54 protein-coding genes (2 of these 54 cut by a window edge) are annotated in these 55,902 nt (G+C 73.1%); 35 read left to right on the top strand and 19 right to left on the bottom strand.

The window, feature by feature from the left end; all coding sequences use genetic code 11:
• A protein-coding gene (glgB, locus tag ACFV20_RS27325; RefSeq protein WP_385660815.1) for a 1,4-alpha-glucan branching protein GlgB crosses the window boundary here: on the top strand, positions 1-1,438 show its 3' portion. The gene continues 770 nt to the left of window position 1, outside the view; 1,438 of the gene's 2,208 nt are visible here — the last part of the coding sequence; its start codon lies off the left edge, out of view; it ends in the stop codon at positions 1,436-1,438.
• 120 nt (positions 1,439-1,558) lie between these two features.
• Entirely contained in the window at positions 1,559-2,647 is a 1,089-nt protein-coding gene (locus ACFV20_RS27320) for a glutamate--cysteine ligase (protein WP_385660812.1), read from the top strand.
• A gap of 27 nt (positions 2,648-2,674) precedes the next feature.
• On the opposite strand, the gene ACFV20_RS27315 is transcribed toward ACFV20_RS27320, so the two are convergent.
• Complete coding sequence (locus tag ACFV20_RS27315) at positions 2,675-2,908, bottom strand: DUF6480 family protein (protein WP_385660809.1); 234 nt, start codon at positions 2,906-2,908, stop codon at positions 2,675-2,677.
• 151 nt (positions 2,909-3,059) lie between these two features.
• On the opposite strand from ACFV20_RS27315, the gene ACFV20_RS27310 reads away from it, so the two are divergent.
• A complete protein-coding gene (locus ACFV20_RS27310; RefSeq protein WP_385660806.1) occupies positions 3,060-4,958 on the top strand; it encodes an AMP-dependent synthetase/ligase in 1,899 nt (632 codons plus the stop codon).
• Between the two features lie 117 nt (positions 4,959-5,075).
• Complete coding sequence (locus ACFV20_RS27305; RefSeq protein WP_385660804.1) at positions 5,076-5,510, top strand: ATP-binding protein; 435 nt, start codon at positions 5,076-5,078, stop codon at positions 5,508-5,510.
• Between the two features lie 38 nt (positions 5,511-5,548).
• Here the strand turns inward: ACFV20_RS27305 and ACFV20_RS27300 are convergent, their stop codons facing one another.
• On the bottom strand, positions 5,549-5,920 hold the full coding sequence (locus tag ACFV20_RS27300) for a PRC-barrel domain containing protein (protein ID WP_385660801.1): 372 nt from the start codon (positions 5,918-5,920) through the stop codon (positions 5,549-5,551).
• 346 nt (positions 5,921-6,266) lie between these two features.
• Between ACFV20_RS27300 and ACFV20_RS27295 the strand changes: the two genes are divergently transcribed.
• The 8 genes from ACFV20_RS27295 to ACFV20_RS27260 all read left to right on the top strand — a co-directional run bounded on the left by ACFV20_RS27295 (position 6,267) and on the right by ACFV20_RS27260 (position 15,763).
• Entirely contained in the window at positions 6,267-6,668 is a 402-nt protein-coding gene (locus tag ACFV20_RS27295; protein ID WP_385660798.1) for an STAS domain-containing protein, read from the top strand.
• Between the two features lie 265 nt (positions 6,669-6,933).
• The gene (locus ACFV20_RS27290; RefSeq protein ID WP_385660796.1) at positions 6,934-7,821 is read left to right on the top strand and encodes an STAS domain-containing protein; all 888 of its coding nucleotides are present in this window, start codon (positions 6,934-6,936) and stop codon (positions 7,819-7,821) included.
• Positions 7,818-8,240: an STAS domain-containing protein gene (locus ACFV20_RS27285; protein ID WP_385660793.1), complete on the top strand. Its 423-nt coding sequence runs from the start codon at positions 7,818-7,820 to the stop codon at positions 8,238-8,240. Before ACFV20_RS27290 ends, ACFV20_RS27285 begins: the two co-directional genes overlap by 4 nt.
• A complete protein-coding gene (locus tag ACFV20_RS27280) occupies positions 8,240-8,680 on the top strand; it encodes an anti-sigma regulatory factor (RefSeq protein WP_385660835.1) in 441 nt (146 codons plus the stop codon). The genes ACFV20_RS27285 and ACFV20_RS27280 overlap by 1 nt, the downstream gene beginning before the upstream one ends.
• Positions 8,680-10,041 (top strand): SpoIIE family protein phosphatase, encoded by a 1,362-nt coding sequence (locus tag ACFV20_RS27275; RefSeq protein WP_385660790.1) that lies wholly within the window; start codon positions 8,680-8,682, stop codon positions 10,039-10,041. The genes ACFV20_RS27280 and ACFV20_RS27275 overlap by 1 nt, the downstream gene beginning before the upstream one ends.
• Positions 10,038-11,759: a PP2C family protein-serine/threonine phosphatase gene (locus tag ACFV20_RS27270; RefSeq protein ID WP_385660787.1), complete on the top strand. Its 1,722-nt coding sequence runs from the start codon at positions 10,038-10,040 to the stop codon at positions 11,757-11,759. Before ACFV20_RS27275 ends, ACFV20_RS27270 begins: the two co-directional genes overlap by 4 nt.
• Before the next feature lie 310 nt (positions 11,760-12,069).
• A complete protein-coding gene (locus tag ACFV20_RS27265) occupies positions 12,070-13,437 on the top strand; it encodes an NAD(P)/FAD-dependent oxidoreductase (RefSeq protein WP_385660784.1) in 1,368 nt (455 codons plus the stop codon).
• 85 nt (positions 13,438-13,522) lie between these two features.
• Positions 13,523-15,763: an FUSC family protein gene (locus tag ACFV20_RS27260; protein WP_385660781.1), complete on the top strand. Its 2,241-nt coding sequence runs from the start codon at positions 13,523-13,525 to the stop codon at positions 15,761-15,763.
• A gap of 58 nt (positions 15,764-15,821) precedes the next feature.
• Here the strand turns inward: ACFV20_RS27260 and ACFV20_RS27255 are convergent, their stop codons facing one another.
• From ACFV20_RS27255 to ACFV20_RS27230, 6 genes are all read right to left on the bottom strand, one after another.
• On the bottom strand, positions 15,822-16,256 hold the full coding sequence (locus ACFV20_RS27255; protein ID WP_385660779.1) for a hypothetical protein: 435 nt from the start codon (positions 16,254-16,256) through the stop codon (positions 15,822-15,824).
• A gap of 28 nt (positions 16,257-16,284) precedes the next feature.
• Positions 16,285-17,121, bottom strand: a complete 837-nt coding sequence (locus tag ACFV20_RS27250; RefSeq protein ID WP_385660777.1) for a DUF1206 domain-containing protein — start codon at positions 17,119-17,121, stop codon at positions 16,285-16,287.
• Between the two features lie 253 nt (positions 17,122-17,374).
• On the bottom strand, positions 17,375-18,232 hold the full coding sequence (locus tag ACFV20_RS27245; RefSeq protein WP_385660774.1) for an ANTAR domain-containing protein: 858 nt from the start codon (positions 18,230-18,232) through the stop codon (positions 17,375-17,377).
• 110 nt (positions 18,233-18,342) lie between these two features.
• Positions 18,343-18,603 carry a DUF5133 domain-containing protein gene (locus ACFV20_RS27240; RefSeq protein WP_385660772.1) on the bottom strand — a complete coding sequence of 87 codons (261 nt, stop codon included), beginning with the start codon at positions 18,601-18,603 and terminating at the stop codon, positions 18,343-18,345.
• Between the two features lie 31 nt (positions 18,604-18,634).
• Entirely contained in the window at positions 18,635-19,495 is an 861-nt protein-coding gene (locus ACFV20_RS27235; protein WP_385660769.1) for a SigB/SigF/SigG family RNA polymerase sigma factor, read from the bottom strand.
• A 198-nt stretch (positions 19,496-19,693) separates the two neighbouring features.
• Positions 19,694-20,128 carry an ATP-binding protein gene (locus ACFV20_RS27230; protein WP_385660766.1) on the bottom strand — a complete coding sequence of 145 codons (435 nt, stop codon included), beginning with the start codon at positions 20,126-20,128 and terminating at the stop codon, positions 19,694-19,696.
• A gap of 266 nt (positions 20,129-20,394) precedes the next feature.
• Here ACFV20_RS27230 and ACFV20_RS27225 point away from each other — a divergent pair, with 266 nt between their 5' ends.
• The 3 genes from ACFV20_RS27225 (at position 20,395) to ACFV20_RS27215 (ending at position 22,936) form a co-directional block, all read left to right on the top strand.
• Positions 20,395-20,616 (top strand): hypothetical protein, encoded by a 222-nt coding sequence (locus ACFV20_RS27225; protein ID WP_385660764.1) that lies wholly within the window; start codon positions 20,395-20,397, stop codon positions 20,614-20,616.
• A gap of 111 nt (positions 20,617-20,727) precedes the next feature.
• Complete coding sequence (locus ACFV20_RS27220; RefSeq protein WP_385660761.1) at positions 20,728-22,197, top strand: aminotransferase class I/II-fold pyridoxal phosphate-dependent enzyme; 1,470 nt, start codon at positions 20,728-20,730, stop codon at positions 22,195-22,197.
• A gap of 283 nt (positions 22,198-22,480) precedes the next feature.
• Positions 22,481-22,936 carry a cyclic nucleotide-binding domain-containing protein gene (locus ACFV20_RS27215; RefSeq protein WP_385660759.1) on the top strand — a complete coding sequence of 152 codons (456 nt, stop codon included), beginning with the start codon at positions 22,481-22,483 and terminating at the stop codon, positions 22,934-22,936.
• A 13-nt stretch (positions 22,937-22,949) separates the two neighbouring features.
• Here ACFV20_RS27215 and ACFV20_RS27210 read toward each other — a convergent pair whose 3' ends face one another.
• Together ACFV20_RS27210 and ACFV20_RS27205 are read right to left on the bottom strand one after the other, a co-directional pair.
• Positions 22,950-24,236: an MFS transporter gene (locus tag ACFV20_RS27210; protein WP_385660757.1), complete on the bottom strand. Its 1,287-nt coding sequence runs from the start codon at positions 24,234-24,236 to the stop codon at positions 22,950-22,952.
• An 82-nt stretch (positions 24,237-24,318) separates the two neighbouring features.
• Complete coding sequence (locus ACFV20_RS27205) at positions 24,319-24,936, bottom strand: LysE/ArgO family amino acid transporter (protein WP_385660754.1); 618 nt, start codon at positions 24,934-24,936, stop codon at positions 24,319-24,321.
• Between the two features lie 69 nt (positions 24,937-25,005).
• Here ACFV20_RS27205 and ACFV20_RS27200 point away from each other — a divergent pair, with 69 nt between their 5' ends.
• Positions 25,006-25,905, top strand: coding sequence for a LysR family transcriptional regulator ArgP (locus ACFV20_RS27200; protein WP_385660751.1), 900 nt, complete (start codon positions 25,006-25,008; stop codon positions 25,903-25,905).
• A 4-nt stretch (positions 25,906-25,909) separates the two neighbouring features.
• Here the strand turns inward: ACFV20_RS27200 and ACFV20_RS27195 are convergent, their stop codons facing one another.
• Positions 25,910-26,617 (bottom strand): TetR/AcrR family transcriptional regulator, encoded by a 708-nt coding sequence (locus ACFV20_RS27195; protein WP_385660748.1) that lies wholly within the window; start codon positions 26,615-26,617, stop codon positions 25,910-25,912.
• Positions 26,618-26,721: 104 nt separating this feature from the next.
• On the opposite strand from ACFV20_RS27195, the gene ACFV20_RS27190 reads away from it, so the two are divergent.
• Both ACFV20_RS27190 and ACFV20_RS27185 read left to right on the top strand, forming a co-directional pair.
• Positions 26,722-27,939, top strand: a complete 1,218-nt coding sequence (locus ACFV20_RS27190) for a saccharopine dehydrogenase family protein (RefSeq protein WP_385660745.1) — start codon at positions 26,722-26,724, stop codon at positions 27,937-27,939.
• 103 nt (positions 27,940-28,042) lie between these two features.
• The gene (locus ACFV20_RS27185) at positions 28,043-28,297 is read left to right on the top strand and encodes a WhiB family transcriptional regulator (RefSeq protein WP_385660742.1); all 255 of its coding nucleotides are present in this window, start codon (positions 28,043-28,045) and stop codon (positions 28,295-28,297) included.
• Positions 28,298-28,320: 23 nt separating this feature from the next.
• Here ACFV20_RS27185 and ACFV20_RS27180 read toward each other — a convergent pair whose 3' ends face one another.
• Positions 28,321-28,764 (bottom strand): DUF6098 family protein, encoded by a 444-nt coding sequence (locus tag ACFV20_RS27180; RefSeq protein WP_385660739.1) that lies wholly within the window; start codon positions 28,762-28,764, stop codon positions 28,321-28,323.
• A gap of 145 nt (positions 28,765-28,909) precedes the next feature.
• Between ACFV20_RS27180 and ACFV20_RS27175 the strand changes: the two genes are divergently transcribed.
• A complete protein-coding gene (locus ACFV20_RS27175) occupies positions 28,910-29,260 on the top strand; it encodes a DUF488 domain-containing protein (RefSeq protein WP_385660736.1) in 351 nt (116 codons plus the stop codon).
• Between the two features lie 21 nt (positions 29,261-29,281).
• On the opposite strand, the gene ACFV20_RS27170 is transcribed toward ACFV20_RS27175, so the two are convergent.
• Positions 29,282-30,955 carry an FAD-binding dehydrogenase gene (locus tag ACFV20_RS27170; RefSeq protein WP_385660733.1) on the bottom strand — a complete coding sequence of 558 codons (1,674 nt, stop codon included), beginning with the start codon at positions 30,953-30,955 and terminating at the stop codon, positions 29,282-29,284.
• 30 nt (positions 30,956-30,985) lie between these two features.
• Positions 30,986-31,624, bottom strand: coding sequence for a TetR/AcrR family transcriptional regulator (locus tag ACFV20_RS27165; RefSeq protein WP_385660729.1), 639 nt, complete (start codon positions 31,622-31,624; stop codon positions 30,986-30,988).
• 106 nt (positions 31,625-31,730) lie between these two features.
• Between ACFV20_RS27165 and ACFV20_RS27160 the strand changes: the two genes are divergently transcribed.
• The 3 genes from ACFV20_RS27160 to ACFV20_RS27150 all read left to right on the top strand — a co-directional run bounded on the left by ACFV20_RS27160 (position 31,731) and on the right by ACFV20_RS27150 (position 34,535).
• Positions 31,731-32,354 (top strand): alpha-ketoglutarate-dependent dioxygenase AlkB, encoded by a 624-nt coding sequence (locus tag ACFV20_RS27160; protein WP_385660726.1) that lies wholly within the window; start codon positions 31,731-31,733, stop codon positions 32,352-32,354.
• A 160-nt stretch (positions 32,355-32,514) separates the two neighbouring features.
• The gene (locus ACFV20_RS27155) at positions 32,515-33,261 is read left to right on the top strand and encodes an MBL fold metallo-hydrolase (protein WP_385660724.1); all 747 of its coding nucleotides are present in this window, start codon (positions 32,515-32,517) and stop codon (positions 33,259-33,261) included.
• Positions 33,262-33,302: 41 nt separating this feature from the next.
• Entirely contained in the window at positions 33,303-34,535 is a 1,233-nt protein-coding gene (locus ACFV20_RS27150; protein ID WP_385660721.1) for a DUF4032 domain-containing protein, read from the top strand.
• Positions 34,536-34,548: 13 nt separating this feature from the next.
• Here ACFV20_RS27150 and ACFV20_RS27145 read toward each other — a convergent pair whose 3' ends face one another.
• On the bottom strand, positions 34,549-35,430 hold the full coding sequence (locus ACFV20_RS27145) for a universal stress protein (RefSeq protein ID WP_385660718.1): 882 nt from the start codon (positions 35,428-35,430) through the stop codon (positions 34,549-34,551).
• A 195-nt stretch (positions 35,431-35,625) separates the two neighbouring features.
• Between ACFV20_RS27145 and ACFV20_RS27140 the strand changes: the two genes are divergently transcribed.
• From ACFV20_RS27140 to ACFV20_RS27125, 4 genes are all read left to right on the top strand, one after another.
• Positions 35,626-37,302: an FAD-dependent oxidoreductase gene (locus tag ACFV20_RS27140; protein ID WP_385660715.1), complete on the top strand. Its 1,677-nt coding sequence runs from the start codon at positions 35,626-35,628 to the stop codon at positions 37,300-37,302.
• A complete protein-coding gene (locus ACFV20_RS27135; protein WP_385660712.1) occupies positions 37,299-38,744 on the top strand; it encodes an ATP-binding protein in 1,446 nt (481 codons plus the stop codon). The genes ACFV20_RS27140 and ACFV20_RS27135 overlap by 4 nt, the downstream gene beginning before the upstream one ends.
• Positions 38,741-39,094 (top strand): UBP-type zinc finger domain-containing protein, encoded by a 354-nt coding sequence (locus tag ACFV20_RS27130; protein WP_385660708.1) that lies wholly within the window; start codon positions 38,741-38,743, stop codon positions 39,092-39,094. Before ACFV20_RS27135 ends, ACFV20_RS27130 begins: the two co-directional genes overlap by 4 nt.
• A gap of 205 nt (positions 39,095-39,299) precedes the next feature.
• A complete protein-coding gene (locus tag ACFV20_RS27125; RefSeq protein ID WP_385660705.1) occupies positions 39,300-42,239 on the top strand; it encodes an AAA family ATPase in 2,940 nt (979 codons plus the stop codon).
• A 21-nt stretch (positions 42,240-42,260) separates the two neighbouring features.
• Here the strand turns inward: ACFV20_RS27125 and ACFV20_RS27120 are convergent, their stop codons facing one another.
• Positions 42,261-43,508: an SGNH/GDSL hydrolase family protein gene (locus ACFV20_RS27120; protein WP_385660702.1), complete on the bottom strand. Its 1,248-nt coding sequence runs from the start codon at positions 43,506-43,508 to the stop codon at positions 42,261-42,263.
• 208 nt (positions 43,509-43,716) lie between these two features.
• Between ACFV20_RS27120 and ACFV20_RS27115 the strand changes: the two genes are divergently transcribed.
• From ACFV20_RS27115 to ACFV20_RS27095, 5 genes are all read left to right on the top strand, one after another.
• Positions 43,717-44,394, top strand: a complete 678-nt coding sequence (locus ACFV20_RS27115) for an AIM24 family protein (protein ID WP_385660699.1) — start codon at positions 43,717-43,719, stop codon at positions 44,392-44,394.
• Positions 44,395-44,579: 185 nt separating this feature from the next.
• On the top strand, positions 44,580-45,635 hold the full coding sequence (locus ACFV20_RS27110) for a tetratricopeptide repeat protein (RefSeq protein WP_385660696.1): 1,056 nt from the start codon (positions 44,580-44,582) through the stop codon (positions 45,633-45,635).
• Between the two features lie 236 nt (positions 45,636-45,871).
• Positions 45,872-46,855: a polyprenyl synthetase family protein gene (locus tag ACFV20_RS27105; protein WP_385660833.1), complete on the top strand. Its 984-nt coding sequence runs from the start codon at positions 45,872-45,874 to the stop codon at positions 46,853-46,855.
• Positions 46,856-47,225: 370 nt separating this feature from the next.
• Complete coding sequence (locus ACFV20_RS27100) at positions 47,226-48,185, top strand: threonine/serine dehydratase (protein ID WP_385660693.1); 960 nt, start codon at positions 47,226-47,228, stop codon at positions 48,183-48,185.
• Between the two features lie 382 nt (positions 48,186-48,567).
• Entirely contained in the window at positions 48,568-50,229 is a 1,662-nt protein-coding gene (locus tag ACFV20_RS27095; RefSeq protein ID WP_385660690.1) for a serine/threonine protein kinase, read from the top strand.
• Here ACFV20_RS27095 and ACFV20_RS27090 read toward each other — a convergent pair.
• Entirely contained in the window at positions 50,221-51,672 is a 1,452-nt protein-coding gene (locus tag ACFV20_RS27090; protein WP_385660688.1) for a serine hydrolase domain-containing protein, read from the bottom strand. The genes ACFV20_RS27095 and ACFV20_RS27090 overlap by 9 nt on opposite strands.
• Positions 51,673-51,755: 83 nt before the next feature.
• Between ACFV20_RS27090 and ACFV20_RS27085 the strand changes: the two genes are divergently transcribed.
• The 3 genes from ACFV20_RS27085 to ACFV20_RS27075 all read left to right on the top strand — a co-directional run bounded on the left by ACFV20_RS27085 (position 51,756) and on the right by ACFV20_RS27075 (position 54,476).
• Positions 51,756-52,727 carry an LLM class F420-dependent oxidoreductase gene (locus tag ACFV20_RS27085; protein WP_385660686.1) on the top strand — a complete coding sequence of 324 codons (972 nt, stop codon included), beginning with the start codon at positions 51,756-51,758 and terminating at the stop codon, positions 52,725-52,727.
• A 232-nt stretch (positions 52,728-52,959) separates the two neighbouring features.
• Positions 52,960-53,988 (top strand): hypothetical protein, encoded by a 1,029-nt coding sequence (locus ACFV20_RS27080; protein ID WP_385660830.1) that lies wholly within the window; start codon positions 52,960-52,962, stop codon positions 53,986-53,988.
• Between the two features lie 62 nt (positions 53,989-54,050).
• Complete coding sequence (locus ACFV20_RS27075) at positions 54,051-54,476, top strand: SsgA family sporulation/cell division regulator (RefSeq protein ID WP_385660683.1); 426 nt, start codon at positions 54,051-54,053, stop codon at positions 54,474-54,476.
• Between the two features lie 22 nt (positions 54,477-54,498).
• On the opposite strand, the gene ACFV20_RS27070 is transcribed toward ACFV20_RS27075, so the two are convergent.
• Complete coding sequence (locus ACFV20_RS27070; RefSeq protein ID WP_385660680.1) at positions 54,499-54,996, bottom strand: DUF6328 family protein; 498 nt, start codon at positions 54,994-54,996, stop codon at positions 54,499-54,501.
• A 143-nt stretch (positions 54,997-55,139) separates the two neighbouring features.
• On the opposite strand from ACFV20_RS27070, the gene ACFV20_RS27065 reads away from it, so the two are divergent.
• Entirely contained in the window at positions 55,140-55,487 is a 348-nt protein-coding gene (locus ACFV20_RS27065) for a hypothetical protein (protein ID WP_385660677.1), read from the top strand.
• Positions 55,488-55,511: 24 nt separating this feature from the next.
• Here the strand turns inward: ACFV20_RS27065 and ACFV20_RS27060 are convergent, their stop codons facing one another.
• Positions 55,512-55,902, bottom strand: partial view of an aldo/keto reductase gene (locus ACFV20_RS27060; RefSeq protein WP_385660674.1) — the 3' portion only. The gene runs 593 nt beyond the window's last position; 391 of the gene's 984 nt are visible here — the last part of the coding sequence; its start codon lies beyond the right edge, outside the window; it ends in the stop codon at positions 55,512-55,514.

The raw sequence follows: 55,902 nt of genomic DNA, 5'->3' as shown, positions 1-55,902 counted from the left end.
GCCGTTCTCGGTGTACGAGGTGCATCTGGCGTCCTGGCGGCCCGGGCTGACCTACCGCGAACTCGCCGAGGAACTCCCGCGGTACGCCAAGGACATGGGCTTCACGCACATCGAGCTGATGCCGGTGGCCGAGCACCCCTTCCACGGGTCCTGGGGCTACCAGGTCACGGGGTTCTACGCGCCGACGTCCCGGCTGGGCACCCCGGACGACTTCCGGTTCTTCGTCGACGCCTGCCACCGGGCCGGTATCGGCGTGATCATGGACTGGGTGCCGGCGCACTTCCCGAAGGACGACTGGGCACTGGCCCGGTTCGACGGGGAGCCGCTGTACGAGCCCGGTGACGACCGGCGCGCGGAGCACCCGGACTGGGGCACCTACGAGTTCGACTTCGGCCGCACCGAGGTGCGCAACTTCCTGGTCGCGAACGCCGTGTACTGGTGCGAGGAGTTCCACATCGACGGGCTGCGCGTGGACGCGGTCGCCTCGATGCTGTACCTGGACTACTCGCGTGAGGACGGCCAGTGGGAGCCCAACGCCTACGGCGGCCGGGAGGACCTGGCGGCCATGCGGTTCCTGCAGGAGATGAACGCGACGGTGTACCGGCGGGCCCCCGGGGTGGTGACCATCGCCGAGGAGTCCACCGCCTGGGGCGGGGTGACCCGGCCCACCGACACCGGCGGGCTCGGCTTCGGCCTGAAGTGGAACATGGGCTGGATGCACGATTCGCTGGAGTACATCGCCCACGAGCCGGTGCACCGCAAGTACCACCACCACGAGATGACGTTCTCGATGGTGTACGCCTACAGCGAGAACTACGTCCTGCCCATCTCCCACGACGAGGTCGTGCACGGCAAGCAGGCCCTGGTGTCGAAGATGCCCGGGGACTGGTGGCAGCGGCGCGCCACCCACCGGGCCTACCTGGGCTTCATGTGGGGCCACCCCGGCAAGCAGCTGCTGTTCATGGGGCAGGAGTTCGCGCAGGGAGCCGAGTGGTCGGTGGAGCACGGCCCGGAGTGGTGGCTCCTGGACGACGGGTACCACTCCGCGGGCGATCACCGGGGTGTGCTCGACCTGGTCCGTGACCTGAACGCCGTGTACCGGGCGACGCCGGCGCTGTGGCAGTGCGACACCCGCCCGGAGGGCTTCCGGTGGGTCGCGGTGGACTCGGCCGACGACAACGTGTTCGCGTTCCTCCGGTTCGACGCCGAGGGGAGTCCGCTGCTGGCGGTGTCGAACTTCTCCCCCGTCGTCCGGCAGGACTACGGTCTGTGGGTGCCGGGTGACGCCGTCGCCTGGGAGGAACGCCTCAACACCGACGCCGCGCGTTACGGCGGCAGCGGCGTCACCAACCCGGGTCCGGTCAAGCCGGAGGACGGATGTGTCCGGATCACGCTGCCTCCGCTCGCCACGGTGTGGCTGACGCCGTCCGCCGTGTGAAGTCCGCTGAAGTCCCGCGGCCCCACCAGGTGTCCTGTCCGCCTGGAGGGGCACTGGGGGTCGTACCACCGGGAGCACCCGGTGGTACGAGGCGGCAGGGCACAGAAGGGCGGGCATCAGGTGCGCACCGTGGGAGTGGAGGAGGAACTCCTCCTGGTCGATCCGGAGACCGGGGAACCGCGGGCGCTGTCCGCAGCGGTGCTCGCCCGGGCCGAGAAGGACGACGCCGGCCAGGACGTCTTCGAGAAGGAACTCCACGAGCAGATGCTGGAGTTCGCCACGCATCCGCAGGCGTCCATGGAGAGCCTGGGCGAGGAGATCGTCCGCTGCCGCAAGGAGGCCGCCCGCCACGCGGGGGAGATCGGCTGCACGGTGGCGGCGCTCGCCACCTCACCGCTGCCGGTCAGCCCCGCCGTCAGCGTCAGCCGGCGCTACCGGTGGATGGCGGAGCAGTACGGCATCGCCACCCAGGAGCAGCTCGTCATGGGCTGTCACGTGCACGTGTCGGTCGAGTCGGACGACGAGGGCGTCGCGGTCGTCGACCGGTTGCGTCCGTGGCTGCCGGTGCTGCGGGCGCTCAGCGCGAACTCGCCGTTCTGGCAGGGCAAGGAGACGGGGTACAGCAGCTACCGCAGCCGGGTGTGGCTGCGCTGGCCCTCGGCCGGGCCGACCGAGGTCTTCGGCTCGCCCGAGCGGTACCACCGTCTGATCGCGGACATGGTGGCCACCGGCGCCCTTCTGGACGAGGGGATGATCTACTTCGACGCGCGGCTGTCCCCGCGCTACCCGACGGTGGAACTGCGCGTGGCGGACGTGTGTCTGCAGTCGAGTACGGCCGTGCTGGTCGCCACGCTCGTCCGCGGGCTGGTGGAGACCGCCGCGCGCGAGTGGCGGGCCGGCCGTGAGCCGCTCGACCACAGTGTGAGCCTGCTGCGGCTGGCCGACTGGCAGGCCGCCCGGGCCGGACTCACGGGCGAGCTGCTGCACCCCGCGACCATGCGGCGCATGCCGGCCGAGGCGGTCGTGCGTGCCCTGCTGGAGCACGTCGAGGAGGCCCTCGACGGCACCGGGGACCTGGAGCGGGCCCGCGCCGCCTGCGAAGAGCTGCTGCGCGAGGGCAACGGCGCCCAGGTGCAGCGCGCGCTGATGGAGCGCACGGGCAGCCTGCGGGACGTCGTCACCGAGTGCGTCCGCCGCACTCAGGAGTGAGGCGTCCCGTCGGTCGCGGGCCGGGGGTCAGAGGATCAGGACGAGGGCGTAGGCCAGGAAGAACGCCGCGATCAGCACCGCGAGGACGATGATCACGGTCATCGGGCCCTTGGACCAGCCCTTGGCCGGGTTGTGCGTCTCCCGGGGCAGGGTCTCGGGCATGCTGCTCTCGGCGGGCGGGGTCTCGCCCGGCGGCACGCCGCCGCCGGGTTCCAGACCGGTGGTGCGTTCGGGTTCGGGATCGGGACTGATGTGAGTCATGCCGTCCGGGTCCCCCGATCACGGCGAGATCACCAGGGTGTCGACTTCCGTATTTTCCGACCCCGAAGGGTTCCGACTCGACTACATTCGAGCACCGCCGATGACGGTACCCGTCGGCAATGTCACACGACGTACATGTCAGGAGCAGTGCATGCCCGACCTCGCCCTCGCTCCCCCTGCTGTGGCGCCCCTGACCGGCGGGCTCGCCGACAGCGTCTTCGAGACGGCGGACCGCGAACCGACCAGGCCGCTGCTCGCCCGGCGGGCCGACCCCGCCTCCTCGGTCTGGGAGGAGGTCACGGCCATCGAGCTGCGCGACGACGTGGTGGGCGTGGCCAAGGGCCTGATCGCCTCGGGGATCGCGCCGGGCCACCGGGTGGCGATCATGGCCCGCACGCGGTTCGAGTGGACGGTCCTGTGCTACGCGCTGTGGGCGGTGGGGGCCGAGGTCGTCCCGGTCTACCCGACGGCCTCGCGCGACCAGGTGGAGTGGATCCTGCGGGACGCCGGGTGCGTGGCCGTGGTCGTCGAGGACGAGCAGGGCGTCATGACCGTCGGCTCGGTGTGCGCCAAGCTGCCGCTGCTGCGGCACGTGTGGCAGCTGGACGCGGGCGCCCTCGCGCAGCTGGCGGCGCAGGGGGAACTCGTCCCGATCGCCACGGTCGACTCGATGCGCCGCATCGTGCTGCCGGACTCCACCGCGGTCATCGCCTACACCTCGGGCACCTCCGGCCATGCCATGGGCTGCGCGCTCAGCCACCGCAACCTGGCCGCCCCCTGCGACACCCTGCTCGCGGGCTGGGGTCACACGGCGGCGCCGCGCGGGGAGCAGGGCTCCGTGCTCGCGTTCCTGCCCTTCTCCCACGTGTACGGGCTGATGATCCAGGGGCTGTGCGTGCGCGGTGGGCTGCTGATGGGCCACCAGGCCGACCTGGGCGGGGAGGCGCTGGCGGCGGCGCTGCGCTCGTTCCGGCCCACGTACCTCTACGCGGTCCCCTCGATCCTGGAGAAGATCTACAAGAACTTCCTGCGCACGGCGCAGCAGGCGGGGCACGGCGCGCTGTTCGAGCGGGCCGCGGACACCGCCCGGGGCTTCGCCGCGGCCCTGGAGCGCCAGCGGCTGGGCCGTGGCCGCGGCCCCGGCTTCGACCTGCGGCTCCAGCACGCCCTGTACGAGCGCACGGTGTACCGCAGACTGCGGGCGGCCCTGGGCGGGCGGGTGCAGCGGGCGACGTCCGGCGGCTCCCCCCTCAGCCGTGACCTCTCCCTGTTCTACGAGGGCATCGGCATCTACGTGCACGACGGCTACGGCCTGACGGAGACCGCCGGCGGGGTGACGATGCAGCCGCTCGGCCGGGAGAAGTCCGGGACGGTCGGTCAGGCGCTGCCGGGGACGGAGATCCAGGTGGCCGAGGACGGGGAGATCCTCGTGCGCGGGCCGTCGGTGTTCCAGGGGTACGTGGGCGACCAGGCCGCCACCCGGTCGGCGCTGCGCGGTGGCTGGCTCGCCACCGGGGACCTCGGGCGGCTGGACTCGGAGGGCTACCTGACGATCACCGGCCGCAAGAAGGAGATCATCATCACCAGCAGCGGCAAGAGCGTCGCCCCGCTGGCCCTGGAGCAGCGGCTGCGGATGCATCCGCTCATCCACCAGGCGGTGGTCGTAGGGGACAACCGGCCCTGCGTCGGAGCCCTGATCACGCTGGATCCGGACTTCCTGGCCCACTGGCGGGCCGGGCTGGCGCTGCAGGGCGAGATGCGGGAGGCGCGGGAGGAGAACGCGCTGCACGAGGAGGTCGCCCGGGCCGTGGCCGCGGCCAACAGCGTGGTGTCGCCCTCGGAGTCGATCCGGGTGTTCCGGGTCCTGCCGGAGGCGTTCGACGTGACGAACGGTCTGCTGACGCCGTCGATGAAGCTGCGCCGGGACGAGATCGTGCGGCACTACGCTTCCGAGATCGACGCGATGTACCGGTCCCGCAGGCGTCCCGCGCGGCCGGGTGCTCAGGACGAACCGTCGAGCTGGGAGGATTCCGACAATGTGTTCCGCTGAGCGTGCGGCCGGACGCGTAGGCCACGTCCCCTCGGGAACACGCAACAGTGGCGACGCAAGAGAAAGGACGACAGCCCTGACGACAGCCCTAGCTGACGCCCGGGCCGGAAAGGCGATATGTCAACCGAGCCGCGTGGGGACGACGCCCTGACCTCCGAGGAGATCCCGAGCCGCACGAACAGCTTCGTGGGCGAGCCGCATGATGTGACAGGTGCGCGCTTGGCCGCGGAGGAGTTCCTGCGTGATCTGGCACGCTCCGCCCCGCCCTCTGCCCCCGAGTACTGGGACGACATCCTGCTGGTGGTGACGGAACTGGCCGCCAACGCGGTCCAGTACGCGCCGGGTCCGTTCGCGCTGCGGATGCGCCGGACCTTCGACGGGGTGCATGTCGTGTTGCGCGACACCAGCACCACCGAGCCCGCCCCTCGCCCCTTCGATCCGCGCAGCGGCGGCGGGGGCATCGGCTGGCACCTGATCCACACGCTGTGCGACCAGGTCAGCGTGGTGGCCGACGACCGGGGCAAGGACGTACACGTGTTCATGCCCTGGTGAGCCGGGAGCGTCACGGGCGCGTCGCGCCCGTGACCGGCTCAGACCGTGGCCGTCTCGCGGGGCGGCAGCCGGTCGTAGTAGTCACCCACGGCCCGGAGGTACTCCGGGTCCCTCGTCTCACTGTCCGTCTGGAAGCGGGGAGCCGCCTTGGCATCCGCCCTGCTGCACGCCAGTGTGACCTTCCTCCCCTGCGTGTCGATGCCGGTGACGACTCCGGCCGGCACCAGGACGCTGCGGCCGAACACCCAGACGCCGGTGTCGACGACCAGGTGCCGCATGTCGTGCGGGGCGGCCTCCCGGTCCACGTGCCCGATCGTGCCGTCCGTCGCGGCGACCGCGAACCCGGTCAGGTCCTGCCCCTCACGGTGACCGCTGTCCGGCGCGTACGACCAGATTGTGTCGATGGCCACGCTGTCCCATCCTCCCTGGCGATGCTGATCGCGATTCCTCCGGCGGACGCGCCCGCGCCCGCCTCGTTCCACACCAGCAATTACCCTCCTGCCGCAAGCACATTCGGCGCACACACCTGCGGCCGCGCGGGACTTCCGGCGACCCGTCCCCGGAGAAGTTCGGACGAGGAGGCATGGAGGGTGGTTTCCGGGGTAATCGCGGGGGCGCGGTGACATCCGAAGCCCGTCAGCGAAGGGAGGCGCGTGAGAAACGGCATTCGAGTCCGGGGAACGACCGGGATCCCCCCGCACCGCGGTCATCCCCAGGGGTGACCAGCCCAGGCCGTAGCACTTGTTGGAGGTATCCGTGCCCCTCGCCCAGAATCCGCTGTCCGTGGAAGTCGAGCTGCCCCGTGAGGACGTGGCCCTGATCACGGTCGACGGCTACCTGGACGTCGACACCGCGACCGAGTTCCAGGCCCATCTGGCCAACCAACTCCACCACGGCCGACGGCACTTCCTGCTCGATCTCTCGTCCGTTCCCTTCATGGACTCTTCCGGGATGAACATCATCCTGCGGGTGTACCAGGAAACCCGTAAGACCGGGGGCAGTGTGCACGTCATCAGTCCCACACCGGCCGTGCGGCGCATCCTCGATCTGACCGGCGTCAGCATCACCGTGCCCATATCGGAGAGTGTCGACGAGGCCCTGACCCGTGTCGACCAGGGGCCGGAGCACCCCCAGGAGCCCGGGGAAGAGAGCGTCTGACGATCACAACGTCCCCTCGGGCCCGGCGCCGGAGATGCCCGGCGGCCCGGTCCCTCGCTCCGCCCTGCCCGGACCACGGCTCACCCCTCGCACCCCGGCGACGGCGGCCCCAACCGCCGTTGTCCCGGCACCGGATCGCTTGCGCCGGAGCCGGTGTCGTACGAGGTCGGCGCATGGTTAGAGTTGTCGCCCGGCAAGTGTCACATCGCCGTCTCGTTGCCAGAAGCGGGCTCGGTCGACGCAACGCGGATGAGGAGAGAACCAGGTGCCGGAGCACGAAGCGGACGGTCAGCTCGCGACGCCCACCCACGAGGTCAGGGACTTCCTGCACCGACGGCGTGAGCAGATCGCCCAGCGGTGGGCGGACGAGCCCCTGTTCCGCGCCGTGTTCACCGTCTCGCGCGACGAGGCGGTGGAAGCGGGCAAGGCCGTCGTGGACGCGCTGGCTCAGGTGGCCGACTCCGGGCAGGTGGAGGATCCCGACGCCGCCGGGTTCAGCGGCGTGCGGGAGCAGCTGGGCCGGATGGGGGCGGCCCGCTCCCGTGCCGGGCTGAGCAACACCCAGGTCTCCAGCGAGCTGGCCGCTCTGCGACCGCCCGTGGAGAACCTGCTGGTGGCCGATCTGACGCAGGCGTCACCCGAGCACCTGCGGGCGTGTTCGACCGCGCTGACCGTGCTGATGGGGACCCTGCGCCTGGTGGCCATGCAGACGGCGCTCAGCGAGTGGCAAGCGCTCAGCGACCGGCAGCGGCTGCAGCTGATGGAGGTGGCCACGCCCGTCATCCGGCTGTGGGACGGGATCGTGGCGGTACCGCTCATCGGCACCCTCGACAGCGCCCGCAGCCAGATCGTGATGGAGACGCTGCTGAACGCCGTCGTCGAGCAGCACGCCCGGTTCGCGATCCTCGACATCACCGGCGTCCCGACGGTCGACTCGCTGGTGGCACAGCACCTGATGAAGACGGTCGCCGCGGCCCGCCTCATGGGCGCCGAGTGCATCGTCTCCGGTATCCGCCCCGCGATCGCCCAGACCATCGTGCACCTGGGCCTGGACCTGGACGTGATCACCCGCGCGAGCCTCGCCGACGCGCTGGGGTACGCACTGCACCAGCTCGGCGCGGACATCGTGAACTCAGGTGCGGGTTCGCGGTGAACGACGCACATCCCCGACCCGTGACCGGCCATGTGCCGGTGCTCCGGCTCGGCGACGTCCTGCTGGTCACGCTCCAGGGGGACCTGCACGACAGCACGGCACAGCAACTCCAGCAGGACCTCTCGGAGACCATCTCCCGTACCGGGGTGCACGGGGTCCTCATCGACATCTCCGGAGTGGAGATCGTCGACTCCTTCCTCGGCCGGGTGCTGGCCGAGATCGCCGCGCAGTCCAAGCTGCTGGCCGCGCGCACCGTGGTGGCGGGCATGCGTCCGGCGGTCGCCATCACGCTGGTCGAACTGGGTCTGACGCTGCCGGGGCTGAGCACCGCGCTCAGTACGGAGGCGGGCGTGGAGCTGCTCACGCGGCCGGTCCCGGCGGCCCGTCGTCCCGGCAGCCCGCGTCAGGAGAGTCCGTGATGCACACTGCCTCGGGCGTGGAGGCCTGCCTGCCCATCCGGTCGGACATGGACCTGGTGTGGGTGCGACAGCACGTACGGCAGGCCGCTGCCCGGCTCGGCTTCGGACTGGTGGACCAGACCAAGCTCATCACCGCGGCCAGCGAGCTGGCCCGCAACACCCTGGTGCACGGCGGCGGCGGGCAGATGCAGGTGACTCAGGTCGGCGGCGCCGGTGCGCAGGGGCTGCGGCTGGCCTTCACGGACGAGGGGCCGGGCATCGCCGACCTCGACCTGGCGCTGAGCGACGGCTACACCTCGGGCAGTGGTCTGGGGATGGGGCTGAGCGGCGCGCGGCGCCTGGTGCACGACTTCGACATCGACACCACGCCGGGCTCGGGCACCACGGTGCGGGTGACGTGCTGGGTGGGCCGGCCGCCGCGTCCGCGCGAGGAGGCCTGATGCCACGCGTGTGGGACGTGCCGGTGCACGACTCGACCCGGGTGCGCGACGCCCGGGTCGCGGCGGAGGACGCCGCCGCGCTGGCCGGGCTGGACGAGCGGCGTACCGCGGCGGCCGGGCTGGTCGCGACCGAGCTCGCCACGAATCTGCTGAAGCACGCCGAGGGCGGTCAGGTGCTCGTCGACGTCGTCGCGGCGCCGGTGCTGCGGGAGGGCCGGGCGGACGCGCGGGTGGTGCAGATCGCCGCGGTCGACCACGGCCCGGGCATGCCCGACGTGACCGCGGCGCTGCGCGACGGCTTCTCCACCTCCCGTTCCCTGGGCGCGGGCCTCGGCACGTGTGCGCGCCTCTCCGACGACTTCACCCTGCACAGCGTCCCGGGCCGCGGCACGGTCGCGGTGGCCCGGGTGAGCTCGGCACCACGCGGCATCGACGGTCCGGCCGGTCCCGGGGGCCGGGTCACCGCCGCGGGACAGTGGCCGGGCGGCACACCGCCGTTCGGCACGGTGACCTGCGGCGGTCTGACGGGCCACGCGGCGGCTCCGGCCGGCTCCGGCCCGCGTGCCGGTGCCCTGGCGAACGCCACCCCCCACGGGACCGCACCGGCCCACCGCCCCGCCGAGACCGGCACACCGGCGGACCACCCGGCCCGTGCGCCGGAGCCGGGGCACCGCCCCACCGAAGCCGGCCCTCCGTCGAACGGCCCGGCCCGTTCGACGGAGGCGGAGCAGAACCGTTCCTCGGCCGTGTCCGAGGTGCGGGCCGGCGGGGTGAACATCCCCTACGGCGGAGCCGAGTACTCGGGGGACGCCTGGGCGTGGGTCCGGGCCGGGGACCGGGTGACGCTGATGCTGGCGGACGGGCTCGGGCACGGGCCGGAGGCCGCCCGGGCCTCGTCCGCCGCGGTCACTGCCCTGCACCGCTGGGCCGGCCTCTCCCCCGCCGACGCGCTGTGGCGGCTGCACGACGCGCTGCAGGGCACCCGCGGCGCCGCGGTCGCCCTGGCCCAGCTCGACCTGACGGCCGGGCGGCTGCGGTTCGCCGGCGTCGGCAACGTCGGGGCGCGGCTGCGCACCGGCGGCACCTGGCGCCCCCTGCTGTCACGGCCCGGCATCGTCGGGGTCCACCGGCACGGCAGCCTCCAGGAGGAGGAAGCCGCCTGGGTGGGCGACCCCGTGCTGATCCTGCACACCGACGGCCTGCCCAGCCGCTGGACGCCGCCGTCCGACCCCGGTCTGCACGAGGCCGACCCGGCCGTGACGGCCGCTGTGGCGATACGTGACGCCAGCAGTCCCGCCCGACCCGTGCGGGACGACACCGCCGTGGCCGTGCTGACCTCGAACCCGCCGGAACGCCCATGATGCGCACTTGGCAGATCACCACCGTCACCGACGCGGCCCGCGCCCGCATCTCGCTCGCGCGCCTGGCCGCCGCGTACGGTGTGCCCACCGTCGAACGGACCCGGCTCGCCGCCGGTCTCAGCGCCCACCTGCGGCAGTGCCTCACCAAGGGCGGCACCTGGCGTCTCACCACGGACCTGGCCGGCTCCCCCGCGCAGGAGGGCCTGCTGCACGTCACGGTGACCCCGTCGCCGGAGGCGTGTGCCACCGGCGAACCGCTGTGGGAGGTCACCGTCCCCTGCCCCGAGTCGGCCGAGGCCGCCGAGGACGGCACCGTCGCCGACGACCCGGCCGCCCTGTCGGAGGCGCTGCTCGGCGCCGACGAGGACACGGCCGTCGTGCTGGAGAAACTCTCCGAGCAGGAGGACCTGGTCCTCTTCCACCGCGAGGAGCTGCACCAGACCAACCAGGGCGTCCTGGCGCTGCACGCCGAGCTGGACGCGGCCGGACGGGCCCAGCGGGAGGCCTTCGCGGCCGAGCGCAGTGCCCGCAACGAGGCGGAGAGCGCCCGGCGCAGGCTGACGTTCCTCGCGGACGCGAGCGCCGTGCTGACGGCATCGCTGAACCACGAGGAGATCGTGCGCCGGCTGCCGGACCTGCTGGTGCCGGAGTACGCGCGCAGCGTGGACGTCTGGCTGTTCGACCACGAGGAGGATCACCGGACGGCGCGTCCGGCGGCCGCCGTGGTGGCGGCCCGTACCGGGCGGCCCCAGTACGCCGCCGACCATCCGGGCAACCTGCCCGGCGTCGACGACCAGCCGCCGTCGGCCCTGGACCCGGGACGGCCGCTGCTGTGCGTGCCGCTGCCGACGCGCCGGACCCCGCTGGGGGTCCTGATGCTGTCACCCCCCGGGGAGCGCTGGGACCCGGACGACGCGGTGATGCTGATCGAGCTCACCCGGCGGGCCAGCATCGCGATCGACAACGCCCGGCGCTTCGAGCACAACCGCGACATCGCCGAGACGCTGCAGCGGGCCCTGCTGACGGATCTGCCGACCACGCCGGGCCTCAGCCTGGCGGCACGGTACCTTCCGGCCACCCACGGGCTGAACATCGGCGGTGACTGGTACGACGCGTTCCCCCAGCGGGACGGCGGCCTGATCACCGTCATCGGGGACGTGACCGGGCACGGGCTGCACGCGGCGGTCATGATGAGCCAGCTGCGCACCGCGCTGCGGGCGTACGCCGTCGACGGCGACAGCCCGGGCCGGCTGCTGACGCGTCTGCACCGGTTCCTGCACCATCTCCAGCCGGACCTGTACGCCACCGCCGTCATCGCCCGGTTCCACCCGGACGAGCCCACCCTGACCTGGGCCGCCGCGGGGCATCCGCCGCCGGTGCTGCGGCTGCCCGACGGCACCGTGCGCACCCTCGACGCCAAACCGGGTGCGATGCTCGGCATCCCGCTCACCCAGGAGATCGCCGACCACACCGAGGAGCTGGAGCCCGGCTCGACGCTCGCGCTGTACACGGACGGACTGGTGGAGCGGCGTGCGCAGGGCATAGACCCGGGCATCGAGCGGCTGGCCACGGCGCTCGGCGGGTTCCGGTCGGCGGAGCTGGACGCCGACCTGGAGGGTTCGGCCGACCGGCTGCTGCATCCGCTGCTGAGCGATTCCGAGCGGGACGACGACGTGTGCCTGCTGCTGTGTCATGTCCAAGGCCGCATGGAGTCCTGACCGGCTGGAGTCCTGACCGGGCGGAGTCGCGGCCGGGCGGAGTCGCGGCCGGGCGGAGTCGCGGCCGGGCGGAGCCGTGGCCGGGTGGCCTGACGGAGGGTCCGGCCTGCCCGGTGGGCACGTGTTCTTCACTCCCGCCCGGTGCTTTTCGGCCACGGTGCGGGCATGGTGGTGATCGACGCGTTCGTCTGCCTGCCGCGTCCGACTGGCGTGCCGGCCGGACACACGATGGGATCGAAAGGGTGCGAACCAGCGATCCAGGGGCAGTCGGAAGGCGTTCGAGGCAGACCGCCTGGAGCCGCAGAAAGGGATGAACACCGTGACACGACCCAGGATCCTGGTGGTTGGCGCAGGCTTCGCCGGCGTGGAGTGCGTCCGCCGTCTGGAACGGAAGCTCTCCCCGGACGAGGCCGACGTCACTCTGGTGACGCCGTTCGCCTACCAGCTCTACCTGCCGCTGCTCCCCCAGGTCGCCTCCGGCGTGCTGACGCCGCAGTCGATCGCCGTCTCCCTGCGGCGCAGCAAGAAGTACCGCACGCGGATCATTCCGGGCGGCGCCATCGGCGTGGACCTGCAGTCCAAGGTCTGCGTGATCCGCCAGATCACCGACGAGATCGTCAACGAGCCGTACGACTACATCGTCCTGGCGCCCGGCAGCATCACCCGGACCTTCGACATCCCGGGGCTGACGGACTACGCGTTCGGCATGAAGACGCTCGCCGAGGCGGCGTACATCCGTGACCACGTCATCTCGCAGCTGGACCTGGCCGACGCGAGCCACGACCCCGTCGAGCGGGCCTCGCGGCTGCAGTTCGTGGTGGTCGGCGGCGGTTACGCGGGCACCGAGACCGCGGCGTGCCTGCAGCGGCTGACGCACGCGGCGGTCAAGCGCTACCCGCGGCTGGACCCGGGTCTGATCAAGTGGCACCTGATCGACATCGCGCCGAAGCTGATGCCCGAACTCGGCGACAAGCTCGGCAGCAGCGCGCAGGAGATCCTGCGCCGGCGGGGCATCGAGATCTCCCTGGGCACCTCCATCGCCAAGGCCGGCCCCGAGGAGGTCACCTTCACCGACGGGCGGGTGATCCCGACCCGCACCCTGATCTGGACGGCCGGCGTCGTCGCCAGCCCGCTGATCGCCACGCTGGGCGCGGAGACCGTCAAGGGGCGGCTCGCGGTGGCCCCCGAGATGAACCTGCCGGGCGAGGACGGGGTGTTCGCGCTCGGCGACTCGGCCGCCGTGCCCGACCTGGCCAAGGGCGACGGGGCCATGTGCCCGCCCACCGCGCAGCACGCCCTGCGGCAGGGCAGGCACGTCGCCGACAACGTCATCGCCTCCCTGCGCGGCCAGGCGATGAAGCCGTACGTCCACAAGGACCTCGGGCTCGTCGTCGACCTCGGCGGCACCGACGCGGTCTCCAAGCCGCTGGGCATCGAACTGCGCGGGCTGCCCGCCCAGGCCGTGGCCCGCGGGTACCACTGGTCGGCGCTGCGCACCAACGTGGCCAAGACGCGGGTGATGACCAACTGGCTGCTCAACGCGGTCGCCGGTGACGACTTCGTACGGACGGGGTTCCAGGCCCGCAAGGCCGCGCGGCTGAAGGACTTCGAGTACACCGACGCCTATCTGACTCCGGAGCAGGTGCGGGAGCGGGTCGGGGGATCCCGGCCGGAGTAAGCACCGGGCCGGGCGGGAGCTTCCGCTCGTGGCATGTCATGCTGAGATACGGATCTTGGTGTGAGTCGGGAGAGAGTGCGGCGGCGTGAGGGCAGCGGGACGCGCGGTGCGGGCACGACTGCGGGACCGGATCGCGGCGTCCGACCCGGGTCTGCTGCGTCTGACGGCCGGGCTGCGGACGGTCGGCGCGATCGCACTGACCGTCGCCGTGCTCTCCCTGTTCGGCGCCGACGTGCACATTCTGGTGGCGGGGGCCATCGCGGCGATGGTCGCTACCTTCGCCATCCGGGAGAAGCAGCTCGGGCCTCAGGCCGTGACCCTGGCGCTGGGGCTTCCGGTGGCCCTGGCCTCGGTGTCCCTGGGGGCGGTGCTGAACACGCGGGTCGTGGTCGGTGACGCCTTCTTCGTCGTCCTGATCTTCTGCGCGGTCTACGGCCGCCGGTTCGGCGACCGGGGCACCGCGCTGGGGCTGATCGGCTTCCAGGTCTACTTCCTGTCGCTGTTCGTCGGCGCCACCGTCGAGACGCTGCCCGAGCTGTGCGGTGCCATCGCGCTGGCGTTCTGCTCCAGTGCCCTGATGCGCTTCGCGGTCGTGCCCGCGACGCCCACGGGTGTGCTGCTGCGGCTGCGCCTGGCCTTCCGTGCCCGGCTGGCCCAGCTGGTGTCCGCGCAAGCGGACCTCCTCGACGCCCCCGCGGAGGAGATGGACAAGGCGCTTGAGGCCGTGCGCGAGGGCACCGCCCGGCTCCACGAGACGGCCATGATGATCCAGGGGCGGCTGGAGGAGGGCACTCCGGACGAGGCGGCGGCGCGGCTGGTGCAGCGCAGGATCGCGGACGCCGAGATCGCCGCGGAGCGGCTCGGTCTGCTGCTGCTGACGGCCCGCACCGCCGAACGGGCCGACACGCTGACCCTGCATCTGCCGGGCGCGCCCGCCCCGTCGCTCGCCGAGCCGCGGATGCCGGACGAGGCGGGCGCCACGCTGCGCCGCGACCTGCGGGCGCTGCACGCCCTGGTGCTGAAGGCCGGCAGCGGCGAGACGGGCACCGGTCTGGCCCATGTGCGCAACCGGCTCCTCGGCTACCGGGACGAGGAGAACCTGCCGCCCGCGTCGGCCGCCCTCCAGGACGTCTTCCGCGGGATCGGCGAGGCCGCCCGTGCCGTGATGGGGCTGCGGATCGCCCTGGACGGCCCGCAGGACGAGTCGGACGACACCCCCGCGACGGCACGCTCCCGCGAGGAACTGGACGCCGAGGACGCCGCGATCGACGGCGGCGGCGAGGACGCGGCGCAGGAGCAGACCGGTCTGCGGCGGCCCACCACCCGTGCCGCGGTGCAGGTCGCCGTGGGCTCCTCGCTGGCGATCATCGGGGGCGAGCTGCTGTCCACGCAGCGCTGGTACTGGGCCGTGCTGACGTGCTGGATCGTGTTCATCAACACCGCGTCGACGGGCGAGATCCTGGTCAAGGGATACCGGCGGCTGCTGGGCACGGTGTTCGGCGTGGTGGCCGGAATCGTCCTGGCGGGCCTGGTCGGCAAGCACACCTGGACGGCGTTCGCCCTGGTCCTGGTGCTGGTCTTCGCGATGTTCTACTCGGCGCCGCTGTCGTACACGCTGATGTCGTTCTTCGTCACCGCGATGCTCGGGCTGCTGTACACGCTGCTGCACACCTACAGCCTCGACGTGCTGGTGCTGCGCATCGAGGAGACGGCTCTCGGCGTGGCCTGCGGGGTGGTCGCGGCGGCGCTCGTCCTGCCGGTGCAGACGGACCGCCGTACGAACGAGCTGCTGGAGACCGTGCTGGAACGGCTGGCCGAGGTCACCGAGGCGGCGGTCGGTCAGCTCAGCGGCGGGCCGGCGGACGAGCTGCTGGACCGGGCGCGCGACCTGGACCAGGCGCTGGCCGATCTGCGGGCCGCCACCCAGCCGCTGACCCACCCGGTCACGCCGCTGCGGACCCGCCGCAACACGGCCCGGTACGTGGTGGCGCTGCTGGAGACGTGCGCGTACCACGCGCGGACGCTGGCGGCGACCGCCGAGCTGCTGCCCACGCACCCCTCGATCGCGGCGGACCCGCGGCTGCGCGGGGCCGCCGGGCGCACCGTGCGCAACATCGAGGCCATCGCCGCCCGGGTCGCCGACGAGCACGCGGACACGCGGGTGGAGACCGGGCCGAGCATCGCCTCCCTGCTGGGCTCCGACGCCGGCACGCCGCGCTACGGGCGCATCACCGACCGCGTGCTGCGGCATCTGGAGCGGCTGGACGAGGCGGTGGTCGGCCTCGCCCGACCGCTGGACGTGCCCGTGGCGGCCCCCAAGGGGTGATCCCCGGGAGCCGGGACCGCCAGGGGTGAGGCCCTGGGGGCCCGGCAGCCGCTGACCGTCAGAAGTCCGTGGGGAGGCCGCTCACCTCGGCGATGCCCCGCAGCTCCTCGGTCTGCTGGTGCCGGTCCCGGATGTAGTCGGCGATCTCGCCGAGGCGGATCGGGTCGGCGGCGGTGGTGGCGTCCGTGACGATCCGGACCGGACCGGTGTCGTCGACGTCGAGTTCGACCACTTCGTTGTCCAGGCGGCCGGTGACGGCGGTGGCGATGACGAGGGCCACCTCGTCACGGACCTCCTGGGGCAGTTCGTCGTCGGACCCGGAGTCGAGCGCGAAGTCGAGGCTGGACAGGCGTTCCTCTTCGATCGCCTCGAGGACCGGTTCCACCGCGCGCATCAGGAGGCGGTAGTCCTCGGTGTCCATCCGGATGCGCAGGAGGTCCAGGTACATGTCCACGGGCCGGCCATCGCCATGCGGAATCTCGGAATCGCTCATGGGCGTCGTGTTCCCCGAAGAACGCGGCTCAGACGCGCCGCCACCGGGCCATGGCGAAGGAGAACAGCCCGAAGAGCACCAGCCCCGCCGCGACGGCCACCAGCAGCCAGGGGCCGAGCGGGGTGTCGGCGAAGGTCCGCAGGGTGTCGTCCAGGCCCTTGGCCTTGTCGGGTTCGTAGTCGACGGCCGCGCGGACGGCGAAGACACCGGCCACGGCGAACACGAGCCCGCGGGCCGCTCCGCCGCCCACGCCCGTCACGTCCACCAGCTGCCGTGTCCGGTGGCTCATCTGTCCCAGCCGGAGCTTGTCGTGGTACTTGCGCAGCACCGCGCGCACGGCGATCCAGCCGCCGGCCACGACGACGCCGATGCCCGCGGCGCCCACCAGCCACTGGCCGCCGGGTATCTCCAGGGCCCTGGCCGTGGCGTCCCGGGACTGCTGGTCGCTGGATCCGCCGCTCTGGTGGCGGCTGGCGGCGAACATCAGCACCGAGTAGGCGACGAAGACGTAGAACGCGCAGCGGACCGTCGCCATCAGCCGCTTGCGTGCGCTGCGGCCGTCCTTGCCGACCGAGCCGAAGAGGGCTTCGGACAGCCGCCACAGGGCCATGCCGACCAGCCCGATGCCCAGCGCCCACAGCAGCACCGCGCCGAACGGCTTCTGCGCCAGTTCCTGCAGCGCTCCCCCGCGGTCGGCCTGCCGGCCGGTGTCGCCGAAGGCGATCTGCAGGGCCAGTGCTCCGACGAGTAGATAGATCACGCCCCGGGCGGCGAAACCCGCCCGTGCCGCCCCCTCGGTCACCGAACCCCGCGCCATCCGCCGGGCCCGCAAGCGACCGCCTTGTGCCATCGCACTCGTGTTCATGTCGACCTCCCGGGAATCCGGATGCCCCCGGGCGGCGCCGACACACCCGCACAACCCCCGGACCAGGGGGTTCCGTTTCGGCGCCCCTGTCGTGGACTCGGGACGACGAACGCGGCCGCGGCTTCCCCCAGGCGCCGCCCCGTGCCCGGGCTCGGAACCACCGCGCATGCGGCTCCCTCCAGGCGCCGCCCCATGCGCGGGCTCGGAACCACCGCGCACACGGCTCCCTTCCGGCGCTGCCCCCCGCGTGGGCTCACGAGCGCCGCAGCCGCGTGCCGTGGGCGGCGCGGCCGAGGGTGTGCAGGTGCTCCAGGGCGTCCAGGACGACCGTGCGGTCGTGCCAGGCGAGCCAGCGGCCCGCCTCGCCTCCCACGGTGTCCAGGGCCTTGGTCTGGGCCGGCGTCAGTCCGTTCAGGGGCCGGTCCAGATGGGCCGAGACCATGCCGACGCACAGGCCGGACGCCGTCGTCAGGGGCACGCTGTGGCAGGCCCGGCTGCCCGCCGCGAGGATGGCCCGCCGGGCCGGTTCGGTGAACACCGGGTCGCTCTCCACATCGCGCACGGTGACCTGGGCGAGGTCCCGGGCGGCCCGCGCACAGGATGTGCCGTCCTCGCCGACGTGGGCGAAGAAGTCGACGAAGTCGGCCGTGAGGCCGGTGTGCTCCTCGATGTTCAGTCCGCCCCGCACCCGGTCGGTCAGCTGCACGTTGCCCATGTCGGTGCCCACCACGGTCAGGGTGGAGCCGAGGACGGCCTTCAGGACGGCACCGCGGCTGCCGGCCCCGGACCGGTGCGCCCGGGTGAAGGTCAGCTCGGGTTCCGGCCCGCGTACCCGGCCCGGGAACCACGGGGCGTCCCGCGCCTCGGGGCGCGGCGCGGTCACCAGCGTCCCCGCCAGGGTGCGCAGCTTGACGTTGTACCGCTGGGACGCCCGCTGCAGCAGTGCGAAGGCGCTTTCGGCGTCGGGCAGTGCGTACCTTTCCTGCAGGATGCCCTGCGCCTGAGAGATCAGCGGGCGCACCCGGACACGGGCCCGCAGGTCGCGTACCTCGGCGCGCAGACGCTCCAGCTCGCCGTCGCCGGCGGCCGCCCCCCGCCCCGTGGTGGACATGGAACTCCTTGGGTGTCGGTGCCGTGGCACGAAGGGGCCCGGCCGCGGCTCGCGCCGTCGGCCGGGCCCTCGTTCGGCCTCGTTCCTCCCGCCGCTCAGCGGCGCGGGGTTCAGGCGGGTTCGGTGACCGCCATGCGCGGCCCCGCCGTCGGCGCGGCGGGTTCGCGGACCGGTGCGGGTGCGGTCGCGAGCCACTGGTGAGCGGCCTCGAGGGCGCGCTCGACGGTCCGGGTGCCGGTGGACACGCACAGCGTGTACGCCAGGTCGCGTACCCGGGGGTTCTGCTCCGCCGGTCCGCCGGTGGCTTCGGCGGCCAGGGCCTCGTACTCGTCGACGAGCCGGCGCAGCACGGCGGGGTGGGGCCTCAGCATGGTGGGTCTCGCTCCTCGTGATGTGGGGTGGTCAGGCTGTCGTGGAGGGGCCGGTCCCCCGGTTGCCCGTCCGCTGCCCCAGGACCTCGTCGCGCACCCGGGCGCAGCTGCGGCTGATGAGGCGGGAGACGTGCATCTGGGAGATGCCGAGGTGGTCGGCGATGCGGCTTTGGGTCATGTCCTCGAAGAAGCGCATGTAGAGGATGGCCCGTTCGCGTTCCGGCAGGCGGCGCAGGCCCTCCTTGGCGGACTCGCGGTCGACAACGACGTCGTAGGACGAGTCGGCCGCGCCGAGGGTGTCCGCGAGGCTGTAGCCGTCGTCGTCGGCCGAGAGCTCGGCGTCCAGCGACAGGGTGCTGAAGCTGTCCAGGGCCTCCAGCCCGGCATTGACCTCTTCCTCGGTCAGGCCGGTGTGGGTGGCGAGGTCCGCCACGGAGGGCTCGGGGCTGCCCGGGTTCTGGGTGAGTTCACGGCGTGCCACCCGCACCTTGTTGCGCAGTTCCTGCACACGGCGGGGCACGCGCAGGGCCCACATACGGTCCCGGAAATGCCGCTTGACCTCGCCGGTGATGGTGGGGACGGCGTAACTCTCGAAGGCACCCCGGCTCGGGTCGAACCGGTCGATGGCCTTGACCAGACCCAGGGCGGCGACCTGCCGCAGGTCCTCGATCGACTCGCCGCGGTCGCGGAAGCGGCCGGCGATGCGGTGAGCCATGGGCAGCCACAGGGTGACCAGTTCGTCGCGGACGGCCTCCCGTTCGGGGCCCTCCTCCAGTTCGGCCATGCGGGCGAACAGGGCGGCGGTGTCGGGGGCGTCGTCGTGACGCCGCCGGGATACGGGGGTCGTCGTTTCGGGCGTGCCGGGACGATGGGTGGGCGTTTCGATGAGCATGCGGATTCGCTCCTGAACGGTGGTTTCAGGGACTGACCGCGGGATGGACGCCGCCCGGATCGCCTGGAGGCCTCCGGGGCGGTCATACCGCTCCCGCTGGGGCGCCTCCGGTCCGAAGCACGAATGTGCGTCTGCCCTGCACCCGGGGGAGCAAACTCCGCTTTGCACAGCAATCTGTCCGACGCCGGCTGACGGGGTTCAGGACAGGGGCACGACGGCGGTGATGCACTTGCCGCCGGTGGGCAGATCCGACACCCGCACGTCGCGGGCGAGCCGGCAGACGATGGGCCAGCCGTGGCCGCCGTGCCGCAGTCGTCCGTGCGGGTCGGTGCGCGGCACGGTCACGGGCAGCGCGTCACTGCGGTCGCTGACCGACACGCGGACGCCGGGGTCGTCGACGTCCACCCGGAAGTCGGTGACTCCGCCGCCGTGCAGGATCGCGTTGGTCGTCAGCTCCGAGGCGACGAGGAGGGCGTCGGACAGCGCGTCCGTGTCGCACGGGGTGTGGGTGGCCCGGCAGCGTTCGGCCACGGCGCGCTCGACCGCCCGGCGCGCTTCGGCGGGTTTGCGCGGCCGGGACCAGTGAGCGTCGAGCGGCTCGCCTATGGATTCGATCATGTGCTCCTCGCACATTCTGCAGCTCCCTGACAGCACGGACGGAAACCGGGTCCGGACCGGGTACCGTGGCGGCCCGCGAGGGCTGCCCGGGGTCCTCGGACCCACTGCTCGCAATGGACGCACGGCGTTCGGGGCGCGCACCGGGTGAACGCCGCGGTCTCCTTGTTCGGCTCACCTCTCCCCGCACCTGCAAACCTCCGCTCGGGCCGCGGGACCGGAAAACACCTCGAACGGCCGGGTGCCGGTGCCATCTCCGTGCGTTCGGCGGGTAGGCGGTCTGCATGACGGATGTGGTGGATTCGGACGAGCTGTTGCGGCGCATCCAGCGTGCGAGGGAGTGCGCGGCGCAGGAGGAGCGGACGTGGCGGGCCAGGAGCGAGGAGCTGGACGCGACCGACCCGCAAGGAGCCCGGGACGCGACCGTGCGGCGGATGTCCTACGAGGCGGTGCTGCGGGTGCTGGACGAGATCGTGAGCCCGGGCAGACACGCCCCCGAGGGCTGAACCGGCGCCCGGTGCCGGTACACGAGGGTCCGGAATGCGTGGGCACCGGCGCCCGGTGCCGGTGCACGAGGGTCCGGATTGCGTGGGCACACGCCGGGAACCCGGGTGCGCATGACAGCCGACCACACGCGCGCACCGGTTCTGGAAGCCCTGGACGAGTACCGACGCAAAGGGCGTCTGTCGTTCACACCACCCGGCCACAAGCAGGCCCGCGGCGCGGATCCGGCGGTCCGGGAGGTCCTCGGTGACGCGGTGTTCCACGGGGACGTGCTGGCCTCGGGCGGTCTGGACGACCGGCTGACCCGGGGCCGGGTGCTGCAGCGCGCCCAGGAGCTGATGGCCGACGCGGTGCACGCCGAGCACACGTTCTTCAGTACCTGCGGCAGTTCCCTGTCGGTGAAGGCCGCGATGCTGGCGGTCGCGGGGCCGCACGAGAAGCTGCTGGTCGGGCGGGACGCGCACAAGTCGGTGGTGGCGGGTCTGATCATCTCGGGTATCGAGCCGGTCTGGGTCGAGCCCCGGTGGGACGCCGAGCGCAAGCTCGCCCATCCGCCGTCCGCCGAGGAGTTCGACCGGGCCTTCGACGCGCATCCGGACGCGCGCGGCGCGCTGGTCACCAGCCCGACGCCGTACGGCGGCTGCGCGGATCTGCGGGCGATCGCCGACGTGTGCCACCGGCGCTCGCGGCCGCTGATCGTGGACGAGGCGTGGGGCGCGCACCTGCCGTTCCACCCCGATCTGCCGTCCTGGGCGATGGACGCGGGCGCGGACATCTGCGTGACCAGCATCCACAAGATGGGCAGTGGTCTGGAGCAGGGCTCGGTCTTCCATCTCCAGGGCGACCTGGTGCCGCCGGAGCTGCTGGGGATGCGGGCGGATCTGCTGGGCACCACCAGCCCGTCGGTGCTGATCTACGCGGGCCTGGACGGCTGGCGGCGGCAGATGGCGCTGCGCGGCAAGGAGCTGATGGGCGGTGCGCTGGACCTCGCGGCCGGGGTCCGGGCGGCCATCGAGGAGATCGACGGCCTGCACGTCAACGACCGGGACGACCTCTGCGGTCCGGGCCTGGCCGACGACCTCGACCCGCTGCCCGGGGTCATCGACCTGTCCGGTCTCGGGATCACGGGCTTCCAGGCGGCGGACTGGCTGCGTACGCACCGGCACATCGACGCGCACCTGGTCGACCACCGGCGGATCGGCGCGCAGATCACCCACGGCGACGACCGGGACACCACGGAGCCGTTGCTGGAGGCGCTGCGCGACCTCGCGCGGGCGGCGCCGGACCTGCCCCGGGCGCCGCGGGTGGAGGTGCCGCCGCCGGCGGAGCTGCGGATGGAGCAGGCGGTGCTGCCCCGGGACGCGTTCTTCGGTCCGGCCGAGGGCGTCCCGGTCTCGGAGGCCGCCGGGCGGGTCGCCGCCGAGATGATCACGCCGTATCCCCCCGGCATCCCCGCCGTGCTGCCCGGGGAGCGCCTCACCGAGCCGGTGCTGGCGTACCTGCGGACGGGGCTGGAGGCGGGCATGCATCTGCCCGATCCCGAGGACCCGGAGCTGGGGACGGTGCGGGTGCTCGCGGAGTGAGCCGGGAGTGAAACGGGTCACGCGACCCGGTCTTCGGGTGGGTGTACGCCCCCGAGATGGTTTACCGTTCATCCATACGTGGTGACGGAGTCGCACTCCTGGTCCTCCGTACATCACCGTGTGACGGCCCTGGCTGGCCTCCCCCGTCCAGCCAGGGCTTTTTCATGCCCGGGCGGCCTGTCGGAAGAAGTCGCGCACGCCGAGGTGCCCAAGGGCCCGGCAGCGGCTGAAATGGGCTGAGGGACAGCACCGCAGTCGACCGCCCGGCGAGGAGCTCCGCGTCATGACCAAAGCGATCAAACTCCTGACCGCCCTGCCTCAGCCCCAGCGCCGGCGCCTGATGACGCTCGCCCGGGAGGTGTCCTTCCCCGAGGACGCCCGCATCTTCGAGGCGGACGGCAGGGCCGACCGCTTCTGGGTCATCCGCTCCGGCGCCGTCTCCCTCGACCAGCAGGTGAACTCCCTGCAACGGGTGACCGTGGCCAGCCTCGGCGCGGGCGACCTGCTCGGCTGGTCGTGGCTGTTCCCCCCGTACACCTGGGACTTCGGCGCGGTGGCGTTCAGTCCGGTACGGGCCTACGAGTTCGACGCGGCGGCCGTGCTGCGGTTGTGCGAGGAGGACCCGGAGCTCGGCATGATGCTGGTGCGCAACGTCGCCGAGGTGCTCGCGCACCGGCTGGAGATGACCCGCGGCAAGCTGATGGAGCAGTACACGCTGCACCGGCGCGGCGCCCTGTGAACCCCGTGGGCCCTCAGACGCGGTAGCGCCGCAGCGCCGGCACGGCGGCGGCCAGGATCAGCATCACGGCGACGACCAGCAGTCCGCCGCCCGCGACGGCGGTGCGGGGACCGAAGGCGGATCCGGCGGTGCCGTGCAGCACGTCCGCCAGGCGCGGCCCGCCCGCCACGACGACCGTGAAGACGCCCTGCATGCGTCCGCGCATCTCGTCGGTCGCGGCGGACAGCAGGATCGCCCCGCGGAAGACCATGGAGACCATGTCGGCCACGCCGGCGAGGGCGAGGAAGGCCACCGCGACCCAGAGGTTGCCGCTCAGCCCGAATCCCGTGACGGCCACGCCCCAGACGACCACCGCCCCGATGACCATCAGGCCGTGCCGCCGGGCCCGGGAGAAGGTGCCCGAGAACAGTCCGCCCAGCACGGCCCCGACGGGGATCGCCGCGAACAGCAGGCCCAGAGCGAACCCTTCGCCGTACGGGGCGTAGGTCTGGGAGGCCAGTTGCGGGAAGAGGGCACGGGGCATGCCGAGGACCATGGCGACGATGTCGGCGAGGAAGGACAGCAGCAGCACGGTGTGCCCGGAGAGGTAGCGGAAACCGGCGGCGATCTCCCTCACACCCGCGCGTCGCGCCGTGCCGCCCAGGGGCGGCAGCGAGGGCAGCCGGTACACGGCCCACACCGTGACGCACAGCGCCAGCGCGTCGACGAGGTACAGCTCGGGCAGTCCGATGACGGGGATGAGGGCACCGGCGAGCAGCGGTCCGGCCACCTGGCCGGTCTGCATCACGGTCGAGCCGAGGGCGTTCGCGGCGGGCAGCTCGTCCTCGGGGACCAGCCGGGCGACGGAGGCGTTGCGGGCCGGGGCGTTGAGGCCCCAGAAGGCCTGCTGCACGGCGAGCAGCAGCATCAGCGTGCCCACCGATGCCAGGTCCACGAAGGCCTGGAGCCAGAACAGCAGCGAGGTGACGGCGATGCCGCTGTTGGTGATCAGCAGCAGTGTGCGCCGGTCCATGGTGTCGGCGATCGCCCCGCCCCACAGCGCGAACACGATCAGGGGCACGAGCCCGGCGAGGCTCGCGGCGCCCACCCAGGCCGAGGAGCCGGTGATGTCGTAGATCTGCTTGGGGACGGCGACGGCGGTGAGCTGGCTGCCGACGGCCGTGACGGCGGTCGAGCCCCACAGCCGCCGGTAGGCGGGGCGGCGCAGGGGGCGGGTATCCATGGCCCAGCGCCGTCGGCCGCGCCGGGGTGCCTCGGGTTCGCTGTCCCGCTCTTCGCTCGTGCTCTCGCTCGTGTCCACGCGCCGCTTCCTGGATGCTCGTTACATCTTTCCGGGCGAGGATCACTATCGCATCGGCCCGGCGGCGGCCCGCGGCCGAGGGTCAGCTGCCGGCGACGAGCGCGGCGCCGAGCACGATCATGGTGGCGGCGACCAGCCCGTCCAGGACGCGCCAGGCGGCGGGCCGGGCGAGGAAACGGCCGAGCAGGCGGGCGCCGAACCCGAGGGCCGTGAACCAGCACAGGCTGGCCAGTACGGCGCCGAGGCCGAAGGTCCAGCGCAGCGGACCGTGGTCGGCGGCGACGGAGCCCAGCAGGAACACCGTGTCGAGGTAGACATGCGGGTTGAGCCAGGTCATGGCCAGGCAGGTGAGCACCGCCCGGCGCACGGATCCGGCCCCCTCCCCGTCGGTGCGCAGCGCGCCGCCGCCCTTGCGGAACACCCGGCGGGCGGCCAGGGCCCCGTAGCCCAGCAGGAACGCGCCGCCGATCCAGCCCACCACCGCGAGGGCGCCCGGCCACTTCACCACCACCGCGCCGACGCCGCCCACGCCGAGCGCGATGAGCACGGCGTCGGACAGGGCGCAGATCCCGACGACGGCCAGGACGGCCTGGCGGCGGACCCCCTGGCGCAGGACGAACGCGTTCTGGGCGCCGATGGCGACGATGAGGGACAGGCCGGTACCGAAACCGGCCGCGCCGGCGGTGAAAGTGCTGGTCATGGCCCCGACGCTACGGACGGCCACGGTTCAGGTCCAGCTAATGATTCTTACCTATCATTAGCTGATGTGATGATGAAGGATCTCCCGCTGGATCAGGTACGGACCCTGCTCGCCGTGGTGGACGAGGGGACGTTCGACGCGGCGGCCGCCGCGTTGCACGTGACACCGTCGGCGATCAGCCAGCGCGTGAGGGCGCTGGAGCAGCGCACGGGGCGCGTGCTGCTGCTGCGGACCAAGCCGGTGCGGCCGACGGAGTCGGGCGAGGTGCTGGTGCGGCTGGCCCGCCAGGTGGCCCGGCTGGAGCACGACGCCGGCGCGGAGCTCGGACTGGACGGTGCCGGGGAGCCGACCCGGGTGCCGGTGGCGGTGAACGCGGACTCCCTGGCGACCTGGTTCCTGCCCGTGCTCACCCGCGTTCCCGAGGAGCTGCGGATCTGCTTCGAGCTGCGCCGCGAGGACGAGGACCACACGGCGGCGCTGCTGCGGGACGGTTCCGTGATGGCCGCGGTGACCTCGTCGCCCGACCCCGTGCCGGGCTGCTCCGTTCAGCCGCTGGGTCGCATGCGCTACCTCCTCGTGGCCGCGCCGGACTTCGCCCGGCGCCACCTCGGCGGCCCCCTGGCGGAGGCGCTCGCGCGGGCGCCCGTGGTGGTCTTCGACCGCCGGGACGACTTCCAGGACGGTTTCGTCCGCGAGCTCACCCGGGGGCGCGTCGGCGCGAGCGCGCTGCGGCACTACGTGCCGACCTCGGAGGGGTTCGCCCAGGCCGTCGCCGCCGGTCTCGGATGGGGGCTGGTGCCCGAGCCCCAGGCTGATCCGCTGCTGCGCGAGGGGCGGCTGGTCGGCATCGCCCCGGACCGCCCGGTCGACGTGCCGCTGTACTGGCAGCAGTGGAAGCTCGACTCGCCGGCGCTCGCGCGGGTGGCGAAGACGGTGACGGCCACCGCTGCCGAGGCGCTGCGGGCCTGACGTCTCAGTCGCGCAGGGTCTGGAGCCGGGCCGCCGCACTGTCCAGCAGCATCTCCAGGGCCGTCGGATAGGCGCTGGTGAGCATCCGGGTGGCGAGCAGGGACGCCGCCTCGGCGATGCGGGGGTGGGTGGTGGCGGGCAGGCGGGCGTAGGTCGACCGCCACATGTCCTCGTCGGCGTGCAGCGAGTCGCTGGGCAGGGCCAGCGAGGCGGCGTCCAGCGCGGCGAAGGCCAGGGTCTGGTCGATGAAGGCGTGGTAGATGCGCACGGTGTCGGGCAGCGGGAACCCGGCCGTACGCAGGACGTCCAGCACGGCCTCGTCGGCGGCCAGTTCGTGCGCCCGGCCCGTGACCCGGTTCGTGGTCAGCAGCGCGGCCTGCGGGTGGGCGAGGTACGCGGCGTGGACGCGCAGCCCGAAGGACCTGAGGTCCGCCCGCCACTCCCCCGTCGGCCGCCAGCCCTGGAGGGCCTGGCCGATGAGGGCGTCGCCGATGGCGAGGGTCAGGTCGTCCATGCCGCGGAAGTACCGGTACAGCGTGCTCGGATCCGCGTCCAGGGCGAGGCCCAGCCGGCGGGCGGTCAGCCCGGCGCTGCCGTGCTCGCGCAGCATGCGCAGCGCGGTCTCGACGATCAGCTCCTCGGACAGCACGGTGCCGCTCTTGGTGGGCCTGCGCCGGCGGCGTTTCTCCTCGGGCACCACGGGCTTGGGCACGGCGGGCTCCCTCCTTATGCCAACGCCATTGACCTTAAGACACCGGGCCGCGTTTCATCACTGCAAGGGCGCGTCACGTTCTTCGCATAAAGGGAGCTTTTGTCATGCGTGTACTGCTCGTGGGTGCTGGCGGTGTCGGTGGGGCGATCACCCGGATCGCGGCCCGGCGGCCGTTCTTCGAGGCGATGGTGGTGGCCGACTACGACCCGGACCGGGCCGAGAAAGCGGTCGCGGCGCTGGGCGGTGACGCGCGGTTCACCGCCGAGCAGGTGGACGCGGGCGACGAGGCGGCCGTGGCCCGTCTGCTCCAGTGGCATCGCTGCGACGTCCTGCTCAATGCCACGGACCCCCGCTTCGTGATGCCGCTGTTCCGCGCGGCGCGGGCCGCGGGCGCCGCCTATCTCGACATGGCGATGTCGCTGTCCCGTCCGCATGCCGAGCGGCCCTACGAGGAGTGCGGGGTCAAGCTCGGTGACGAGCAGTTCGCGCAGGCCGCGGACTGGGAGAAGGAAGGGCTGCTTGCGGTCGTCGGGATGGGCGTGGAGCCGGGTCTCTCGGACGTGTTCGCGCGCTACGCCGCCGACGAACTCTTCGACGAGATCGAGGAGATCGGCATCCGCGACGGAGCGAACCTGACCGTCGACGGCTACGACTTCGCGCCCTCGTTCAGCATCTGGACCACCATCGAGGAGTGCCTCAACCCGCCGGTCGTCTACGAGAGCGGGAAGGGCTGGTTCACCACCGAGCCGTTCAGTGAACCCGAGGTCTTCGACTTTCCCGAGGGCATCGGCCCGGTCGAGTGCGTGAACGTGGAGCACGAGGAGGTGCTGCTCGTTCCGCGCTGGGTCGACGCCCGCCGGGTGACGTTCAAGTACGGCCTGGGCCGGGAGTTCGTCGAGACACTGCGGACGCTGCACCTGCTGGGCCTGGACCGCACCGACCCGGTGACCGTGCCGGGGCCGGACGGTCCGGTGAAGGTGTCGCCCCGCGACGTGGTCGCCGCGTGTCTGCCCGACCCGGCGACGCTGGGTGAGCGGATGCACGGCAAGACCTGTGCCGGCACCTGGGTGCGGGGCGTGAAGGACGGCCGGCCGCGCGAGGTGTACCTCTACCACGTGGTCGACAACCAGTGGTCCATGGCCGAGTACGGTTCCCAGGCCGTGGTGTGGCAGACGGCGATCAACCCGGTCGTCGCGCTCGAACTCATCGCGACGGGCGCCTGGTCCGGTGCGGGTGTGCTCGGGCCCGAGGCCTTCCCCGCCCGGCCGTTCCTGGACCTGCTGACGGACTACGGCTCCCCCTGGGGCATGCGGGAGCAGTGAACGACTGTCCTGGATCACCCTGTTTCACCGGGCATCGACAGGTCACCCGAAAGGGAGTAAGCATCCGAGAGAGCACGTTTCTACTGCGATGCAGGTGACTTCGATGGACAACTGGCGAGACCACGCTGCCTGTCGGCACGAGGACCCCGAGCTCTTCTTCCCGATCGGCACTTCCGGCCCGGCTCTGTTGCAGACGGAGCAGGCCAAGGCCGTGTGCCGACGGCGCTGCCCCGTGCAGGAGCAGTGTCTGCAATGGGCCCTGGACACGGGGCAGTCCATCGGCGTGTGGGGCGGGACGAGCGAGGACGAACGGCGTGCGCTCAAGCGCCGCGCCGCCGCCCGCCGCCGCTCCGGCTGACCACCGGCCGCACCCCTGGGGTCTCAGCTGCGCCGCAGCGGACCCCAGGGGTTCGCCTGCCGGGCCACCTCCGCCCTCGCCTCGTCGATCACCTTCTGGTCGAGCCGGCACAGCGGGCGGACGTCGGTGACCAGGGGTTCGTTGTCGGGCCCGCGGGCGGCCTCCGTACCGGCGAGCACCCAGGGGCGCACGCCCGGCCCCTTGTCGTGCGGAAGGTGCGCGTAGTCGTACAGCCGGCGGGCCACCCACACCCGCACGGGCCGGTCCCCCCACCAGTCCTCGACACCGAGCGGGCTGGCGGACAGCCCCGGCAGGGACACACCCGTCAGATCGTCGGTGCTGGACACCTCACGCAGATCGGTCACCGGTCCCCGCGACCAGCGGACGTACAGGCCCCGGCGCCGCTCGACGAGCTCGGCGAGTTCGTCGAGGGTCCGCACGACCCGCAGATCGCCCTGTGCACTCATGCCATGACCTCCTTCCTCTCCTGGTCAGGCGGTCGGAGTACCCGCCCGGCGCGAGCGGAACCTGCCGTTCGGCGCGGGGCGGTGCGGCCGCCCGGCCGGGGTTAGGCTCACGGCACGCCCCTGTCGCCGCGAGGAGGAACCGACCATGACCGTGCGCGTGCGCCGTGTCTACGATCCCGCCGGACCCGAGGACGGGGCGCGGGTCCTGGTGGACCGGTTGTGGCCGCGCGGCCTGGCCAAGGACGCGGCGCGGGTGGACGAGTGGCCCAAGGCCCTCACCCCGTCGACGGAGCTGCGGCGCTGGTACCACGCGGGCGAGGGCTCCTACGAGGAGTTCGCCGAGCGGTACGAGGCGGAGCTCGGCTCCGAGGAGGCGTCCGAGGCGCTCGACGGGGTGCGTGAGCTGGCCCGCCGGGGCGACGTGACCCTGCTGACCTCGTCGAAGACGCCCGAGCAGAGCCACGCCGCCGTGCTGGCCCGCCTCCTCGAAACCTGACGGCGCCCTGTGGCCGTCGGGTCAGGCGGTCTGCTTCGCCGCCGCCCGGCCCGCCGCCCGGCCCGAGAAGAGGCACCCGCCGAGGAAGGTGCCCTCCAGGGCGTTGTAGCCGTGGACACCGCCGCCGCCGAAGCCGGCGACCTCACCGGCCGCGTACAGTCCGTCGACCGGCTTGCCGTCGGTGCCGAGGGCACGGGAGTCGAGGTCGGTCTGGATGCCACCGAGTGTCTTGCGGGTGAGGATGTGCAGCTTGACACCGATCAGCGGCCCGGCCGCCGGGTCGAGGATGCGGTGCGGGGTGGCGACCCGGCCCAGGCGGTCGCCGAGGTAGCGGCGGGCGTTGCGGATGCCCTGCACCTGGGCGTCCTTGGCGTAGGGGTTGGCGATCTGCAGGTCGCGGGCCTCGATCTGGCGCCTGATGCCCTCCGCGTCGAGCAGCGGCTCGTCGGTGAGTTCGTTCATCTTGGCGACGAGCTGTTCGAGGGTGGGCGCGGTCACGAAGTCGGCGCCCTTGCGCAGGAAGGCGTCGACCGGTCCCGGGGCGCCCTTGCCGAGGATGCGTTCCTTGAGGAATCCGGCGCGGTCCTTGGCGGTGATGTCGGGGTTCTGCTCGGAGCCCGACAGGGCGAACTCCTTCTCGATGATCTTCTGCGTGAGGATGAACCAGGAGTGGTCGTATCCGGCGATGTCCTCGGTGGTGCGCAGGTGCTTCAGGGTGCCGAGGGTGTCGTAGCCGGGCAGGTACGGGCCGGGCAGACGGCGGCCGAGGGCGTCGAACCACATCGAGGACGGTCCGGGCAGGATCCGGATGCCGTGACCGGGCCAGATCGGGTCCCAGTTGCGCAGCCCCTCGGTGTAGTGCCACATGCGGTCGCGGTTGACCAGCCGCACGCCGGCCTCGGCACTGATGTCGAGCATCCGCCCGTCGACGTAGGCGGGGACGCCGGTGACCATGTCGCGGGGCGGGGTGCCGAGGCGTTCGGGCCAGTGGCGGCGGACGATGTCGTGGTTGGCGCCGATGCCGCCGCTGGTGACGACGACGGCCTGGGCGGTGAGTTCGAACTCGCCGATCGCCTCACGGCTGGAGGCGACGCCCCGGGGTGCGGGGTCCTCGGCCAGGACCGTGCCACGCACGCCCCGGGCGGCGCCGCCCTCGACCACGAGGGCGTCGACGCGGTGGCGGTGGTGGAAGGTGAGGAGCCCGTCGCGGGAGGCCTGCCTGGCGTACCGCACGAACGGTTCGACGACGCCGGTGCCGGTGCCCCAGGCGACGTGGAAGCGGGGCACGGTGTTGCCGTGCCCGTGCGCCGTGAGGTCGCCGCGCTCGGCCCAGCCGACGGTGGGCAGGAAGGTGATGCCGTGTCCGTCGAGCCAGGACCGCTTCTCCCCCGCGGCGAACTCGACGTAGGCACGCGCCCAGCGAACGGCCCAGGAGTCCTCGTCCTCCAGCCGGTCGAAGCCCGCGCTGCCCCGCCAGTCGCTCCAGGCGAGGTCGAAGGAGTCCTTGATCCCCAGGCGCCGCTGCTCCGGTGAGCCGACCAGGAACAGCCCGCCGAAGGACCAGAAGGCCTGGCCGCCGAGGTTGGCCGCGTTCTCCTGGTCGACGAGTGCGACCCGCCGGCCCCTGCTGGTCAGTTCGTGCGCCGCGACCAGACCGGCGAGGCCCGCTCCGACGACGATGACATCGGCATCCATGGCGACCGTTCCCTTCTTCGGTTCTTCTCTTCAGTTCTTCGTGTGACCGGGGGTGCCGCTGCCGTCGGTCAGCAGGGCGGTGAGCAGTTGCTTCAGCCAGGCGCGGGCGTGGTCCAGGTCCCGGTCGAGCAGCAGTTGCGTGGTGACGCCGTCGTAGGCGGCGACCACGGCGTGGGCGGCACCGTCGGCGTCGCCCAGGACGGCGGGCAGCGTGGTGTGCCCGCGGGCCCGGGCGAGCCGGTCGGCGATGGCCCGCCGCAGCCGCGCACGGTGTTCGAGCAGACTGCGCGCCACCTCCGGGTCGCGGGCGGCGTGCACGAGGAAGTCCGTCTTCACCAGCAGCCAGTCCCGGTCGAGGAGCAGGACGTCGGTGACGCGGTCCACGGCGGCGGGCACGTCGAGGTCGGGCCCGTCGAGGGCGAGGGCTCCGGAGACCTGCTCGGCGATCAGGTCGGCGCGCTCGCGGTAGAGGGCGAAGAACAGCTCGTCGAGGCTGGAGAAGTTGGAGTAGAAGGCGCCCCTGCTGTATCCGGCGGCCTCGCAGACCTCCTCGATCGAGACGTGCCCGAAGCCCTTCGCCGCGAACACGGAGAACGCCGCGTCCAGGAGGTTGGCGCGGGTGTGGACACGGCGCCTGGTCACGCGCCCGGCAGGTCCCTCGTCGGCCATGTCCCTGCCCTCCTTTCGATACAGGACTGTATTGGATACACCGGTGTATCGAAAGAGCGAGAGCGACTCATGGAACACACATTCGATTACGAGGTACGCTGACCGCATGCACCTCCAGGGCTCTCTCTTCGACCAGGCCGACGAGATCCGCCTCGGCTCTCTGGACGGGATCAGCCGTACCCACCTCGGTTTCGGCGCCTGGCTGGACGCGCTGCCCGGCTGGCTCGGCGGCTCGGACGAACTGTTCGAACAGCTGGCCGCCGAGGTCCCGTGGCGGGCGGAACGGCGCACGATGTACGACAGCGTGGTCGACGTCCCCCGCCTGCTCGCGTACTACGGCGTGGACGATCCGCTCCCGCACCCCGTGCTGGTCCAGGCGCGGGACGCGCTCAGCGCCCACTACGGCGAAGAGCTGGGCGAGCCGTTCGCCACCGCCGGGCTGTGTTACTACCGGGACGGCCGCGACAGCGTGGCCTGGCACGGCGACCGGATCGGACGTGGGGCGCGCGAGGACACCATGGTCGCGATCCTGTCGGTGGGAGCGCCCCGGGACCTCCTGCTGCGCCCGCTGCGCGGAGGCCGGGACACCGTCCGCCGTCCGCTGGGCCACGGCGACCTCGTCGTGATGGGCGGTTCCTGCCAGCGCACCTGGGAGCACGCGATCCCCAAGAGCGCCCGGGCGACGGAACCGCGCATCAGCATCCAGTTCCGTCCGCACGGCGTGCGCTGAGCACGTACCGAACGCCTCTGTCGCAGGGCGTGCGCCGAGCGCGTGCCGAACGCCCCCGCCGCACGGCCCCGTTGAGGCGGACCCGGCAATCGCCACCGCCGCGGGATCTGCTTTCCTTCTCCCGTCGGGCCGGTACCGGGAGCACACGAGGCGGGCGGTCATGCGGGCGGACGTACGGAACGTGGCGGACGGCACCTACCTGGTGCACGGTTCGAACACCAACTGGGTGATCCTCACGGAGGGGGACGCCGTCACCCTGGTCGACACCGGTTACCCCGGTGACCGGGAGCAGGTCCTCGCCTCGCTCGCGCAGGTGGGCAGCTCCCCGGAGGCGGTCGCGGCCGTGCTGATCACCCACGCGCACAACGACCACCTGGGCAGCGCGGAGCACCTGCGCGCCACCTACGGCACGCCCGTGTACCTGCACGAGGCCGAAGTGCCGCACGCGCGCCGGGAGTTCCTGCACCAGGTGTCCGTCGGGACGGTGCTGCGCAACGGCTGGCGGCCGGGAGTGCTGCCCTGGGCGGTGCACGCGCTGCGCTCGGGCGGCACGGCCCGGGTACCGGTCACCGCTGCGCAGGCGTTCCCCGCGCAGGGCGCGCTGGACCTGCCCGGACGGCCGGTCCCGGTGCACACCCCGGGCCACACCGACGGGCACTGCGCCTACCACCTGCCCGGCGCCGGGGTGCTGATCTCCGGCGACGCCCTGGTCAGCGGTCACCCCACGTCGCGCGTCGAGGGACCGCAGCTGCTGCCGGACATGTTCCACCACGAGCGCCCACGCGCCCTGGCCTCCCTGGACGTGCTGGCGGAGCTGGAGGGCGACCTGCTGCTCCCCGGGCACGGGCCGCTCCACCAGGGGCCGGTGCGGGACGCCGCTCTCCGGGCCCGGGAGCGGGCCCTCTAATCTGAGGGGACGACCGGCGGCGAGACAAGGACACCCGGCCCATGGCACTGCAGATCAGCGCGACCAACCCGGAGCACCCCGCGCTCCTGCTGGAGTTGCCGTGGGACGTCCCTCTGGAGGAGTGGCCGGAGGAGTACCTGGTGCCGCTGCCGCGCGGCATCTCCCGGCACGTGGTGCGCTACTCCCGCGCGGGCGACGAGGTGATCGCCGTCAAGGAACTGGCCGAGCGGCCGGCGCTGCGCGAGTACGACATGCTGCGCGACCTGGACCGGCTCGGCATCCCGTCGGTGGATCCGCTGGCCGTGGTCACCGGCCGCACCGACGCGCACGGCGCCCCGCTGGAGAGCGTCCTGGTCACCCGGCACCTGGGCGGCTCGATGCCGTACCGCTCGATGTTCGAGACGACCATGCGCCCGGCCACCATGCACCGGCTGATGGACGCGCTGGCCGTGCTCCTGGTGCGGCTGCACCTGGCCGGGTTCGCCTGGGGCGACTGCTCCCTGTCCAACACCCTCTTCCGGCGCGACGCGGGCGCCTACGCCGCCTACCTGGTGGACGCCGAGACCGGTGACCTGCACCCGCAGCTCAGCACGGGACAGCGCGAGTACGACCTCGACCTCGCCCGGGTGAACATCAGCGGGGAGCTGCTGGACCTGGAGGCGTCGGGGGCGCTGCACCCGTCCGTGGACCCGGTCGAGTTCGGCAGGGAGATCTGTGCCCGCTACCGCGGACTGTGGGACGAACTGACCCGGGCCTCCGTCTACCCGGCGGGCAAGTACCACCACATAGAACGCCGCATCCGCCGCCTGAACGACCTCGGGTTCGACGTCGCCGAGATGCAGATCGAGCACGCCTCGAACGGCGACACCGTCAGCTTCGTGCCCAAGGTCGTCGACGCGGGCCACCACCAGCGGCAGCTGCTGCGGCTGACCGGGCTGGACACGGAGGAGAACCAGGCCCGGCGCCTGCTGAACGACCTGGAGAGCTGGATGGCGACCCAGGACGACTACGCGCCCGGCGACCCCCTGGGAGCACGCCCGGAAGTCCTCGCCCACCGCTGGGTGCGGGAGGTCTTCCGCCCGACCGTGCGGGCCGTGCCGCCCGAACTGCGCGGTGCGATGGACCCGGCGGAGATCTACCACCAGCTCCTCGAACACCGCTGGTACCTGTCCGAGCGGGCCCAGCACGACATCGGCCTCGACGCGGTGGTCGAGGACTACATCCGGAACATCCTGCCCACCGCCAGCAGGACGCTGCAGCCGACGGCGGAGTGAGCGGCCCGGGCCCTCACCCGTGCGGCACCACCGCCACCGGGCAGTCGGCGTGGTGCAGCATCCCGTGCGCCACCGAACCGATGCGGGCCCCGACGGCCGTGCGGTGCGCCCGGCGGCCGACGACCATCAGCTGGGCCGTCCCGGCCACCGACAGCAGCACCTGGCTCGCGCTGCCCATCTCCACGTGCTCCTCGACCGGCACGTCGGGGAAACGCTCCCGCAGCGGCCGGACCGCGGCGGCCAGGCTCTTCCTCTCGTACGGCTCCAGTCCCCCGGCCTCGTCGAGGAGCTTCAGCGAGCCGGGGCTGTAGGCGAAGACGGGCGGCAGGCTCCAGGCGCGTACGACCCGCACGGTCGCCCCGCGCGCGGCGGCCGTCTCGAAGGCGAAGCGCAGCGCGTCGGCGCTGTCCTCGGGGTCGCCCTGCTGGCCCACCACGATCTCCCGCCCGGCGGCCTCGGACGAGGACCGGTCCCCGGCCCGCACGAGCACCACGGGCCGGGTGGCCTCGGCGATCACCTGCTGGCCGACGGAGCCGACCAGGAACCCGACGACGCGGCCGTGCCCGCGCGTGCCGAGCACCAGCATCTCGGCGTCGGCCGCGGCGGTCACCAGGGTGTCGGCGACGGGCCCCTCGATGACGTCCGTGGTCACCTCGAGGTCCGGGTGCCGTTCGGTGACGGTCCCGACGGCCTCGGTCATCGCGCCGTGCACCCACTGCGCCTGGCTGTCGGCGTCGGTGGCGACCGCGCTCTCGATCAGCTCCGGTGTCTGCACCCGCCAGGCGTGCACCACACGCAGCGGCCGGTCGCGCCGTACCGCCTCCCGCGCCGCCCAGGCGAGAGCCGCCAGGCTCTCCTCCGATCCGTCGACCCCTGCGGTGATCGGGCGTGTCATCCGGCTGCCTCCCTGTGGAACGTCACTGTGCCGCCCAGTCTTCACCACCGCCGCCGCTCCCCACCGCCCGCCCGCCCGTGGGAGACGATCTCCGTATCGGAGCGCCGCGCGGCGATCGAACATACGATGGGCGGAGGTCGGCGCGGTGCCCCGGGGACGCCGTGCCGTGAGTCGACCGCCCGGTGTGGGGGACGTATGGCACAGGCCGCCGATGCGGCGCGGACCGTCATCATGACCGTGGACGACGATCCGGGCGTCTCCCGAGCCGTGGCCCGCGACCTGAGGCGGCGGTACGGCGCGTCGTACCGGATCGTGCGGGCGGAGTCCGGCGCGTCCGCGCTGGACGCGCTGCGGGAGCTGAAGCTGCGCGGTGATCTCGTGGCCGTGATCCTCGCCGACTACCGGATGCCGCAGATGAACGGCATCGAGTTCCTCGAACAGGCCCTGGACGTCTACCCCGGGGCGCGCCGGGTGCTGCTGACCGCGTACGCGGACACCAACGCCGCGATCGACGCGATCAACGTCGTCGACCTCGACCACTATCTGCTCAAGCCGTGGGACCCGCCCGAGGAGAAGCTGTACCCGGTCCTCGACGATCTGCTCCAGGCGTGGCGGTCCAGCGACTTCCGGCCCGTGCCCAGCACCAAGGTCGTGGGACACCGCTGGTCGTCGCGTTCCTCGGACGTGCGGGAGTTCCTGGCCCGCAACCAGGTGCCCTACCGCTGGTACTCCTCCGACGAACCGGAGGGGCGGCGGCTGCTGGCCGCGGCCGGCGAGGACGGGATGCGGCTGCCGGTGGTGATCACGCCGGACGGGACGCCCCTGGTCGAGCCGGAGCACGTCGACCTCGCGGCGCAGGTCGGGCTGGCGACGACCCCGACGGCCGACTTCTACGACCTGGTCGTCATCGGGGGCGGCCCGGCCGGTCTCGGCGCGGCCGTCTACGGCGCCTCCGAGGGGCTGCGGACGGTGCTGGTGGAGCGGTCGGCGACCGGCGGGCAGGCGGGTCAGAGCTCACGTATCGAGAACTACCTGGGATTCCCCGACGGTGTGTCGGGCGCGCAGCTCACCGACCGGGCGCGGCGCCAGGCGGCGAAGTTCGGCGCCGAGATCCTCACCGCGCGCGAGGTGACGGCCCTGGAGGTCAACGGTGCCGCGCGCGTCGTCCGGTTCTCGGACGGTTCGGCGGTCGCCGCGCACAGCGTGATCCTGGCGACCGGGGTGTCCTACCGGCAGCTGGCGGCGCCCGGCTGCGACGAACTGACCGGCTGCGGGGTGTACTACGGGTCGGCCCTCACGGAGGCGCCCTCCTGCCAGGACCAGGACGTGTACATCGTCGGCGGCGCCAACTCCGCCGGGCAGGCGGCGATGTACCTGTCCCGGGGCGCCAAGTCGGTGACGCTGCTGGTGCGCGGCGCGTCACTGGCCGCGTCGATGTCGCACTACCTGATCCGGCAGATCGAGGAGTCGCCCAACATCCAGGTCCGGGCCCGCACGGTCGTCGAGTCCGCGCACGGCGAGGGCCGCCTGGAGCGGCTGACCCTGCGCGACGTGGACAGCGGGCACACCGAACAGGTCGACGCGCAGTGGGTGTTCGTCTTCATCGGCGCGGCCCCGCTGACCGACTGGCTGGACGGGACGGTGCTGCGGGACGAGCGCGGGTTCATCCTCGCCGGGCCGGACCTGACCCCCGACGGCCGTCCGCCGCAGGACTGGGAGCTGGACCGGCCGCCGTACCACCTGGAGACCAACGTGCCCGGCGTGTTCGTGGCGGGCGACGCCCGCTCGGAGTCCGCGAAGCGGGTCGCGTCCGCCGTCGGAGAGGGAGCCATGGCCGTGATGCTCGTCCACCGTTACCTGGAGCAGTCGTGAGCGGCCAGGCGGTGCCCTGCAACCCGCAGGAGATCGGGGCACTGTTCCTGTTCGAGAAGCTCACGCCCGAGCAGCTGGGCCGGTTGTGCGCCGAGGGGCGGGTGGAGCGGTTCGAGCCCGGACCGGTGTACACCGAGGGCGAGCCGGCGACGTGCTTCTACGTGATGCTCGACGGCACCGTGGTGCTGTACCGCCGGGTCGGCGGGGATGACGTGGAGGTGACCCGCACCTCGCAGCGCGGGGTGTACGCCGGCTCGATGCAGGCGTACCTCGGCGACCGGGTACGGCAGGTCTACACCAACTCCATGCGTGTCACGGAGCCGACGCGGTTCTTCGTGCTGCCCGCCGACACCTTCGCGGAGATCATGCAGGAGTGGTTCCCGATGGCGGTGCACCTGCTGGAGGGGCTGTTCTTCGGTTCGCAGAGCACCCAGCGGGCCATCGGGCAGCGTGAACGGCTGCTGGCGCTCGGCTCGTTGTCCGCCGGTCTGACGCACGAGCTGAACAACCCGGCCGCGGCGGCCGTGCGGGCGACGGCGACCCTGCGGGAGCGGGTCGGCAAGATGCGCCACAAGCTGGCGGTCATCGCGCAGGGTTCGTACGCGCCGGAGGTCATGGCGAACCTCATCGACCTCCAGGAGCGCACGGCCGAACGGGTCGCCAAGGCCCCGGTGCTCAGTCCGCTGGAGGCGTCCGACCGTGAGGACGCCGTGACCGACTGGCTGGACGACCAGGGCATCGCGGAGGGCTGGCGGATCGCCCCCACCTTCGTCCAGGCCGGTCTCGACGTGGACTGGCTCGACCAGGTCGCGGCGGCGGTGGACGAGGACATCCTGCCGAGCGCGATCGGGTGGCTCAACTACACCGTCGAGACCGAGCTGCTGATGGACGAGATCAACGACTCGACCACCCGCATCTCGCACCTCGTGGACGCGGCGAAGCAGTACTCGCAGCTCGACCGGGCGCCCTTCCGGCACGCCGACGTGCACGAACTGCTCGACTCCACCCTGCTGATGCTGTCCGGGAAGATCGGCAAGCGGATCAAGGTCGTCAAGGACTACGACCGCACGCTGCCGCGGATCCCCGCGTACCCGGCGGAGCTCAACCAGGTCTGGACGAACCTCATCGACAACGCGGTCGCGGCGATGAACAGCGCGGGCGGGGAGGGGACGCTGACTGTGCGGACGGCGGCGGAACACGACCGGCTGCTGGTGGAGTTCGGCGACACGGGCATCGGCATCCCGGCACAGGACCGGGACCGGATCTTCGATCCCTTCTTCACCACCAAGCCGGTGGGTCAGGGGACCGGGCTCGGACTCGACATCTCCTGGCGGATCGTGGTCAACAAGCACCACGGGAGCATCCGGGTGGAGTCGGAGCCGGGCGACACGCGTTTCCAGGTACTGCTTCCGCTGACAGCGGCCGAGGAGGAGTCCGCATGACGGGCGTGAAGGGGATCGACACGAGTGTGCCGCCGAGCGGCAGCGGGTGCGCCGAGTGCGAGGCGGCCGGGGGGTGGTGGTTCCACCTGCGGCGGTGCGCGCAGTGCGGGCACGTGGGGTGCTGCGACAGCTCGCCGGCGAAGCACGCGACGGGGCACTTCCGGGAGACCGGCCACCCGTTCGTGCAGAGCTTCGAGCCGGGCGAGGACTGGTACTGGAACTATGAGACGAACGAGTTGTACGAGGGCGGGCCGGAGCTGACCGCGCCGGTGAGCCATCCGGTGGATCAGCCCACGCCGGGTCCGGCGGGGCGGGTGCCCGTCGACTGGGCGAAGGTCCTGCGCACCTGAACGCGTGTGCGGTGCCGTCCGGTGGCGGCCGCGGGACGTGCGCGGGTGATCGCACCCACGCGGCGGAGCCGCACCGTGCCGGCGTCCCGCGTCCCGCGTCCCGCGTCCCGCGTCCCGCGTCCCGTGTCCCGTGTCCCGTGTCCCGTGTCCCGTGTCCCGTGTCCCGTGTCCCGTGTCCCGTGTCCCTGAAAGGAAAGTTGGTTCCGTGCAGCAGGCTTCACCGGCCGCCCCCGTCGTCGGGCGGGACGCCGAACTCACGCGCCTCGCGGGCGTACTGGAGCGCGCGCGAGGCGGTGAGGCGCGGGCCGTGCTGATCGCCGGGGACGCCGGGGTCGGCAAGACCCGGGTGCTCGACGAGGCCGCGAGGCAGGCCGCCGCGACGGGTATGACGGTCCTCACCGGGCACTGTGTGGACCTCGGCGACGTCGGGCTGCCGTACCTCCCGTTCACCGAGGTCCTCGGCATGCTGGCCGCCGACGAGCGGTTCTCCGGTGCTCTCGCCGCCCATCCCGTGGTCGAGCGGCTGCTGGGCTCCGGGACCGACTCCGTGCGGGACGTGGACGGGCGGTTGCGCCTGTTCGAGGGGATGGCGGGGCTGCTGGCCGACGCCGCGGAGGTCACTCCGCTGCTGCTGGTGCTGGAGGACCTGCACTGGGCGGACCAGTCGTCGCGGGACCTGCTGCGGTTCCTGCTGGGCCGGGGCGTGCTCCGGCACCGGCTGGCGGTGTTCGCCTCGTACCGGGCCGACGATCTGCACCGCCGGCATCCGCTGCGGCCGCTGCTGGCGGAGCTGGTACGGCTGCCGCTGGTCGAGCGGCTGGAACTGCGGCCGCTGGCCGACCCCGACGTGGACCGGCTGGTGCGGGCCCTGCAGCCCAGGCCGCTGCCGGACGCCACGGTACGGCGGATCGTGGAGCGCGCCGAGGGGAACGCCTTCTACGCGGAGGAACTGCTCGCCGCCACCGACACCGAGTCGGGCGGGGTGCCCAGTGGGCTCGCCGATGTGCTGCTGATCCGCTTCGAGCAGCTCTCCGAGACCGCGCAGCAGGTGCTGCGAACCGCATCCGTCGCCGGACGCCGGGTGGAGCACGACCTGTTGCGGGAGGCGGCCGGGCTGCCGGAGGCGGAACTGGAGTCGGCGCTGCGCGAGGCGGTGGGGCGGCAACTGCTCGTGGCCGGCGGCGACGACACGTACTCCTTCCGGCACGCCCTGGCCCGCGAGGCCGTCTACGCCGATCTGCTGCCCGGGGAGCGGGCCCGGCTGCACGGCGCGTTCGCACGGCTGCTCGCCGGGCGCGGGAACCCGGCCGAGAGCGCGGCGGAGCGGGCCCACCACTACCGGGAGAGCCACGACCTCGCCGAGGCGCTGGCCGCGTCCCTGGAGGCCGCCGATCACGCCCAGCGGGTCGGTGCTCCGGCCGAGGAGCAGCGGCACCTCGAAGCGGCCCTGGACCTGTGGCCTGCGGTCGGTCCCGAGGCCCGGCCCTCGGGCGCGGGTGTCGACCGGGTGACGTTGACGCTGCGGGCGTCGGCGGCGGCCGCGCACGCCGGGGAGCTGCACCGCGCGGTCTCCCTCACCCGGTCCGCGCTGGCGGGCCTCGGCCAGGACGCCGAGTCCGAACTGGCCGCGCGGGTCCGCTACACCCTCGCCGGGAACCTGCTGAGCGTGGACAACCTGACGGCGGCGTTCGCCTACAGCAGCGAGGCCCTGGCGATGATCCCGGAGGAGCCCCCGTCCCGTACCTGGGTGTGGGCCGCCGCCACACATGTCCTGGCCGCACGGCACATCGGGGAGAACGAAACCGCGCTGCGGGTCGCCCGCCGGGCCCTGGCCGTGGCGGAGCGGCTGCGGGTGACCGACGCCCAGGCGGACCTGCTGATCTCGCTGGCCGTGTTCGACGGCGAAGGGCGGCGGGGCGCCGAGGGCCGTCAGCGGCTGATCAAGGCCCGGGATCTGGCGCGGAGTTCGGGCAGCGCCGCCGTGGAGCTGCGGGCCCTGTTCAACCTGGCCATGGGCGCTTACGAGTCCGGGGCGCTGTCGGACTGCGTGCCCTGGCTGACGGAGGGCCTGGACCGGGCCCGGCGCGCCGGGCTGCTGTCGTCGCCGTACCCGCTGGAGATGCGGTATCTGCGGCTGCTGATGCTGAACGTGCTGGGCCGCTGGGACGAGTGTGTGCGCGCGGCGGCGGCCGACGCCGACGTCCTGCCGGCCGCCGGGGGGTACACGATGGGTCCCGCGCTGTACGTGGCCCTCGCACGGGGCGACTTCACGGCCGCCGATCGGGCGCGGGCCCTGCTGGAGGGGCCGTTCGACTGGATGGCCACGCTGGTCGCGGGCATCGTGCTGACCGACGCGGCGGCGCTGCGCGGGGACCCCGAGGACGCGGTGCGCTGGACGCGGTCGACGGTCACGGCCCTCACCGACGAGGCGGGCACCCGCCCGGACGCCGCGGTGCGGCTCGCCGCGCTGGCGTTGTCGGCGGTGGCCGACGCGGCCGCCGGGCTGCGGTCGTCCGGCGACGAGGCCGGTGCCCGCCGCTGGACGGACACCGCGACCGAACTGGCGGAACTGGCGCGGCCCGCGGCGGTCCGCGACGACGGCACGCCCCAGGGGCCCGAGGGGCAGGCGTGGCTGGCCCGGGCCGAGGCCGAGTGGCTCAGAGCGGCATCGGGGCCGGACGCGGTGGCCGCCTGGGCGAAGGTGGTGACGGCGTTCGGCTACGGCGACGTCTACGAGCGGGCACGGTGCCGGCTGCGCTACGCCGAGGCCCTGGTCGCGGCCGGGTGCCGGGAGGAGGCCACGGCCGAGGCGCGGGCGGTGCGGGAGACCGCGGTCCGGCTCGGTGCCACCCCGCTGCGCGAACAGGTGGACGACCTGATCCGGCGAGGCCGCCTGTCGGACCGGCCGGGCGGCGGCGGTGACCGGCCCGCCGTCCTCACCGCACGCGAGCAGGACGTGCTGCGGTTGCTCGCCCTCGGCCGCAGCAACCGTCAGGTCGGTGAGGAGCTGTTCATCAGCGGCAAGACCGCGAGCGTCCACGTCTCCAACATCCTGGCCAAGCTGGGCGCGTCGAGCCGCGGTGAGGCCGTGGCGATCGCCTACCGCGAGGGTCTGATCGCCCCGGAGCCGTCGACGTCCGGCTGACCTGCCCACCCCGTCGGGGGCTCAGCGGATCCCGCAGTCGAGGTCGCCGAGTTCGACGGCGTCGGCCATCGCCCGCATCCCCTTGTCGTTGGGGTGCAGATGGTCACCGCCGTCGAAGGCGGGCAGGAGCCGCTCGGGGTCCCGGGGGCTGCGCAGCACGCGGTCGAAGTCGGTGACGGCGTCGAACGCGCCGCTGCCGCGGATGAAGGCGTTGACCCGCCGTCGTACCGCTTCCCCGGCGGGATCCCACTCCTGCCAGCCCTTGTAGGGGGCGATCGTGGCGCCGACGACGCACTTGCCGTCCGCGTGCGCCCGCTCGATGAGCCGCCGGTAGCCGGCGATCAGCCCGGCGCTGGTGGCGGCGGGCTCGGCCTTGATGTCGTTGACGCCCTGGAAGAGGAACACCGTGCGCACGCCCGGCAGTGACAGCGCGTCCCGCTGCAGACGGTTCAGGGCGCTCTGCCCGGGGCCGTCGAGCAGGACCTTGTTCCCGGCGATGCCCGCGTTGGCCACCCCCTCGACCGGGCCGGCGGAGGTACCGAGGCGGCGGGCCAGGTAGTCGGGCCAGCGGCGGTTGTGGCCGGTGGTGGAGTGCCAGCCGTCGGTGATGGAGTCGCCGAGGGCGGCCACGGCGCCCGTCGCCCGGCGGGGCCGTACGGTGACGGCGTCGAGGTAGAACCACGAGGCGGTCCGGTTGGTCCAGTGGGCCGCGCCCTCCTCCGCCGCGTGGTCACCGCGGGTGGTGTACGAGGTCTGCATCGCCAGCCAGTGCCCGGTGAGCGCGCCGCCCGCCCGGGGCACGTACAGGCTGACGGCGAGGGTGCGCCCGGCGGGCACACTGCCGGGCAGCGGGTCGCTGTAGACGACACCGCCCGCCGGGACGGTGACGGATCGTTCCCCGCGGAAGGTCAGGCGCCTGTTGCTGCCGGGGACGAGCGCGGCGCCGTCCCGGCGCAGGCCCGCGTGGACGTTCCGGAAGGTCACCGGCCGGTCGCCGAAGGCGTTGGACAGCCGCACCCTGAGGTCGCTGCCGCCGACGCTGGTGTGCACCATCAGCCGGTAACCGCGGCCGCCGTGGGCCGCCTCGCCGATGTGGCCGGCGGAGGAGGCCCAGGTGACCACACCGTGCCCGGCCGCCGTCGGAGCGGGGTCGGCCGGCGGCCTCGGCCCGTCTCCCCCGGGCTCCGCGCCCGTCCCGCAGCCCAGCGCCACCCAGCAGGTGAGGGCGGCCAGGGCGGCACGGCAGCGGGGACGTACGGTGCGGGACATCTGCGGCGCTCCTTCGGCCGGTGGGTCGGGTGCGGGCGGAGGTCGTCCCGGCGTACGACACGGTAGTGGTGCCGCCGGCGACGCCACGCGGGTGGGTTCCCGGGCGTGCCGTGTCCGGCGGTGGGTGACATGGCGTGAGCCGCGGGTGTGTGAAGCGACCGTCTGCCCGATCTTGGCGGAGGGAAACGCTCCGGGCGAGGATGCCGGTATGAAGGGTGATCTGTTTTCCACTGAGCACAGGGTGCAGCCGGCCGTGGCGCCGGGCATGACCGTCGAGAACGCCAAGTGCATCCGGTACACGGTGAACGGCGAGATGCTCGCCCGGCAGGGGGCGATGATCTCCTACCGCGGCACCCTCCAGTTCGAGCGCAAGGGCCAGGGGGTGGGCGGCATGCTCAAGCGCGCGGTCACCGGGGAGGGGCTGCCGCTGATGGCGGTGCGCGGGCAGGGCGAGGCCTGGTTCGCGCACGAGGCGCAGAACTGTTTCATCGTCGATGTCGAGCCGGGTGACGAGTTCACGGTCAACGGCCGCAACGTCCTGTGTTTCGACACCACGTTGTCGTACCGCATCGCCACCGTGAAGGGCGCCGGCATGACCGGCGGGGGCCTGTTCAACAGCGTCTTCACCGGGCACGGCAAGCTGGGCCTGGTGTGCGAGGGCAACCCGCTCGTCATCCCGGTCTCGCCGCAGTACCCGGTGTACGTCGACACGGACGCGATCGTCGGCTGGACGGCGGGCCTGCAGACCTCGCTGCACCGCTCGCAGTCCATCGGGTCGATGCTGCGCGGCGGTTCGGGCGAGGCGGTGCAACTGCTGCTCCAGGGCGAGGGACATGTCGTCGTCCGGCCGAGCGAGGCGACTCCGCACAAGGCGGGACAGCACTGAAAGCCTGTCAGGTGACCTGCGTCTCAGAGGCAACCCGGTCCGTTCCGCCGACGTCTTGATCGGCAACAGGTGATGCCCTGGCCCTCGTGGCCGGGGCAGCTTTCCACCCTTCTATACACCCCATGTATACGCTGCGTGTATACATCGTCGCTCTCCATCGGGTGTGTACGGACCGAAAGGCATCGATGTACGGCAAGGCATTCGCCCCGGAGTACCAGGGCGCGCTCACCACCCTGTCCGTCAACTCCTCGCTGACCGACGTCCTGGCCGCCGGTACCGAGCAGTTGCGGGCGGCCGAGCGCGCCGGACAGCCCGCGGAGGCGGCGCGTTCCGGACTCGCCGTGGCCGAGGCGCACCGGCGGCTCGGCCGGGTCGAGGAAGCGGACCGGGCGTGGAAGGCGAGTTACCGCGCGGCCCGGCAGGCCGGGGACCTCTCCGCGATGGCCTGGGCGCTGTGGAGCGGCGGCACCCTGGCCCGGCAGCGCGGCGCGCTCCCGCTGGCCCGCAGGCTGCTCCGGCTGGCGGCCGACCTGGGCGAACAGGGCGAGGACATCGTCGTCCGCGGCTACTCGCTGGCCGGCCTGGCCGAGACCGGGCGGATCCAGGGCGACTACGAGGCCGTCGGCCGGCTGCACGAGCAGTTGCTCGCCGAGGCCCGGCGGCGCGGGGAGGCACGGCACACGGTGTGGGCGTTGGAGGGCATCGCGCAGATGCACCGCAACACGGGCCGCTACGACACGGCGTACGCGCTGTTCGAGGAGGCCGCCGAGATCGCCGCTCGTGCCGACGACCGCCGCGGCCACGCCTGGGCGCTGCGCGGGCTGGCCGATGTGGTGTCGGTCCGCGACCAGGACACCGAGCGCGCCCTGGAGTTGCTGAGCGAGGCGGAGGTGACGTGCCGCTCGATGCGGCTGTCCAGCGCGCTCGCCTACAACCACAAGATGCGCGGCAACGTCCTGTACCGGGCGGGGCGTTACGCGCAGGCGCGCGAGCTGTACAAGCAGGCGCTCGCGGAGTTCCGGGCGATGAGCGAACCGCGCGGGGAGGCACTGTCACGGCTCGGTCTCGCCAAGTCCCTGGCCCGCCTGGGCCGCGACCGTGACGAGACGGCGGCCGAACTGGCCGACCTCGCCGGCCTGCTGGAGCGCATCGGCCTGCAGCACGCCCGCCGCATGGTGGCGCGGGCCCACGAGGAACTCGGCATACCGTCCGCCGGGCCGGAGACGGAGGCGGCCCGGTGACGGCGCTGCCGACGGCGGCGACGCGGGCCGCCACGACGTCCCCCGCACCGGTCACTCCGACGCCGCCCCAGGGAGCCGGGAAAGCGGTACGACGGGGGGCGACGCCACCGGCCTCGGCATCGGCACCGGTGGGGCCGGCCCGGCAGGACACGGCAGCCGAGGCTCCCGTCGCGGTCCCGGCGGGACGGCGGGGCGAGCCGTACGATCGCGCGGCCGGCGCCGGTGACGCCTCCGAGGTGCTCGGCCGCTGCCGGGCCCTGGTCCGCCCGGCCCTGGAGGAAGCCGTGGGGCGGCTGCACCCCTGGGTGGGAGAGATGGCCGCCTACTCCTTCGGCTGGTGCGAGGTCGGCGGCACACCGGCCGTGGCCTCGGGCGGCAAGGGCGTACGGCAGGCGCTCGCGGTGCTCGGTGCCGAGGCGGCCGGTGCGCCGCGGAGCGCCGGGGTGGCCGCGGCGGTCGCGGTGGAACTCGTGCACACCTTCTCCCTGCTGCACGACGACATCATGGACGGCGACACGGACCGGCGCCGCCGCCCGACCGTGTGGAAGGCCTACGGCACGGGGCCCGCGGTGCTCGCGGGCGACGCCCTGTTCGCCCTGGCCGTCGAGACGCTGGCGGCGCAGCCGGGCGGTGCGCGGGGCGTGCGGACCCTGTCCGTGGCGCTGGGAGACCTGGTGCGCGGGCAGGCGGACGACCTGCTGTTCACCGACCGTCCGTGGACGGGGCCGGAGCGGGTGCGGCCGGAGGAGTACCGGGCGATGGCGGAGCAGAAGACGGGTGCGCTGCTGGGGTGCGCGGCGGCGCTCGGGGCCGTGCTCGGCGGCGCGGTTCCCGGGACGGCCGCCGCGCTCGACCGGGCCGGCCGGCATCTCGGGGTCGCGTTCCAGATCGTCGACGACGTGCTGGGCATCTGGGGCGACCCCGCGGTCACCGGCAAACCGGTCCACGGTGATCTGCGCGAGCGGAAAAGGACGTTCCCGGTGCTGGTGGCGCTCGACTCCCCCCTGGGCGGCCGCGTCGCCGCGCTTCTGGAGTCGGGGGAGGCGACCGGCACGGCGGCCGCGCTGATCGAGGAGGCGGGCGGCCGTGCGGCCGCCTTGGCGGAGGCACGGCGGCACCTCGCCGCCGTCGACAGCGCCCTCGCCGGGGCCCCGTTGGCAGCGGGCGCCGCCACCGACCTGCGGTCGCTGCTGGAGTACCTGGTACGGCGCGACGTCTGAGCGCCCGGCCCGCCCACGTCCGGGCGCGGGCACCCGCCGCGCCAGCTGTCCGGAGCGTGGGTCGCCGCCGCGTCGGACGCCCGGACCGTACGTCCCCGCTTCGCCAGCTGTCCGGAGCGTGGGTGCCCGCCGCGTCGGACGCCCGGACCGTACGTCCCCGCCTCGCCAGCTGTCCGGAGCGTGGGTGCCCGCCGCGTCGGACGCCCGGACCGTACGTCCCCGTCGCGTCAGCCGCCCGGACCGTGGGCGCCCGCCGCATCAGCCGCCCGGAGCGCAGGTGCCCGCCGCATGACGCTTTGACCTCGGCCCCTCGGCGCGTCAGGGTTCGACACGGCGCGTTCCGCGACCCCGCGCCGGAAGGACCACTGTCATGATCGGCATTTCGGAGATCGAAGCCGCGGCCGGCTCGCTCGCCGGGCACGTCGTGCGCACCCCGACCGTGGACAGCCCGGGGCTGTCGGCGCTGCTCGGCGCACCGGTGACGGCGAAGCTCGAACTGCTGCAGCGCACCGGTTCGTTCAAGGCGCGCGGGGCGACGGTGAAGCTGCTGTCGCTGGGCGAGGCCGAGCGGGCCGCCGGGGTCGTGGCGGTCAGCGGGGGCAACCACGGGATCGCCGTCGCCGTCATGGCCGCGGCCCTGGACGTGAAGGCGACGGTCGTGATGCCCCGCTCGGCACCCGCCCGCGCCGTGGAGATCGCGGAGGCGGCCGGCGCGTCGGTGCGGCTGACCGACGACATGGACGGCGCGTTCGCGCTGATGTCACGGCTCCAGCAGGAGGGCCTGACCCTGGTCCACCCCTTCGACGACCCGGCCGTGATCGCCGGGCAGGGCACGGTGGGGCTGGAGCTGGCGGCCGACGCCGGCGAGCTCACCGACGTGCTCGTGAGCATCGGTGGCGGCGGCCTGATCGCCGGTGTCGCCGCCGCGCTGCGGGCCCGCCGGCCCGGTGTGCGGGTGTGGGGTGTGGAGACCGAGGGCGCACAGGCCATGTCCGAGGCGCTGACGGCGGGCGGCCCGCTGCCGGTCGCCCTGTCGTCGATCGTCTCCACCCTCAGCGCCCCGTCCGTGTCGCAGCTGACGTACGACCATGTCTCCGCTTTGGTGACCGAGGTCCTCGTGGTCCCGGACCGGGAGGCCGTGCAGGGCACGCTGGACCTGGCCGACCACGCCAAGGTCTGGGCCGAACCGGCGGCCGGCTGCCTGCTGCCCGCGGCCCGGCGGGTCCTGGAACGGGTCGGCGGCGGGGCCCGGCTCGGCCTGGTGGTGTGCGGGGGCAACGCGACGACGGAGGACGTGTTCGCCTGGTCGCGCCGCTTCGGACTGCGCTGACGACGCGGCCCCTCTCGACGAATCACCGCGGAATTCATCGGAAGGCTCCGAGTTCTGACGCCGCACCCGTCCGGATTTACCGCCGGTTACCAGCAGGCCGGGAGCGGAATAGCGAATCAGCCGGGCCGCGGCGACCGAATTCACCGTGGCCTTCGCCGCCCGGCTGCCGAGGTGAGCCGCACCCGGACCCGCGAAAGACCGCTTTTTCTCGCACACTTGATCCCCACGCTTGATCCCACGGGGTGATCCCCACTTGATCTGCTGCTCGCTCCCTCCTCTTGAACAAAAGACAGGATTGGGGCCGGAGTTGCGATCCGATTGAACGCAGGCCGCCCGACGCCCCGTACTTCTGGATAAGTGAGAGCCAGGTTTCCAGCGAGGGATGGCCATGGGCAGGGCGCACGTCTCCACACAGCAGTTGGTCGCCGGCCGGTACCGGCTGCTCGAGATCCTCCACCGCGAGACCAACCGCGTCTGCTGGTACGCCGAGGACACCGGGGCCGGCGAGTTCTCCCGCCCCTGCCTCGTGACCCAGGTCGGGCTGCCCGAGGACCCGGGCGGGCCCGAGCGCCGGGCCGCCGCCCGCCTGCTGCGCACGACCGAGAGCATGGCGCTGCTGTGCCCCGGCCGGATCGCCACGGTCGTCGACGCGGTCGAGGAGGGCGGCGTGCTGTGGACGGTCAACGAGTGGATCGACGGCACACCGCTCGGTGAACTCCTCTCCGAGCAGGGCACGTTCAACTACGTGCGGGCGGCGCGGATCGGCCTGGCACTGCTCGACGTGCTGGACGCCGCGCACGGCGAGGGCATCACCCACGGCGAACTCAGTCCCGGCCAGGTGTACGTCCGCGAGGACGGCTCGGTCGTCGTCACCGGCTTCGGCCTGGCCGGCGCGACCCTCGCACCCCGGCTCACGGCACCCGCGTTCGCCTCCCCGGAGCAGGCCCGCGACGAGCTCATCGGCCCCGCGGCCGACCTGTGGGCGCTGGGCGCGATCCTGTACACGACGGTCGAGGGCCGCCCGCCGTTCCGGGACCGGGGACGCCCGGAGAACACGCTGAAGGGCGTGGACCGGCTCCCCCTGCGCACGCCGGTGCGCGCCGGGCCGCTCACCCAGGTCGTCCAGGGGCTGCTCCGCAAAGACGCCCGGGAGCGGCTGACCCGCCCGGTGGTGCGCGCGTCGCTGACCCGGGCGCTCAGCGAGGATCCCGAGGCCACGCTGGCCGCGGCGCCGGGCCCGCGGCTGCGCGGCGCCTACGCGGCGGTGCGGACGGGGAGCCCCGCGTGGAGCAGAGGGACCATGGTCGCGGGAACGGCCCTGGCCGTGGTCACCGTCGCGGTCGCCGTGCTCGCCGCGACCCAGGGGCTGCCCGGCACCGGCGGCGGCAGCGACGCGGCCGAATCACCGGCCCGCCCGCCGGCCTCCGCCGCCACGCCGGGTGAGGGCACCGGCGGCAGCCCCGAACCGTCCGGGGCGCCCAGCGGCGCCGAGTCACCCTCTCCCACGCCCACCGCGTCCTCCCCGTCGGGCGAACCCACCCCTGGGCCCACCGCCACGTCCTCGTCGCCCGGCTCGTCCCTGCCGGCCGGCTTCCGGCGCTACCGGGCACCGGAGGGCTTCTCCGTCGCGCTCCCGAAGGGTTTCGAGCGGCTGGACACCGACCGCGACGGCGCCGCCTACCGGGTCGTGTTCGGCGCCGACGGCGACGACCGCACCCTGGCCGTCACCTACAGCGAGCAGGCGGGCCCGGACCCGGTCGCCGTGTGGCGGGACGACGTCGAACCGAACCTGCAACAGGCGGACCACTACGACCGGATCGGCGCCATCCGCGCGACGACGTACCAGGGCCGCGAGGCCGCCGACATGGAGTGGACCACGGACGTCGACGGCACCCGTGTGCACACCTACGGCCGCGGCGTCCTGCTCGGCGGGGGCCGGAGCTTCTCGCTGCGCTGGACGACCCCGGACACCGAATGGGAGACGGCGGCCAACCAGCAGGCGCTGCGCACCTTCTTCAAGACCTTCCTGCCGGACTCAGAGTGAGCCGCGCGGGGCGCGCAGAGCCGTGAGCCGGCCGCCGTGCAGCGGTGCGGTGCGCCAGTGCGCGGTGAGCGTCCGGTCCGCCAGGGAACAGGTCAGCGCCAGACGGTGCGGGGTCTCCAGGAACAGCACGTCCACGGCCAGCGTGCCGTCCTCGGTCCAGCCGCCGCTCACCGCGGTCGGGACGGGATCCTCGGCGAGCGTCCAGCCCGCCCGGCCGATCCGCAGGCCGATCCGGTCGGGGCGGTCCGGCCGGTCCTGCTCTCCGGTCAGGGTCAGCGTCCAGCCGTCCGCGTCGCGGGCGAGCCCGGCCTCACGGACCGGTCCGGGCGGCCCGGAGGGCTTGAACGCGGCGGTCGCCCAGTCCCGCGCCCGCTCCGGGGGCGCGGGAGCGCCCGGGGCGGGCGGCAGCTCGAGCCGGCCGAGGCGCTCGCGCAGCCGCGCGTCGGCCGCCTCGCGGCCCGTCAGCGGCTCGGGTCCGAAGGCGGGCAGCAGGTGCTCCCAGACCAGGTCCAGGTACTCCTGCATCCGCTCGGTCGCGGAGGTCGCCGCGATCACCACGTCGTGCTCCGGCAGCACCAGGCAGAACTGGCCGAACGCCCCGTCCCCCCGGTAGCCGTGCCGGGACCTCCAGAACTGATAGCCGTAGCCCTGGTCCCAGTCCTGCCGCCCCACGTCTCCCATGGCGCCGGCGGTCGGGGTGCGGGGGTGCGAGGCCCTGGCCGCCCATCCCCCGGGGAGCAGCCGCCGGCCCGCCCAGAGGCCGTCGCGCAGGTACAGCTGTCCGAGCCGGGCGACGGCGTCGGTGGTGGCGTGCAGGCCGCTGAAGCCGAGCTCGCGGCCGGCGCGGTCCCGCAGCCAGGACACCGCACCGATGCCCAGCGGAGTCAGCAGCCGGGGCCGCAGGTACGCGGTGAGCGGCTGCCCGGTCACCCGCTGGACGATCGCGGCGAGCGTGTAGGTGGCGGGCTGGTTGTAGGCGAACACGGTGCCCGGGTCGTCATCCGGGGGCAGCAGCAGGAACTGCCGGACGGGTTCGCGGACGCCCGGCCCGAAGACCTCGTCGACGGTGTCCCGCCGGTGGCCGCTCGCCATGGACGCCACGTGCCGTACGAGCATGCCCCGGGTGCGCGGGTCGGTGACGTCGGCCTCGAACTCCGGGAAGTACGAGAGCACGGGCGCGTCGAAGCGGAGCAGCCCCTCGGCCTCGGCCAGGGCCGCGGCGGTGGCGGTGAAGCTCTTGCTGAGCGAGTACAGCAGGTGGCGGCGTCCGGCGGTGTACGGCGCCCACCAGCCGCCCGCGACCAGGTGACCGTGCCGCATGATCATCAGGCTGTGCGGCTCGATCTCGGGCGCGGCTTCCAGGGCGTCGAGGAAGGCCTGCACACCGGAGGCGTCGACACCTTGTGCGGCGGGGCCGGAGGAGGGCAGGGCGGAGGCACTCATGCTCGCATCCTGCACCCGCCGACGCCCTGCCGACGACCTTGATCGAGCCGTTTTCAACTCACGTGTCAGGGGACTCGCCGACTATGGTGCAAATCGGATACACGATGATGACCGAGCAGGCCGGCCCCCGAGAACTCGTCAACCACGTCGTGCGGGCCGAGGAGGCGGGCTTCGACTTCTCGGTGACCTCCGACCACTACTTCCCGTGGTTGCGCTCGCAGGGCCACTCGCCCTACGCGTGGGCGGTGCTCGGCGCGGCCGCCCAGGCCACGTCACGTATCCCGCTCATGACGTATGTGACGTGCCCGACGTTCCGCTACCACCCGGCGGTGGTGGCGCAGAAGGCCGCGACGCTGCAACTGCTGTCCGAGGGCCGGTTCCGGCTGGGCCTGGGGTCGGGCGAGAACCTCAACGAGCACGTGGTGGGCGGCGGCTGGCCGTCCGTCGACGTGCGGCACGAGATGTTCGAGGAGGCCGTGGAGATCATCCGTGCCCTGTTCGAGGGCGGCCACGTCAATCACCGCGGCACGCACTTCGACGTGGAGTCGGCCCGCCTGTGGGATCTGCCGGACGAGGCGCCGCCCATCGGCGTGGCCGTCTCCGGGGAGCGCTCCTGCGAACTCGCGGGCCGGCTCGGTGACCTGGTGATCGCCACCGAGCCCAAGGCCGGGCTGCTGGAGGCGTTCGACCGGCACGGCGGCGAGGGCAAGCCCCGGGTCGGGCAGCTCCCGGTCTGCTTCGACCGCGACCGGGACGCGGCCATCGAGCGGGCGCACTCCCAGTTCCGCTGGTTCGGCAGCGGCTGGAAGGTCAACGCGGAGCTGCCGCACCCGGATTCCTTCGAAGCGGCGACCCAGTTCGTCACGCGGGACGACGTCGCCGAGGCCATCCCGTGCGGCGACGACCCGGACGCGTTCGTCGAAGCCGTCCGCCCGTACGCCGAGGCCGGGTTCACCGAGGTCGCCCTGGTCCAGATCGGCGGCGCGTCGCAGCCGGCGTACCTGGACTGGTCGGAGAAGACCCTGCTGCCCGCGCTGCGGGACGCGTTCGCCTGAGGCCCCCGGCCGGCGCCCGCACGGCCCGCTCGACCGGTCGAGCCCTCCGCTCCGGGGGGCTCTTCGTCGTGAGCGCGCCGATCCGCCGCGCCCTGTCCGTCGTGGGAATCCCGCCGGCAGCGGAGCCGGGCCGGCGGGGAACGGTGAGGTCAGCGGGTGCCGCTAGGCTTCCGTCGGCACCTCGTGCCGTCCGATCTGCCCCGCCTCAGGAGAGTCCTCCGTGACCGTAGCCATGACCCCGCCCGAGACGTCCCCCGCCGTCCCGGCGCCCCTGTCCGACCTGGTCGCGCGGGACGCGCGGGAGTTCGGGGCGTACGCCCGGACCGGCGGGTGGGCGTTCGGTCTGAAGGTGGCGCGCAGCGTGCGGCCCGGCGGGCAGGGCGCGGACGAGACGCCGAAGGTGTCCGCGAAGGAGTTCGCGGAGCTCGCCGGCTGCTCCCCGGAGCGGGTCATGCGCTACTACAAGGCGTGGGACCGGGCCGCGGACGACGGGATGGTCCCGCAGTTCGAGGCGCTGACGCCGGGTCAGGAGGTGGAGCTGCCGGACGCGGACGTGTGGCTGAGCTACTACGTCTCCCGCAACAGCGCCACCTCCGAGCGCGGCACCGCCATCTCCGAGGCCGCCGAGGCGGAGGGCATCCGGCCCACGAAGGCCCTGGAGGTCGCGGAGAACCCCACCGCCCTGCGGGCCGCGATCCTCGCCGACCCCTCTACCGCCCGCGCGGCCCGCCAGGCCCTCCTCGACCGGGTCCGGGAGGACCCGGACCTGCAGTCGGAGCTGGCCCGTGACGTCGTGCGCACCGACGAGCTGAAGAAGGCCGTCGCCGGGGAGAGCAGGGCGGCCGACCGGATCGGGTATGTGCGGCAGATCGCCGAGTCGGGGCAGATCAAGACGCCCGCCGGGCAGACCGTCGACGCGCCCGTCGAACTCCGGCAGGAGGCCGAGCGGCACCTGTCGCTCCTCGACGAGCTGGACGAGGGCGAGGACGCCGGCGAGTGGGCGAGCGAGGCCTACGACACCATGAAGTCGCTCGTCGTGGAGACCGTGGAGGCGGACCCCGGGCTGCGGGTGCAGGAGCGGCGTACGAAGTTCTACAGCAGCCTGCAGAAGGCGACGAAGGTGTTCGAGGAGCTGACCTTCGACGACGCCGGCGAGTTCTACGAGGACGACATGGTGCAGCGCCTGGAGGAGCTCCAGCGGGCCGTGGCCGTCTGTATCGAGTCGCTGCGCGGCGCTCGGGGGAATCACCCGGTCGGCTGAGCATTTCGGCGGAATCGGGGGTACTAGAGGGCTCTACATCGGTTCTTCCCGGAGGCCCCCTCGTGAACTCGTTCGTCCACAAGACCCTGGTGGTGCAGCTCCAGGCGGGCGACACGGACCGTTTCTCCGTGCTCGCCCACCTGAGCTACGACGCCGCGGACCCGTTCGCCGTCACCGTGGTCTTCAGCCATGACGGCCGTGTTCTCGCCCGGTGGCAGCTGGACCGCGAGATGCTCGGTGACGCGCTGCGGCGTCCGGTCGGGGTGGGCGACGTACGGATGCGCCCGCTGTCGCGGGGCATGTGGCAGGAGCTGCGCATGGAGTTCCTCGGGGACGCCCGCTCCGACGGGGGCCGGCACCACGCGGTGGTGTTCGGGTGGGCGCCGGGATTCGCCGCGTTCCTGCGCGAGACCTACGCGGTGGTCCCGCCCGGCCGCGAGGAGGTCCGGGTCGACGACTTCCTGGAGGGGGTCCTGGCCGGGGGCTGAAACGGGGGCCGGTGCCGGGTCCTCACCGCGATGTGTGGCGGTGCCGGGTCCACAGCGGCAGGACGAACCAGCACAGCAGGTACCAGCCGACCACTCCGGCGACCAGGTACGGCACGAAGCCGTCGTGCGTCGCCACGCGCAGGATCAGCAGCAGTGAGGCGGTCGTCGTGGCGAGCAGCAGCACGAGGCCGAGCAGGGTCAGACGCGAGGCCAGCCGCACCGCCTGGGGTTTGAGGCGCCGGCCGGCGACGAGGCGGTGCAGGGCCACCGGTCCGATGAGCGCGCCGGTGGCGCAGGCCCCCAGGACGACGGTCACGAGGTAGATCGTCTGGTCGGTGCCGGAGAGACGCGCGTACTTCTCCGTGAAGACCACGGTGAGCAGGAAACCGAACAGGATCTGGACGCCCATCTGGGCCACGCGGACCTCCTGGATGAGGTCCTGCCACATCCGGTCCGCTCGCTCCTCCTCGGTCTCGTCGCGCCCCCGGCGCACTCCCCCGCCCGCTGCCGCGTCCGCCACTGCTCCTCCAGATGTGAGTTCGGGACCCTCCTCCACCCCGGGTTCCCCGGAACGGCTCCTCCTCCCGGCGGCGGTTTGAGCAATCAGGGGACGGTTACACGGACGGCGCGAATGACGCAGAGGACCGAGGAGGTCGTGGACGCATGTCCGGTACGCAGCTCACCGTGACGCTCAGCGGCGGAGGCACCGACGACGCGCAAGCGGTCGTCCGGGCCCTGGAGGGCACGTTCGGGGCGCCGGACGAACGTCCCGCCGACGGGAACGCGACGGTGCACACGGCGACCTTCGACGGGGAAGGCGACGCGACGCCCCCGGCCGGCGGCGCGACGGGCCCGGGGCGGCTGTCCGCGCCGGTGACCGTCACCGTCCAGGGCAGCCCGGAGGCCGTGCGGCGGGCGAGCGACACGCTCACCCGGGCCTTCACGGCACGCGACGACGGTGCCGCCTCCGGCGACCAGGAGCAGGAGAGGCAGCTGCTCCTGGAGCCGTGAGAGCTGGAGCCGTGAGAGCCGGTGTCACCAGCGCGATTCGACCTGCTCCCTGATGCGCCGGTCGTAGAGGTCGCGGATCGCCGCCGTCGTCTCGCCGGGCAGCTCCGGCAGGCGGGCGGCTGCCGCGTTCGCCCGGGCCTGCTCGGGTGAGCGCGCGCCGGGGATCACGGTCGTGACGCCGGGCTGCTCGACGATCCAGCGCAGCGCCAGCTGGGCCGGGGTGTATCCCTCGGGGGCGAGCGCCGCGAACTCGGCGGCCGCCTCGACACCGGTGGCGTAGTCGACGCCGGAGAAGGTCTCGCCCTGGTCGAAGGCCTCGCCGTGCCGGTTGTAGGTGCGGTGGTCGTTCTCCGGGAATACGGTCTCCCGGGTGTACTTGCCCGAGAGCAGGCCGGAGGCGAGCGGCACCCGGGCG

This window comes from Streptomyces sp. NPDC059696 (genome assembly GCF_042733745.1).
Taxonomy (GTDB): Bacteria; Actinomycetota; Actinomycetes; order Streptomycetales; family Streptomycetaceae; genus Streptomyces.
The sequence above is the reverse complement of the archived record's forward strand: the minus strand, read 5'-3'. Positions and strand labels throughout refer to the sequence as shown.

Coding starts and splice junctions, on each gene's coding strand:
- ACFV20_RS27315 (WP_385660809.1), bottom strand. CDS start 2,908: ATGACTCACATCAGTCCCGATCCCGAACCCGAACGCACCACCGGTCTG.
- ACFV20_RS27310 (WP_385660806.1), top strand. CDS start 3,060: ATGCCCGACCTCGCCCTCGCTCCCCCTGCTGTGGCGCCCCTGACCGGC.
- ACFV20_RS27305 (WP_385660804.1), top strand. CDS start 5,076: ATGTCAACCGAGCCGCGTGGGGACGACGCCCTGACCTCCGAGGAGATC.
- ACFV20_RS27280 (WP_385660835.1), top strand. CDS start 8,240: ATGCACACTGCCTCGGGCGTGGAGGCCTGCCTGCCCATCCGGTCGGAC.
- ACFV20_RS27275 (WP_385660790.1), top strand. CDS start 8,680: ATGCCACGCGTGTGGGACGTGCCGGTGCACGACTCGACCCGGGTGCGC.
- ACFV20_RS27270 (WP_385660787.1), top strand. CDS start 10,038: ATGATGCGCACTTGGCAGATCACCACCGTCACCGACGCGGCCCGCGCC.
- ACFV20_RS27265 (WP_385660784.1), top strand. CDS start 12,070: ATGAACACCGTGACACGACCCAGGATCCTGGTGGTTGGCGCAGGCTTC.
- ACFV20_RS27255 (WP_385660779.1), bottom strand. CDS start 16,256: ATGAGCGATTCCGAGATTCCGCATGGCGATGGCCGGCCCGTGGACATG.
- ACFV20_RS27250 (WP_385660777.1), bottom strand. CDS start 17,121: ATGAACACGAGTGCGATGGCACAAGGCGGTCGCTTGCGGGCCCGGCGG.
- ACFV20_RS27245 (WP_385660774.1), bottom strand. CDS start 18,232: ATGTCCACCACGGGGCGGGGGGCGGCCGCCGGCGACGGCGAGCTGGAG.
- ACFV20_RS27240 (WP_385660772.1), bottom strand. CDS start 18,603: ATGCTGAGGCCCCACCCCGCCGTGCTGCGCCGGCTCGTCGACGAGTAC.
- ACFV20_RS27235 (WP_385660769.1), bottom strand. CDS start 19,495: ATGCTCATCGAAACGCCCACCCATCGTCCCGGCACGCCCGAAACGACG.
- ACFV20_RS27230 (WP_385660766.1), bottom strand. CDS start 20,128: ATGTGCGAGGAGCACATGATCGAATCCATAGGCGAGCCGCTCGACGCT.
- ACFV20_RS27225 (WP_385660764.1), top strand. CDS start 20,395: ATGACGGATGTGGTGGATTCGGACGAGCTGTTGCGGCGCATCCAGCGT.
- ACFV20_RS27220 (WP_385660761.1), top strand. CDS start 20,728: ATGACAGCCGACCACACGCGCGCACCGGTTCTGGAAGCCCTGGACGAG.
- ACFV20_RS27215 (WP_385660759.1), top strand. CDS start 22,481: ATGACCAAAGCGATCAAACTCCTGACCGCCCTGCCTCAGCCCCAGCGC.
- ACFV20_RS27205 (WP_385660754.1), bottom strand. CDS start 24,936: ATGACCAGCACTTTCACCGCCGGCGCGGCCGGTTTCGGTACCGGCCTG.
- ACFV20_RS27200 (WP_385660751.1), top strand. CDS start 25,006: ATGATGAAGGATCTCCCGCTGGATCAGGTACGGACCCTGCTCGCCGTG.
- ACFV20_RS27190 (WP_385660745.1), top strand. CDS start 26,722: ATGCGTGTACTGCTCGTGGGTGCTGGCGGTGTCGGTGGGGCGATCACC.
- ACFV20_RS27185 (WP_385660742.1), top strand. CDS start 28,043: ATGGACAACTGGCGAGACCACGCTGCCTGTCGGCACGAGGACCCCGAG.
- ACFV20_RS27180 (WP_385660739.1), bottom strand. CDS start 28,764: ATGAGTGCACAGGGCGATCTGCGGGTCGTGCGGACCCTCGACGAACTC.
- ACFV20_RS27175 (WP_385660736.1), top strand. CDS start 28,910: ATGACCGTGCGCGTGCGCCGTGTCTACGATCCCGCCGGACCCGAGGAC.
- ACFV20_RS27170 (WP_385660733.1), bottom strand. CDS start 30,955: ATGGATGCCGATGTCATCGTCGTCGGAGCGGGCCTCGCCGGTCTGGTC.
- ACFV20_RS27165 (WP_385660729.1), bottom strand. CDS start 31,624: ATGGCCGACGAGGGACCTGCCGGGCGCGTGACCAGGCGCCGTGTCCAC.
- ACFV20_RS27160 (WP_385660726.1), top strand. CDS start 31,731: ATGCACCTCCAGGGCTCTCTCTTCGACCAGGCCGACGAGATCCGCCTC.
- ACFV20_RS27155 (WP_385660724.1), top strand. CDS start 32,515: ATGCGGGCGGACGTACGGAACGTGGCGGACGGCACCTACCTGGTGCAC.
- ACFV20_RS27150 (WP_385660721.1), top strand. CDS start 33,303: ATGGCACTGCAGATCAGCGCGACCAACCCGGAGCACCCCGCGCTCCTG.
- ACFV20_RS27145 (WP_385660718.1), bottom strand. CDS start 35,430: ATGACACGCCCGATCACCGCAGGGGTCGACGGATCGGAGGAGAGCCTG.
- ACFV20_RS27140 (WP_385660715.1), top strand. CDS start 35,626: ATGGCACAGGCCGCCGATGCGGCGCGGACCGTCATCATGACCGTGGAC.
- ACFV20_RS27130 (WP_385660708.1), top strand. CDS start 38,741: ATGACGGGCGTGAAGGGGATCGACACGAGTGTGCCGCCGAGCGGCAGC.
- ACFV20_RS27120 (WP_385660702.1), bottom strand. CDS start 43,508: ATGTCCCGCACCGTACGTCCCCGCTGCCGTGCCGCCCTGGCCGCCCTC.
- ACFV20_RS27115 (WP_385660699.1), top strand. CDS start 43,717: ATGAAGGGTGATCTGTTTTCCACTGAGCACAGGGTGCAGCCGGCCGTG.
- ACFV20_RS27110 (WP_385660696.1), top strand. CDS start 44,580: ATGTACGGCAAGGCATTCGCCCCGGAGTACCAGGGCGCGCTCACCACC.
- ACFV20_RS27100 (WP_385660693.1), top strand. CDS start 47,226: ATGATCGGCATTTCGGAGATCGAAGCCGCGGCCGGCTCGCTCGCCGGG.
- ACFV20_RS27095 (WP_385660690.1), top strand. CDS start 48,568: ATGGCCATGGGCAGGGCGCACGTCTCCACACAGCAGTTGGTCGCCGGC.
- ACFV20_RS27090 (WP_385660688.1), bottom strand. CDS start 51,672: ATGAGTGCCTCCGCCCTGCCCTCCTCCGGCCCCGCCGCACAAGGTGTC.
- ACFV20_RS27085 (WP_385660686.1), top strand. CDS start 51,756: ATGGTGCAAATCGGATACACGATGATGACCGAGCAGGCCGGCCCCCGA.
- ACFV20_RS27080 (WP_385660830.1), top strand. CDS start 52,960: ATGACCCCGCCCGAGACGTCCCCCGCCGTCCCGGCGCCCCTGTCCGAC.
- ACFV20_RS27065 (WP_385660677.1), top strand. CDS start 55,140: ATGTCCGGTACGCAGCTCACCGTGACGCTCAGCGGCGGAGGCACCGAC.